At 59.1% G+C, this 57671-nt stretch carries 52 protein-coding genes, 2 tRNA genes and 3 pseudogenes (1 of these 57 running past the window's edge); 33 read left to right on the top strand and 24 right to left on the bottom strand.

The window, feature by feature from the left end; translation table 11 throughout:
• Together hemH and ICA15_RS28210 are read right to left on the bottom strand one after the other, a co-directional pair.
• Window positions 1–897, bottom strand: partial view of a ferrochelatase gene (gene hemH, locus ICA15_RS28215; protein ID WP_210555693.1) — the 5' portion only. Its footprint begins 129 nt before the window's first position; the window shows 897 of its 1026 coding nt (coding positions 1–897); its start codon is at window positions 895–897; the stop codon falls past the left edge of the window.
• 13 nt (window positions 898–910) lie between these two features.
• Window positions 911–1813, bottom strand: a complete 903-nt coding sequence (locus ICA15_RS28210) for a TIGR01777 family oxidoreductase (protein WP_150605295.1) — start codon at window positions 1811–1813, stop codon at window positions 911–913.
• 197 nt (window positions 1814–2010) lie between these two features.
• On the opposite strand from ICA15_RS28210, the gene ICA15_RS28205 reads away from it, so the two are divergent.
• The 13 genes from ICA15_RS28205 (at window position 2011) to ICA15_RS28145 (ending at window position 15145) form a co-directional block, all read left to right on the top strand.
• Window positions 2011–2997: an NAD(P)/FAD-dependent oxidoreductase gene (locus ICA15_RS28205; protein WP_150605294.1), complete on the top strand. Its 987-nt coding sequence runs from the start codon at window positions 2011–2013 to the stop codon at window positions 2995–2997.
• Window positions 2994–3212, top strand: a complete 219-nt coding sequence (locus tag ICA15_RS28200) for a TIGR02450 family Trp-rich protein (RefSeq protein ID WP_150605293.1) — start codon at window positions 2994–2996, stop codon at window positions 3210–3212. Before ICA15_RS28205 ends, ICA15_RS28200 begins: the two co-directional genes overlap by 4 nt.
• Before the next feature lie 199 nt (window positions 3213–3411).
• Window positions 3412–4374: a YbgA family protein gene (locus ICA15_RS28195; protein WP_210555692.1), complete on the top strand. Its 963-nt coding sequence runs from the start codon at window positions 3412–3414 to the stop codon at window positions 4372–4374.
• The gene (locus tag ICA15_RS28190) at window positions 4374–5315 is read left to right on the top strand and encodes a MerR family transcriptional regulator (protein WP_210555691.1); all 942 of its coding nucleotides are present in this window, start codon (window positions 4374–4376) and stop codon (window positions 5313–5315) included. The genes ICA15_RS28195 and ICA15_RS28190 overlap by 1 nt, the downstream gene beginning before the upstream one ends.
• Window positions 5316–5332: 17 nt before the next feature.
• Complete coding sequence (gene phrB, locus ICA15_RS28185; protein WP_210555702.1) at window positions 5333–6778, top strand: deoxyribodipyrimidine photo-lyase; 1446 nt, start codon at window positions 5333–5335, stop codon at window positions 6776–6778.
• The gene (locus tag ICA15_RS28180; RefSeq protein WP_150605288.1) at window positions 6771–7193 is read left to right on the top strand and encodes a nuclear transport factor 2 family protein; all 423 of its coding nucleotides are present in this window, start codon (window positions 6771–6773) and stop codon (window positions 7191–7193) included. Before phrB ends, ICA15_RS28180 begins: the two co-directional genes overlap by 8 nt.
• The gene (locus ICA15_RS28175) at window positions 7190–7972 is read left to right on the top strand and encodes an SDR family NAD(P)-dependent oxidoreductase (protein ID WP_150616373.1); all 783 of its coding nucleotides are present in this window, start codon (window positions 7190–7192) and stop codon (window positions 7970–7972) included. The genes ICA15_RS28180 and ICA15_RS28175 overlap by 4 nt, the downstream gene beginning before the upstream one ends.
• Window positions 7969–9216, top strand: coding sequence for an NAD(P)/FAD-dependent oxidoreductase (locus ICA15_RS28170; protein WP_210555690.1), 1248 nt, complete (start codon window positions 7969–7971; stop codon window positions 9214–9216). The genes ICA15_RS28175 and ICA15_RS28170 overlap by 4 nt, the downstream gene beginning before the upstream one ends.
• A complete protein-coding gene (locus tag ICA15_RS28165) occupies window positions 9213–10028 on the top strand; it encodes a DUF1365 domain-containing protein (protein ID WP_150605285.1) in 816 nt (271 codons plus the stop codon). The genes ICA15_RS28170 and ICA15_RS28165 overlap by 4 nt, the downstream gene beginning before the upstream one ends.
• The gene (locus tag ICA15_RS28160; RefSeq protein ID WP_210555689.1) at window positions 10015–11280 is read left to right on the top strand and encodes an SAM-dependent methyltransferase; all 1266 of its coding nucleotides are present in this window, start codon (window positions 10015–10017) and stop codon (window positions 11278–11280) included. Before ICA15_RS28165 ends, ICA15_RS28160 begins: the two co-directional genes overlap by 14 nt.
• Window positions 11273–11764 (top strand): DUF2878 domain-containing protein, encoded by a 492-nt coding sequence (locus ICA15_RS28155; RefSeq protein ID WP_210555688.1) that lies wholly within the window; start codon window positions 11273–11275, stop codon window positions 11762–11764. Before ICA15_RS28160 ends, ICA15_RS28155 begins: the two co-directional genes overlap by 8 nt.
• Window positions 11765–11817: 53 nt before the next feature.
• Window positions 11818–12123, top strand: coding sequence for a YkgJ family cysteine cluster protein (locus tag ICA15_RS28150; RefSeq protein WP_150605282.1), 306 nt, complete (start codon window positions 11818–11820; stop codon window positions 12121–12123).
• A 424-nt stretch (window positions 12124–12547) separates the two neighbouring features.
• Window positions 12548–15145: a leucine-rich repeat domain-containing protein gene (locus tag ICA15_RS28145; RefSeq protein ID WP_210555687.1), complete on the top strand. Its 2598-nt coding sequence runs from the start codon at window positions 12548–12550 to the stop codon at window positions 15143–15145.
• Between the two features lie 226 nt (window positions 15146–15371).
• On the opposite strand, the gene ICA15_RS28140 is transcribed toward ICA15_RS28145, so the two are convergent.
• The 6 genes from ICA15_RS28140 to hemA all read right to left on the bottom strand — a co-directional run bounded on the left by ICA15_RS28140 (window position 15372) and on the right by hemA (window position 20732).
• Window positions 15372–15890, bottom strand: a complete 519-nt coding sequence (locus ICA15_RS28140) for an acyloxyacyl hydrolase (protein WP_150605280.1) — start codon at window positions 15888–15890, stop codon at window positions 15372–15374.
• Window positions 15891–16002: 112 nt separating this feature from the next.
• Window positions 16003–16794, bottom strand: a complete 792-nt coding sequence (gene murI, locus ICA15_RS28135; RefSeq protein WP_210555686.1) for a glutamate racemase — start codon at window positions 16792–16794, stop codon at window positions 16003–16005.
• Entirely contained in the window at window positions 16787–17542 is a 756-nt protein-coding gene (locus ICA15_RS28130; protein WP_150605278.1) for a molybdopterin-synthase adenylyltransferase MoeB, read from the bottom strand. The genes murI and ICA15_RS28130 overlap by 8 nt, the downstream gene beginning before the upstream one ends.
• On the bottom strand, window positions 17536–18366 hold the full coding sequence (gene prmC, locus ICA15_RS28125; protein WP_150616378.1) for a peptide chain release factor N(5)-glutamine methyltransferase: 831 nt from the start codon (window positions 18364–18366) through the stop codon (window positions 17536–17538). Before prmC ends, ICA15_RS28130 begins: the two co-directional genes overlap by 7 nt.
• Window positions 18367–19449 carry a peptide chain release factor 1 gene (gene prfA / locus ICA15_RS28120; protein ID WP_150605276.1) on the bottom strand — a complete coding sequence of 361 codons (1083 nt, stop codon included), beginning with the start codon at window positions 19447–19449 and terminating at the stop codon, window positions 18367–18369. It abuts the gene before it with no gap.
• Window positions 19446–20732 carry a glutamyl-tRNA reductase gene (gene hemA, locus ICA15_RS28115; RefSeq protein ID WP_150605275.1) on the bottom strand — a complete coding sequence of 429 codons (1287 nt, stop codon included), beginning with the start codon at window positions 20730–20732 and terminating at the stop codon, window positions 19446–19448. The genes prfA and hemA overlap by 4 nt, the downstream gene beginning before the upstream one ends.
• A 329-nt stretch (window positions 20733–21061) precedes the next feature.
• Here hemA and ICA15_RS28110 point away from each other — a divergent pair, with 329 nt between their 5' ends.
• The 8 genes from ICA15_RS28110 (at window position 21062) to ychF (ending at window position 27980) form a co-directional block, all read left to right on the top strand.
• Window positions 21062–22786 (top strand): tetratricopeptide repeat protein, encoded by a 1725-nt coding sequence (locus ICA15_RS28110; protein ID WP_150616380.1) that lies wholly within the window; start codon window positions 21062–21064, stop codon window positions 22784–22786.
• A 3-nt stretch (window positions 22787–22789) separates the two neighbouring features.
• The gene (lolB, locus tag ICA15_RS28105; protein ID WP_210555685.1) at window positions 22790–23407 is read left to right on the top strand and encodes a lipoprotein insertase outer membrane protein LolB; all 618 of its coding nucleotides are present in this window, start codon (window positions 22790–22792) and stop codon (window positions 23405–23407) included.
• A gap of 3 nt (window positions 23408–23410) precedes the next feature.
• Window positions 23411–24262: a 4-(cytidine 5'-diphospho)-2-C-methyl-D-erythritol kinase gene (ispE, locus tag ICA15_RS28100; RefSeq protein ID WP_150605273.1), complete on the top strand. Its 852-nt coding sequence runs from the start codon at window positions 23411–23413 to the stop codon at window positions 24260–24262.
• 36 nt (window positions 24263–24298) lie between these two features.
• Window positions 24299–24373: transfer RNA gene (locus ICA15_RS28095), tRNA-Gln, on the top strand.
• A gap of 45 nt (window positions 24374–24418) precedes the next feature.
• Complete coding sequence (locus ICA15_RS28090) at window positions 24419–25360, top strand: ribose-phosphate pyrophosphokinase (protein ID WP_003171603.1); 942 nt, start codon at window positions 24419–24421, stop codon at window positions 25358–25360.
• A gap of 141 nt (window positions 25361–25501) precedes the next feature.
• Complete coding sequence (locus tag ICA15_RS28085) at window positions 25502–26101, top strand: 50S ribosomal protein L25/general stress protein Ctc (protein ID WP_150605272.1); 600 nt, start codon at window positions 25502–25504, stop codon at window positions 26099–26101.
• A gap of 171 nt (window positions 26102–26272) precedes the next feature.
• Window positions 26273–26857 (top strand): aminoacyl-tRNA hydrolase, encoded by a 585-nt coding sequence (gene pth / locus ICA15_RS28080; protein ID WP_003228164.1) that lies wholly within the window; start codon window positions 26273–26275, stop codon window positions 26855–26857.
• Between the two features lie 22 nt (window positions 26858–26879).
• On the top strand, window positions 26880–27980 hold the full coding sequence (ychF, locus tag ICA15_RS28075; RefSeq protein ID WP_150605271.1) for a redox-regulated ATPase YchF: 1101 nt from the start codon (window positions 26880–26882) through the stop codon (window positions 27978–27980).
• Window positions 27981–28137: 157 nt separating this feature from the next.
• On the opposite strand, the gene ICA15_RS28070 is transcribed toward ychF, so the two are convergent.
• On the bottom strand, window positions 28138–29355 hold the full coding sequence (locus tag ICA15_RS28070) for an MFS transporter (protein WP_210555684.1): 1218 nt from the start codon (window positions 29353–29355) through the stop codon (window positions 28138–28140).
• Between the two features lie 453 nt (window positions 29356–29808).
• Here ICA15_RS28070 and ICA15_RS28065 point away from each other — a divergent pair, with 453 nt between their 5' ends.
• Together ICA15_RS28065 and ICA15_RS28060 are read left to right on the top strand one after the other, a co-directional pair.
• Window positions 29809–31866, top strand: coding sequence for a methyl-accepting chemotaxis protein (locus ICA15_RS28065; RefSeq protein WP_210555683.1), 2058 nt, complete (start codon window positions 29809–29811; stop codon window positions 31864–31866).
• Between the two features lie 114 nt (window positions 31867–31980).
• Window positions 31981–32057 (top strand) — tRNA-Met (locus ICA15_RS28060).
• Window positions 32058–32124: 67 nt separating this feature from the next.
• Here ICA15_RS28060 and ICA15_RS28055 read toward each other — a convergent pair.
• Entirely contained in the window at window positions 32125–32349 is a 225-nt protein-coding gene (locus ICA15_RS28055; RefSeq protein WP_210555682.1) for a SymE family type I addiction module toxin, read from the bottom strand.
• Window positions 32350–32428: 79 nt separating this feature from the next.
• Window positions 32429–32824 (bottom strand): helix-turn-helix domain-containing protein, encoded by a 396-nt coding sequence (locus tag ICA15_RS28050; protein WP_224450928.1) that lies wholly within the window; start codon window positions 32822–32824, stop codon window positions 32429–32431.
• A 333-nt stretch (window positions 32825–33157) separates the two neighbouring features.
• Here ICA15_RS28050 and ICA15_RS28045 point away from each other — a divergent pair, with 333 nt between their 5' ends.
• Both ICA15_RS28045 and ICA15_RS28040 read left to right on the top strand, forming a co-directional pair.
• Complete coding sequence (locus ICA15_RS28045) at window positions 33158–34408, top strand: S-type pyocin domain-containing protein (RefSeq protein WP_210555681.1); 1251 nt, start codon at window positions 33158–33160, stop codon at window positions 34406–34408.
• A gap of 1 nt (window position 34409) precedes the next feature.
• The gene (locus tag ICA15_RS28040) at window positions 34410–34664 is read left to right on the top strand and encodes a bacteriocin immunity protein (protein WP_210555680.1); all 255 of its coding nucleotides are present in this window, start codon (window positions 34410–34412) and stop codon (window positions 34662–34664) included.
• 38 nt (window positions 34665–34702) lie between these two features.
• Here ICA15_RS28040 and ICA15_RS28035 read toward each other — a convergent pair whose 3' ends face one another.
• Window positions 34703–35815: a DUF2817 domain-containing protein gene (locus ICA15_RS28035; protein WP_210555679.1), complete on the bottom strand. Its 1113-nt coding sequence runs from the start codon at window positions 35813–35815 to the stop codon at window positions 34703–34705.
• A gap of 269 nt (window positions 35816–36084) precedes the next feature.
• Here ICA15_RS28035 and ggt point away from each other — a divergent pair, with 269 nt between their 5' ends.
• The gene (ggt, locus tag ICA15_RS28030) at window positions 36085–37917 is read left to right on the top strand and encodes a gamma-glutamyltransferase (RefSeq protein WP_210555678.1); all 1833 of its coding nucleotides are present in this window, start codon (window positions 36085–36087) and stop codon (window positions 37915–37917) included.
• A 72-nt stretch (window positions 37918–37989) separates the two neighbouring features.
• Here the strand turns inward: ggt and ICA15_RS28025 are convergent, their stop codons facing one another.
• From ICA15_RS28025 to ICA15_RS28015, 4 genes and pseudogenes are all read right to left on the bottom strand, one after another.
• On the bottom strand, window positions 37990–38589 hold the full coding sequence (locus ICA15_RS28025; protein ID WP_150616386.1) for a flavin reductase family protein: 600 nt from the start codon (window positions 38587–38589) through the stop codon (window positions 37990–37992).
• Between the two features lie 160 nt (window positions 38590–38749).
• Window positions 38750–39187, bottom strand: a pseudogene (locus tag ICA15_RS28740) (methyl-accepting chemotaxis protein); the annotation flags it as partial.
• Between the two features lie 102 nt (window positions 39188–39289).
• Window positions 39290–39973: pseudogene (locus tag ICA15_RS28735) on the bottom strand (PAS domain-containing protein); the annotation flags it as partial.
• A gap of 209 nt (window positions 39974–40182) precedes the next feature.
• Window positions 40183–41496: an MFS transporter gene (locus ICA15_RS28015; protein ID WP_210555676.1), complete on the bottom strand. Its 1314-nt coding sequence runs from the start codon at window positions 41494–41496 to the stop codon at window positions 40183–40185.
• Window positions 41497–41829: 333 nt separating this feature from the next.
• Between ICA15_RS28015 and ICA15_RS28010 the strand changes: the two genes are divergently transcribed.
• Window positions 41830–43248 (top strand): short-chain fatty acid transporter, encoded by a 1419-nt coding sequence (locus tag ICA15_RS28010; RefSeq protein ID WP_210555675.1) that lies wholly within the window; start codon window positions 41830–41832, stop codon window positions 43246–43248.
• A gap of 36 nt (window positions 43249–43284) precedes the next feature.
• Here ICA15_RS28010 and ICA15_RS28005 read toward each other — a convergent pair.
• Together ICA15_RS28005 and ICA15_RS28000 are read right to left on the bottom strand one after the other, a co-directional pair.
• A pseudogene (locus ICA15_RS28005) lies at window positions 43285–43629 on the bottom strand (DUF86 domain-containing protein).
• Window positions 43626–43916 (bottom strand): nucleotidyltransferase family protein, encoded by a 291-nt coding sequence (locus ICA15_RS28000; RefSeq protein WP_210555674.1) that lies wholly within the window; start codon window positions 43914–43916, stop codon window positions 43626–43628. The pseudogene ICA15_RS28005 and the gene ICA15_RS28000 overlap by 4 nt, the downstream one beginning before the upstream one ends.
• A 253-nt stretch (window positions 43917–44169) precedes the next feature.
• Here ICA15_RS28000 and ICA15_RS27995 point away from each other — a divergent pair, with 253 nt between their 5' ends.
• Both ICA15_RS27995 and ICA15_RS27990 read left to right on the top strand, forming a co-directional pair.
• Entirely contained in the window at window positions 44170–45342 is a 1173-nt protein-coding gene (locus ICA15_RS27995; RefSeq protein WP_210555673.1) for a hypothetical protein, read from the top strand.
• 181 nt (window positions 45343–45523) lie between these two features.
• On the top strand, window positions 45524–46048 hold the full coding sequence (locus ICA15_RS27990; protein WP_150616392.1) for an SET domain-containing protein-lysine N-methyltransferase: 525 nt from the start codon (window positions 45524–45526) through the stop codon (window positions 46046–46048).
• A gap of 22 nt (window positions 46049–46070) precedes the next feature.
• Here ICA15_RS27990 and can read toward each other — a convergent pair whose 3' ends face one another.
• Complete coding sequence (can, locus tag ICA15_RS27985) at window positions 46071–46715, bottom strand: carbonate dehydratase (RefSeq protein WP_042561069.1); 645 nt, start codon at window positions 46713–46715, stop codon at window positions 46071–46073.
• A 141-nt stretch (window positions 46716–46856) separates the two neighbouring features.
• Between can and ICA15_RS27980 the strand changes: the two genes are divergently transcribed.
• A complete protein-coding gene (locus tag ICA15_RS27980) occupies window positions 46857–47261 on the top strand; it encodes a serine kinase/phosphatase (protein ID WP_150605259.1) in 405 nt (134 codons plus the stop codon).
• 166 nt (window positions 47262–47427) lie between these two features.
• Here the strand turns inward: ICA15_RS27980 and rimI are convergent, their stop codons facing one another.
• Together rimI and ICA15_RS27970 are read right to left on the bottom strand one after the other, a co-directional pair.
• Window positions 47428–47880: a ribosomal protein S18-alanine N-acetyltransferase gene (gene rimI / locus ICA15_RS27975; protein WP_042561071.1), complete on the bottom strand. Its 453-nt coding sequence runs from the start codon at window positions 47878–47880 to the stop codon at window positions 47428–47430.
• Window positions 47873–48619 carry an energy transducer TonB gene (locus tag ICA15_RS27970; RefSeq protein WP_210555701.1) on the bottom strand — a complete coding sequence of 249 codons (747 nt, stop codon included), beginning with the start codon at window positions 48617–48619 and terminating at the stop codon, window positions 47873–47875. The genes rimI and ICA15_RS27970 overlap by 8 nt, the downstream gene beginning before the upstream one ends.
• A 230-nt stretch (window positions 48620–48849) precedes the next feature.
• Here ICA15_RS27970 and mksB point away from each other — a divergent pair, with 230 nt between their 5' ends.
• From mksB to mksF, 3 genes are read left to right on the top strand one after another with little or no spacing between them, the layout of a single operon-like run.
• Complete coding sequence (gene mksB, locus ICA15_RS27965; protein WP_191626511.1) at window positions 48850–50130, top strand: Mks condensin complex protein MksB; 1281 nt, start codon at window positions 48850–48852, stop codon at window positions 50128–50130.
• Window positions 50120–50821 carry an Mks condensin complex protein MksE gene (mksE, locus tag ICA15_RS27960; RefSeq protein ID WP_150605257.1) on the top strand — a complete coding sequence of 234 codons (702 nt, stop codon included), beginning with the start codon at window positions 50120–50122 and terminating at the stop codon, window positions 50819–50821. The genes mksB and mksE overlap by 11 nt, the downstream gene beginning before the upstream one ends.
• A complete protein-coding gene (gene mksF, locus ICA15_RS27955) occupies window positions 50818–53658 on the top strand; it encodes an Mks condensin complex protein MksF (protein ID WP_150616393.1) in 2841 nt (946 codons plus the stop codon). The genes mksE and mksF overlap by 4 nt, the downstream gene beginning before the upstream one ends.
• Window positions 53659–53890: 232 nt before the next feature.
• On the opposite strand, the gene ICA15_RS27950 is transcribed toward mksF, so the two are convergent.
• Genes ICA15_RS27950 through ICA15_RS27940 form a run of 3 tightly spaced genes read right to left on the bottom strand, consistent with a single transcriptional unit; the run spans window position 53891 to window position 57456 of the window.
• Entirely contained in the window at window positions 53891–56194 is a 2304-nt protein-coding gene (locus ICA15_RS27950) for a PqiB family protein (RefSeq protein WP_210555672.1), read from the bottom strand.
• On the bottom strand, window positions 56187–56810 hold the full coding sequence (locus ICA15_RS27945; RefSeq protein ID WP_150616395.1) for a paraquat-inducible protein A: 624 nt from the start codon (window positions 56808–56810) through the stop codon (window positions 56187–56189). The genes ICA15_RS27950 and ICA15_RS27945 overlap by 8 nt, the downstream gene beginning before the upstream one ends.
• A complete protein-coding gene (locus ICA15_RS27940; RefSeq protein WP_210555671.1) occupies window positions 56797–57456 on the bottom strand; it encodes a paraquat-inducible protein A in 660 nt (219 codons plus the stop codon). The genes ICA15_RS27945 and ICA15_RS27940 overlap by 14 nt, the downstream gene beginning before the upstream one ends.
• Window positions 57457–57671 lie beyond the last annotated feature (215 nt).

Raw genomic sequence — 57671 nt, 5'->3', positions numbered from 1 at the left:
ACCAATCTCTTCCAGCGTTTCGATGCAATCAGCAACGAACGCCGGGCACATCACCAGAATCTTCTTCACGCCGCTTTTCGCCAACTCATCCAGCCGCGCTTCGGTGTACGGCTCGATCCATTTGGCACGACCCAATCGCGACTGAAACGACACCGACCATTTGCCATCCGCCAGCCCCATGCGCTCGGCGAACAGTGCCGCCGTGCGCAGGCATTGCGCGCGATAACAGGTAGCCAGAACCGCCGGGGATGCGTTCTTGCAGCAATCTTCGTTCTTGAAACAATGCTGCCCGGTCGGATCAAGCTTGGTCAGATGCCGCTCCGGCAAACCATGGAAGCTCAGCAGCAGGTGATCGTAATCCTGCTGCAAATGCGGTTTGGCGCTGGCGACGAGCGCGTCGAGGTATTCCGGCTGATCGTAGAACGGCTGCAAAATCGAGAGCTGCACATCGAGCTTCTTCTCGCGCAGCACTCGTTTGGCTTCTTGGATAACCGTGGTGGTGGTGCTGTCGGCGAACTGTGGGTACAGCGGCGCCAGCGTGATGCGCTTGTGCCCTGCCGCGACCAGTCTTGTCAGGCACGTTTCAATTGAAGGCTCGCCGTAACGCATCGCCAGATCGACCGGGCCATGCTTCCACTGCGCCTTCATCTGCGCTTGCAAGCGACGGCTGAGCACCACCAGCGGCGACCCCTCCTCCCACCAGATCGAGGCGTAGGCGTGGGCGGATTGCTCGGGGCGCTTGATCAGGATCAGCGATACCAGCAAACGCCGCACCGGCCACGGCAGGTCGATCACGTACGGATCCATCAGAAATTGATTGAGGTAGCGGCGTACATCGGCCACCGAGGTGGAGGCCGGGGAACCCAGGTTGACCAGAAGCAAGGCGTGATCGGTCATGCAACGTCCTATTTCAGAGGCGGCTGGAGAGATCATCCAGAGCCGCGCGTAAATCCGTGAACTGGAAAGTGAATCCCGCTTCCAGCAAGCGTGCCGGCGTGGCCCGTTGGCCGCCCAGCAACAGCAATGACATCTCGCCCAGACCGACCTTCAGTGCCAGGGTCGGCATTGGCATGAACGCCGGACGGTGTAAAACACTGCCCAGCGTCTTGGCAAATTCGCGATTGCGCACAGGTTTTGGCGCGCACGCATTATAAGGACCACTGGCCTGATCACGATGCAGAAGAAAATCAATCAGGGCGATTTGGTCATCGATATGAATCCACGGCATCCACTGCCGGCCATTGCCCAGAGGCCCGCCCAACCCAAGTTTGAACGGCAGCAACAGCCGCGACAAAAAGCCGCCCTCTGCCGACAGCACCAGACCGGTGCGCACCAGTATCACGCGGATGCCCAACGCTTCTGCGCGCTGGGCAGTCTCTTCCCAGGCAATACACAGCTGACTGGCGAAATCGTCGATCACTGGCGGTGAGTCTTCGCTCAACTCGCGCTCACCACCGTCGCCGTACCAGCCAATGGCCGAACCGGAAATCAGCAGCGCCGGTTTCTGCGCGCGGGTTTCAAGCCACGCCAACAGGGTTTCCGTGAGTTTGATGCGGCTGCTCCACAACAACGCTTTGCGTCGATGGGTCCACAGTCGATCGGCAATCGGCGCGCCAGCAAGATTGATGATTGCGTCGACGGGTTCTTCGCCAAGCTCTTCCAGCCGTGCGATGGCGCGCACCTGCGTCCCGCAGATTTTTGCGACCGCTTGCGGGCGACGACTCCAAACCGTCAGACGATGGCCCTGCCCCGACCAGTGTCGGCAGAGCTGACGTCCGATCAAACCAGTACCGCCGGTCAGCAATATATGCATGACATCTTCCTCGCGTGGCGTTTTACCCGGATCACTAGTCTATTTTTATAAACAGGGATCTTTTCTATCGGGCAGGTTCTATTGTTTAACCATAGGCCAAGCTGCCAGAACGAGAACGCTAGAAGTTATACCAAAAAACAAAATTGTACAGGTTTCAACGACGGCGTAGTCTGTACAGAAAGGTAAACGAGGCCCCTATGACTGTACCTATCGCAATCATCGGCACCGGCATCGCCGGACTCTCGGCAGCTCAGGCTCTTACGGAGACTGGGCACACCGTCCAATTGTTCGATAAAAGTCGCGGCAGCGGCGGACGTATGTCGAGCAAACGCAGCGACGCCGGTTCGCTGGATCTGGGCGCGCAATATTTCACCGCTCGCGATCGACGTTTCGTCACCGAGGTACAGCGCTGGCAAAGTCAGGGCTGGGTCGCCGAGTGGACACCGCAGCTCTACACCTTCCAGGGCGGGCAACTTAATCTGTCGCCGGACGAGCAGACCCGCTGGGTCGGTGCGCCACGGATGAGCGCCATCACCCGCGGCTTGCTCGAGGGTCTGGAGGTGCAATTTGCCTGTCGGATTACCGAGGTCTATCGCGGCGAAGAACATTGGCATCTGCAAGACGCCGAAGGCTTCACCCACGGTCCTTTCAGTCATGTCGTGATCGCCACGCCGGCACCGCAAGCTACCGCGTTGCTGGCCGCCGCGCCGAAACTCGCCGGTGCCGCCGCCGGGGTAAAAATGGACCCGACCTGGGCCGTCGCCCTCGCCTTCGATACGCCGCTGGATACTCCGATTGAGGGTTGCTTCGTGCAGGACAGCCCCCTCGACTGGCTGGCGCGCAATCGCAGTAAACCGGGGCGCGACAACACGCTCGACACTTGGGTGCTGCACGCGACCAGCGCCTGGAGCCGGCAGCACATCGACCTGCCCAAGGAAGCGGTGATCGAGCAACTGCACGGCGCATTCGCCGAATTGCTTCACAGTGCAATGCCCGCGCCGACCTTCAGCCTCGCCCACCGCTGGCTCTACGCACGCCCGGCGACGGGCCACGAATGGGGCGCGCTGGCGGATGCCGATCTGGGTTTGTACGCCTGCGGCGACTGGTGCCTGTCCGGACGCGTCGAGGGTGCCTGGCTCAGCGGCCAGGAAGCTGCGCGCCGTTTGCATGAGCATCTCCAGTGAATCAGATCAACCCGCGCAAATTGCTGCTGTCGAAATGGACAGCAGCCCACCCGCAAAATCGTGAAAAACATTTTCTGGTGACCGAGCTGATTCGCGATGAGGACGGCACTGTGCTCGAAGTCGAGTTGCAGGCGGTGCTGACCAAACGTGTCGAACGATTCGATTGGCATGCGTTACAAAACAACGCCCAATGGAAAATCGGCTGGCTCATGTAGGAGCTGCCGAAGGCTGCGATCTTTTGATCTTTGCTTCTCAAAACTCCCAAATCAAAAACAGGATCAAGAGATCGCAGCCTGCGACAGCTCCTACAGAAAAACTTATACAAATGATTTGACTTGTACACCCATGAATCTATGCTGAAGAAATGTTGTACAGAGATCGATCTCTGTACAGGTATAGATTCGAGAGGTATCCATGTCAGACCTTTCCATGTCCCGGCCGAAAATCGCCATCAGCGCCTGCCTGATGGGCGCCGAGGTTCGCTTTAACGGCGGTCACAAGGAATCACGCCTGTGCAGCCGCACCCTCGCTGAATATTTCGAATTCGTCCCGCTTTGCCCGGAAGTAGCCATCGGCATGGGCATTCCCCGTGAACCGATCCGCTTGGTCGGCGATCCGCAAAGTCCGCAAGCCGTCGGCACCGTCCATCCCTCGATCAACGTCACCGCGCCTCTGGCCGAGTACGGCGAGAAAATGGCCGGCGAGCTCAATGACATCTGCGGCTACATCTTCATGCAGCAATCACCTTCCTGCGGGCTGGAACGGGTCAAGGTCTATCACGATAACGGCGCGCCGGTGAACGGCGGTGGCCGGGGCATCTACGCCCAGGCTTTCTGCGCGCGGCACCCGGACTTGCCGGTGGAAGAAGCCGGACGCCTGAACGATCCGGTGCTGCGTGAAAACTTCATCACCCGGGTACTCGCCTACAGCGCCTGGCAGCAAGTGCTTGCCCAAGGCCTGAGCCGCCGTGCGCTCACCGAATTCCACTCACGCTACAAATACCAGTTGATGGCGCACAACCCGCTGCAATACAAGGCGCTAGGCAAGTTGTTGGGCAACATGGCGCAGAGCGACCCTGCCGAACTTGGCCCGCGTTACTTCAGCGAATTGATGGCAGCGCTAAAAAAATGTGCGACCCGCGGCACCCATAGCAATGTTCTGCAGCACATCAGCGGTTACTTGAAACAGGCAATCAGCGCCGAAGACAAGCAGGAGATGGTGCATGTGATTGGCCAATATCGTTTGGGCATCGTTCCGCTCGTGGTACCGCTGACGCTGCTCAAACACCACTTTCGCCTTCATCCGGATCCGTACATTGCGCAACAGGTTTACCTGCAACCGCATCCGGAAAATCTCAGCCTGCGAAACGCTATCTAATGAATGACAAACCCGATTCCAGCGCTCAGGAAGACCTTGGCGCCGACTTCAAGAAAGCCCTCGATGAAGGCTGGTTGCCGATCCGCGAAGTGGCGCGGCAGACCGGTGTCAATGCGATCACGCTGCGTGCGTGGGAACGACGGTATGGTCTGATCGTCCCGCAACGCACGCCCAAGGGTCATCGGCTGTATTCGGCCGAGCATGTACAACGCATTTTGACCATCCTCACCTGGCTCAACCGTGGCGTCGCGGTCAGCCAGGTCAAGCCGCTGCTCGACACTGCGCAGGACCTCAGCGAGTCGGTGGAAAACGATTGGCAACGGTTGCGCCAGACCCTGCTCATGGCCGTCACGCAACTCAATGAACGCAGCATCGACGACAGCATCAATCAAGTCATGGCGCTGTATCCGCCGCGCACCCTGTGTGAGCAATTGCTGCTGCCGCTGCTGGCCGAACTTGAACAGCGCTGGCAGGGCCAGTTCGGCGCGCAGATGGAGCGGGTATTTTTTTATTCGTGGTTACGCAGCAAATTTGGCGCGCGCATCTACCATAACAATCGTCAATTGCACGCCGCGCCACTGTTGCTGATCAATCATTCCGACCTGTCACTGGAACCTCATCTGTGGCTATGCGCGTGGCTGATCAGCAGCGCTGATTGCCCGGTGCAAGTGTTTGACTGGCCACTGCCGGCCGGGGAGCTGGCATTGGCCGTCGAACATCTGCAAGCCCGTGGTGTGCTGCTGTATTCCAGCAAAGCCATGCAGCATGCGCAGTTGCCGAAACTTTTGGCTGGCGTCGCTTGCCCGAAAATGATCGTCGGACCAACGGTGTGCATCCACCACGCCGAGTTGTCCGTAAGAACTTCCGAGATTGCTGATTTGTACCTGGCCGAAGATCCGCTTTCAGCACACCAGGCACTCGTTCAGCGTGGGCTGATTTAATGAACGCGACTACCGATATGCAATTGATCTGGCTGCGCAGCGACCTGCGCCAACATGACAACACCGCCCTCGCGGCTGCCGCAGCCCGCGGCCCGACGGTCGCCGTGTACCTGTTGAGCCCACAGCAATGGCAAGAACATGACGATGCGCCCTGCAAGGTCGACTTCTGGCTGCGCAATCTGCAAGGGCTGAGCAAAAGCCTCGGTCAACTGAACATTCCGTTGCTGATTCGCACGGCGGCGCATTGGGACCAGGCGCCGGCGGAACTGGGCAAACTCTGTCGCCAACTGAACATCGAAGCGGTGCACGTCAACGAAGAATATGGCGTGAACGAAAGCCGTCGTGATGCGGCGGTGGCCAAGGCATTGCAGGCCGAGGGCATCGAATTTCACAGTTATCTCGATCAATTGCTGTTCAAGCCCGGCACCGTGCTGACCAAAACCGGGACGTACTTCCAAGTGTTCAGCCAGTTTCGCAAGGTCTGCTACGAACGCCTACATCGCTCGATGCCGGCGCTGGTGCCTGCACCCGGCAAACAGTCGCCGCTGGACATCGACAGCGATCCGGTTCCGGCATCCGTCAGCGGGTTCGCCACACCGAGCGAAACCCTACGCGATCTGTGGCCTGCCGGTGAGAAAGAAGCCCGACGTCGTCTCGATACCTTCGCCGACGCCCAAATCGATTACTACAAAAGCGAACGCGACTTCCCGGCCAAGCCCGGGACCAGTCAGCTTTCAGCGTATCTGGCCGCTGGCGTCGTTTCGCCACGCCAATGCCTGCACGCCGCTCTGCAAAGCAATCAGGGTGAATTCGAAAGCGGCAAGGTCGGCGCTGTCACCTGGATCAATGAGCTGCTGTGGCGCGAGTTCTACAAACACATTCTGGTCGGTTATCCACGGGTTTCGCGCCACCGCGCGTTCCGTCCGGAGACCGAAGCCCTGGCCTGGCGCGACGCCCCGGACGAACTCGCGGCGTGGCAAGAGGCGCGCACCGGGCTGCCGATCATCGATGCGGCGATGCGCCAATTGCTCGAAACCGGCTGGATGCACAATCGCCTGCGCATGGTCGTGGCGATGTTCCTGACCAAAAACCTGCTGATCGACTGGCGCGAAGGCGAGCGGTTTTTCATGCGCCATTTGATCGATGGTGATCTGGCGGCGAACAACGGCGGCTGGCAATGGAGCTCCTCCACCGGTACCGATTCGGCACCGTACTTCCGCATTTTCAACCCGTTGAGCCAGTCGGAAAAATTCGACAGCGAGGGCCTGTTCATCAAGCACTGGCTACCGGAACTGGCCGACCTCGACAAAAAACAGGTGCATAACCCGGCCAGTGCCGGCGGCTTGTTCGGCGTTGCGGATTACCCAACGCCGATCGTCAACCTGAGTGCATCGCGCGAACGCGCGCTGACGGCTTTCAAGAACCTGCCTTCCCGCCAACCAGTCGGGGTCGATCATGAGTGAATTCCTGCGCAGCTTCGCCCGGCAATTTTCAGCGTTGAACAAAGACAACCTGCAACGCCTTGGCGAGCTGTACAGCGATGACATTCACTTCACCGACCCGTTGCACGAAGTTCAGGGGCTGGCGCAGTTGCGCGATTACTTCGGTGAGCTGTACGCCAACGTCAGCGAACTGCGTTTCGATTTTCACGGCTACGACCAGATTGGCGAGGGTGAAGGCTACCTGCGCTGGGTCATGAGTTATCGCCACCCGCGTCTGGCCAATGGTCGGGAGATCCGCGTCGGCGGCTGCTCGCACTTGCTGTGGCGCGACAAGGTTTATCGCCACCGGGATTATTTCGATGCCGGGGCGCTGCTGTATGAACACTTGCCAATATTGGGCCGGGTGATCGCCTGGCTGAAAAGGAGAATGGGATGAGTCGTACACCTCCACGGCGTTACTGGTTGACGGGTGCCAGCAGTGGCATTGGCGCCGCATTGGCGCAAAGCATCCTCGCCACCGGCGCGCACCTGGCTGTCAGCTCGCGCCAGGTCGCCCCACTCAAAGTGCTGTCGCAACGCTATCCGGGACAAGTGCTGGTGGTGCCGGGCGATCTGACCAACAGCCAGACCGTGCGTGAAATCGGTGAGCAGATCGCTGAGGACTGGGGGTCGCTGGACACAGTGATCCTCAATGCCGGCACCTGTGAATATGTCGATGCCCGGCAATTCGACTCCTCGATCGTCGAGCACGTGGTGCGTACCAATCTGCTCGCCAGCGCCTACTGCATCGAAGCCGCCCTGCCGCTACTGCGCAAAGGCACCGCGCCGCATCTGGTCGGGATGGCCAGCTCGGTCACTTACTTGCCGCTGCCTCGGGCAGAAGCCTATGGCGCATCGAAGGCCGGGCTGCGCTATCTGTTCGAGTCGTTGCGCATCGACCTGGCGGATGAGGGCATCGAAGTCACGGTAATCAGCCCAGGCTTTGTCGAAACTCCGCTGACCGCCAAGAACGATTTCCCGATGCCGCTCAGTTGGCCTGTGGATAAAGCTGCGCGGCATATCTTCGCCAAACTCAATGATCGGCCACTGGAAATCGCCTTCCCGGCGCTGTTCATGGCCGCGCTGTGGCCCTTGTCGAAACTGCCGACGGGCCTGCAATTGGCCATCGGCAAACGCATGGTGCGCAAACCGCCGCCGCTGCGAGACCCAGCATGAAAATCGCCATTATCGGCAGCGGCATCGCAGGACTCACCTGCGCGCACCTGCTCAATCGCCGACATGACGTCACGGTGTTCGAGGCCGGTGACTGGGTCGGTGGCCACACGCACACGGTGCAGGTCGACGTCGAAGGTCGCAAATATGCCGTGGACACCGGTTTCATTGTGTTCAACGACTGGACCTACCCGAATTTCATTCGCCTGCTCGGCCAGCTCGGCGTGGGGTTCAAGCCGACCGAAATGAGTTTCTCGGTCAACGATCCTGACAGCGGCCTGGAATACAACGGCAACAACCTCAACAGCCTGTTTGCCCAGCGGCGCAATCTGCTGTCGCCGGGATTCTGGGGCATGCTGCGCGATATTCTGCGCTTCAATAAAGAAGCCCAGCGCGACCTCATCGAGCTGCGCATCGATGCCGATATGACCCTGGATGACTACCTCAAGGCCGGCGGCTACGGCGAGCGGTTCATCCTGCATTACATCGTGCCGATGGGCGCTGCGATCTGGTCGATGCCGATGGCCGAGATGCTCAATTTTCCGCTGCAGTTCTTTGTGCGCTTCTTCAAGAATCATGGCTTGTTGTCAGTCAGTGATCGGCCGCAATGGCAGGTTGTCGAGGGCGGTTCCAGCGCTTACATCGCGCCACTGACCGCCGCGTTCAAGGACAGGATTCGTCTGAACTGCCCGGTGAAGCGAGTGGATCGCGACGACCACGGCGTGGTTATCCACAGCCCGGCGGGGATCGAGCACTTCGACAAAGTGGTGTTCGCCTGTCACAGCGATCAGGCCCTGCAAATTCTGGCCAGCCCGAGCGAGGCCGAACGCGCGATCCTCGGTGCCCTGCCCTATGCCGACAACGAAGTGGTGCTGCACACCGACACGCAACTGTTGCCCACGCGCAAACTGGCGTGGGCCAGCTGGAACTATCGCCTGAGCGGTACCGGTCACACTCACGCGGCCGTCACCTACGACATGAACATTCTCCAGGGCATCGAGAGCGACACCACGTTCTGCGTCAGCCTCAACCAGAGCGCCGGCATCAACCCCGACAAAGTGCTGGCCCGCTTCACTTATGCCCATCCGCAGTTCAGCCTCGCGGCGGTGGCGGCGCAGAACCGCTGGGCCGAACTGGACGGTGCGCAACACACCCATTACTGCGGCGCTTATTGGGCCAACGGTTTTCATGAAGACGGGGTGGTCAGCGCATTGCGCGTGGCGGCCGCGTTTGGGGAAACCCTGTGAACAGCGCCCTATACAGTGGCTGGATCGGCCATCGGCGCTTCTCCCCGCGCCGGCATGAATTTCGTTACCGGATCGGTTTGCTGTACCTCGATCTGACCGAACAGGACGCGTTGTTCGGTCTGTCGGCGCTGGCCAGCCGCAGTCGCTTTGCGCCGTTTTCATTTCGTGAGAGCGACTACCTCAAGGCCTTCACCGGCACCGGCATGCGCTTGATCGACGCCGTGCGCCAGCAGGTCGGCATCGCCATCGGACATGAACCGCAAGGCTCGGTGTGCCTGCTCACGCAACCGCGCAGCTGGGGGCTGGCGTTCAATCCGGTGAGTTTCTTTTATTGCCATGAGGCCGACGGGCAACTGGCGGCGATTGTCTGCGAAGTCACCAACACCCCGTGGCGCGAGCGCTTTCACTATGTGTTGCCAGCGCGCGCGCCAATCAATCTGCAGAGCGCTCATCAGCATTTCGCGGTGGCCAAGGCCTTTCATGTTTCGCCGTTTCTGCCGCGCGATCTCGAATACCGCATGAGCTTCAGCCCCGCCGCGCAAACCCTCGGCGTACACATGGCCGACTGGCAGGGCGAGCACAAACTGTTCGACGCCACGCTCAACCTGCAACGCGAAACGCTCGACCGTCACAGCCTGCACCGCTACTTGCGTCGCTTCCCGTGGATGACCGCGAAAACCGCGCTGGCGATTTATTGGCAGGCCGTACGACTGCTGTTCAAGCGCGCACCGATCTTTGCTCATCAGGCTGCCGATGGCAGCTTTCAAACCGCTACCGTGCCTCCCAAGGAACACCGCCATGAAATCCTCTAGTCTGTCGGTCAGTCGGCTCAGCACCAATGGCTTGACCGGTTCGCTGCTGCGTCGTGGCGTGTTGCGGCAAATGGCCCGGCTCAAACACGGCCAGCTTGTGGTGGTCGAGGATGGCGAACGGATGCTGTTCGGTACACCCGGCAGTGCCTTGGTGGGCGAAATCCACATACTCGACGCCGCAGTCTGGGGCCTGGTCGCCAGCAACGGCTCGATCGGCGCAGGCGAGGCGTTTATCCACGGCTACTGGAGCTCGCCGGACTTGACCGCCGTGGTGCGAGTGTTCGTCAGCAACCTCGAAGTTCTTGATGCGATGGAAGGTGGTTTGGCGCGCCTCGGCCAACCGCTGGTGCAAGGTTTGCACTGGCTCAATCGCAACACGCGCAAAGGCTCGCAGAAAAACATCGCCGCGCACTACGACCTCGGCAACGACCTGTTCGAACAGTTTCTCGACCCGACCATGATGTACTCGGCGGCGCAGTTTCTGACCCCCGAAGACAACCTGGAACAGGCGCAACTGAACAAACTGGAGCGCATCTGCCAGAAACTCGCGCTCAAACCCAGCGATCATCTGCTGGAAATCGGCACCGGCTGGGGCAGCATGGCGCTTTACGCGGCGCAAAATTACGGCTGTCGCGTGACCACAACCACGCTGTCGAAAGAGCAGTATGCGTTTACCGCAAAACGCATCGAACAACTGGGCCTGCAGGATCAAGTGACGTTGTTGCTCAAGGATTACCGCGACCTCACCGGCGAGTACGACAAACTGGTGTCGATCGAAATGATCGAAGCGGTCGGCCACCGCTTCCTGCCGACCTACTTCAAACAATGCGCGCAGTTGCTCAAGAGCAACGGCCTGATGCTGCTACAGGCGATCACCATCCGCGAGCAGCGTTATGAGCAAGCCAAGCGCGGCGTGGACTTTATCCAGCGCTACATCTTCCCCGGCGGCGCCCTGCCCTGCGTGCAGAAGATGCTCGAAATCGTCAGCCGCGACACCGACATGAACCTGCTGCACATGGAAGATTTCGGCTTGCACTACGCCAAAACCCTGCGCCTGTGGCACGAGAATTTTCGCCGCGCCCACGGCCGCTTGAGCGAACTGGGCTACGACGATTATTTCCTCAGGCTGTGGGAGTTTTACCTGTGCTACTGCGAGGGTGGCTTCCTGGAGCGCACCATCGGCACCGCGCAATTGTTGCTGGCCAAACCGGCCGCCATGCCCGCGCCGCTGCTCGGACGCTTCGATGCTTGAGCGGATCGCCAATGCCGTGCTTTTCCAGATCGGCTGGCTGGCCTGTGTGCTCGGCGGCAACAGTTTGTGGCTGTTGCTGGCGTTGGCGGTGCTGGTGATTCATCTGCGCTGGGTCAGCAGTTGGGCGGCGGAGGGACGTTTGATCCTCAGCGTGGTGATTGTCGGTACGGCGGTGGACAGCGCTTTGCGCGGCCTCGGTGTGTTCGCGTTTGAGGATTCGTCGCCGCTGATTCCGCTGTGGCTGATGTTGCTGTGGGCGTTGCTGGCGACTACGTTGCGGCACTGCCTGCAATGGACCGCCCGGCCATGGTGGCTGTCCAGCGTGCTGGGGGCCGTCGGTGGTGCGCTGTCGTATTACGGCGGCGGACGCTTGGCCGGCGTGCAATTTCCCTACGGCGAATTACCCAGCCTGATCGGCATCGGGCTGCTCTGGGCGTTGCTGTTTCCGCTGCTGCATCTGATGGCTCGACGCCTGGCTCATTGAGCGTCTGTCAGAGCGTTCACACACGCGGCATCCACTGCCTTACACTGCCGCCCATGAAGACCATCCCCCACCAACAAATCGCTGAACCGGCGGTCACCTGCTCGACCTGCGCAGCCTGCTGCTGCCAGCTCGAAGTGATGCTGATCACCGACACTGGCGTGCCTGATCGTTTTATCGATACCGATGAATGGGGCGGCGAAGTGATGCTGCGTCTGGACGACGGCTGGTGTGCGGCGCTGGATCGCGACACGATGATGTGCACGATCTATGAGAAGCGTCCGTTGATCTGCCGCGAGTTCGAAATGGGCGCGCCGGAGTGCATTGAAGAACGACAGGGCATCGCCACGGTGTATCGCTGATCGTTCGAACATGCGCGGTTAGCATCGCGCCAGCAGCTGCTTCGGCCGATGACCGCTGGTGGCTGGAGATCCGTTTGCAAACGGTCCGAGCACAAACAAACCCTCCGTGGTGTATGCGCTCCTACGCGCCTTGACGTCATTTCCTGCTGCGGCAGTCTGCCTTTCTGATCTCATTCAGCTTCGCCAGACGATATCGTTCAGCTCTTGGTTCGACGGGGTTGACCCCATGAACTATCCAACAGGCGACGCCAATATTCGATGGATTCATCCCGGCCTCGGGATGCACTGGCCGGTCGAATGCGTGTGCCTTTGCGGGGCGAAATGATCGACAGTGGAATAGCTCGCGCAACTTGTAAATCGGCAGGATGCCGACCCACCGACCCTCGGGTGAATGCCGAGGGGAAACGTTCAAGGATGAAGAAATATGGCAGCAAAACCACCTCGCGGTGGCAGCACCCAAGTAGATGTCCACGTCACTGCGAACCGCCAACCGGAAGTGGACTCATCGCGGCCAGAAACTGTCGGCCACAAGAGCCTCGAGTCCAGGATTCCCGGCGCAAATGCGACCACGCGAGTCAAGCCGTCTGGCAATCCAGACCTTGATGCAATCCTGCCGGCCCAGACTATCACTGTGAGCCAGGTTCCCGACGCCACTGAAGTCCGCGCCGTCATGCCGCCGACGCTCGAGAATTACCGCATCACTGTAGCGCCACCGTTACCGGCTGCCGACAGCGAAGGCTTCAGGGTGTACAACCAACGCCGGTATGTCGACTTGACCGGTGGCGGCATCGCTCTTGTCGCCGTCGATCAGAATACAGGCCTGTATCGAGCCCGACGTTCAAGCGAGTTGAATCCCTCCGGCCCGGTATTGCTGCGCAGTCCCGATACCGGTCTTTGGCATCCGCACAATGACCTCGCCCCAGCCACCGCGCCATTGACCGAAACACGCCTGCAGGCATTTCGCACCGAGCTGGATTTCAGCGCTGTCGAACCCGGTAGCGACGGTTTGTATCGCCACGACGGCAAGCTTTACGCCGTGATCTTCAACCACGCGTATCAGGCCCTGCATGATCTTGATGCGTCCACCCCCACCCACAAGGTGTGGCGCATTGTTGACCCCAAGGATCCCGTGGCCAGCGACATTGCCAACGTCTATCGCGCCAGTCGCAGCGGCGAAAGCCTGGCCATCACTCGCAACGAAGAGAACGCCTGGATTTCCATCTTCGTGGGGTTGAGGGGCGGCATGAACCGCAATGAGCCCGCGCCGGCCGGCCTTTTCCGTCCTTGGCTCAGCAATACAGCCGGCCCGTCAGGACGGCCGCCGCCGGCCGTCGCCACTCGAGCGCAGGTCAAACGCTATTTTCCGGAAGCGACTGATCAACATGCGGATGATTTCATCGCCCGATTTGGCGATGCCGCGGCTGCAGAGGTGGAGCTTGATCGGCTTCGCCTTGGACTGCCTAAATTGAATCAAGAGCTCAGCGTCTGGGAAGGTTTTTACAGAGGCGATGATATCGACGAACGCGCTCGACGGCTGGCGATTTGTGACACGCTACAGCGACTGTACAAATGGCAGGGTGACCCATCGGAACGGGTCTATCGCGACGGTCATCTGGTGGGCTTCAGGCTGGAACTGGACTCGGGGTATCGCGTAAATCTAGAGCCGCCGATCATTTCGACTCGAATCGACTCCATCGTTTCTCTGAGTTTGAGCGGATATGCTGTCCAGAAACTGGATGATCTGTTTTCGACTTTTTCTCATATTGAAACACTCGAAGTGCGGAACCTGCATGGGACCGGCAAAAAACTTCTTGTCGCAATGAAAAAACTCACAGAGTTGAGGGTACTGGAGATTCATCACACCCACATTCGCCCGCAGCCTTTTTCTATATATGCCAGCTTCTCCGATTGGCCCCGCTTGCGAGAGCTGACTCTGGAAAACTGTAATATTTTCCAGTCTATTTCAGTGCAGCACTTGACAGAATTGCAGGTATTGAGGATCAGGCACACCAGCTTGCAGTTTTCACCCCCGGACCTTGCCGCGACACAGGGACCTTCTCGCCTACAGGTGCTTGATCTGAGCAACAATGCGGATTTGGTAACTCTGCCTGACCTTGCCAAACTGCCGTTTTTGCGGGAATTGAACCTGTCAGGTACCGGACTAACCCAGCTGCCTCCCACAATAGGTATGCAGAACGGGCCGCAACGTCTGGAGATACTGAAACTCGCAGGAATTCCGCTTGAAGACGCGCCGTCTCTCAGAGGGATGACAACCTTACGGGAGTTGGATCTGTCCAATACCGGGATAACCCAACTGCCTGACGGGATTGGCCCGGAGAACGGACCGCTGCTTCTGGAAGTATTGAACCTCAGCGCAAATCCACTTTTTGTTTCGCCGTCGCTCAGAGGAATGACTGCGTTGCGGGAAGTCGATCTTAGCTCAACGCTTATCAACAATTTTCCGGAAGGAGTCACGCTCGAAATCCCCAAGACATCATTGAATCTTGCCGACAACAATATTTCGGTCATTCCTGAATCGCTCGAGCTCAGAACTGGTTTTGATCTGACTGGAAACCCGATTTCCAATCCGGCTTCCCTACGACGGTTAATTGCCGCGCGTCGACAGACAGGCACCGATATCTGGCTGGGACAACTGGATCCTGACACGTCAGCGAATCTATGGTTGCACAATGTGCCAGAGGCAGACGCTCGCGAAAAACGGGAGCTTTGGGACAGATCAAAAGAACGTCAAAGCTCTAACGTGTCCATGGCGATTCGTCGACTGAGTATGACGCCGGAGTTCCGATTCGAGCGTCAGCAGTTGCAGCACCGCTTGTGGGCGTTTCTTAAAACCTACGAGAACGCAGATCCCATCGAGCGAAGCCAACTGATATCGATTCTGGAAAATGAGCGCAGTCCCGGACAAATGCTCGACAGGCTGGAAGAGGTAATGAAGAAATTTGACCCTACTTGGCAAAACCAGCCCCCGCATCACTTACCCAAACCGCGGGGTTTTGACTAGTCGAGTGAATGGTTACAAGGTCTGAATAGGGAAGCCCTGGTCTGCCAGGGTGCCGAAACGGATGGCAAATCGAATCATCTGCCAGGTTTAAAGCACAGACGGCTAACTGTATGCGGGCTTGCTCGCGAATGCGGTGTGTCAGCCAACAACAATATTGACTGATCATCCGCTTTCGCGAGCAAGCTCGCTCCCACAGGGTTTCATGCAGGCTGTTGAAACGTAGTTCTTACAACGGCATCGTGTAATGCAGTGCGTAGCTTTCTACACCGTCGTTGTCGCTGGAAAGGCCCGCGTTGGAATAGTGCGTCGCACGAATCCCGACTTCATGCCCGCCATTGAAACGCAGGCCAAAACCCAAACGGTCTTCGAACTGGAAAGAACCGCCGAGGTTGTTGGATTCGTACTTGGTATTAGAGAACGCCGCCACACCAATCCCCGCTTCAACGTACGGCTTCACCGACTCACCGGCAAATTCGTAAACGAACACTGGCGAGAACGACAGGCTGTTGTTGCTGGAGGTCTTGTCACCGTCCCAATAGGTGTAAGCACCGCTCCAGTAACCGGTCAGGCGACCGACGTCGCTCTGCAGCCAGCTCTTGTCCCAGTCGAAATTCATCCCCAGGCGATACGTCATGGTCGAATCGCTGGTAGCGCCAACGGCGAATTCAACGCCGGCAGCTTGTGCGGTAATACTTTGCCCCATCAATGCGGCCGCAATCGCGGCCAAGCAGAATAGTCGCTTCACTTTGAAACTTCCTTTTACGGAACGATCGTTCGGTTTTCTGGATAACTCATCGCTATAGAAGTCAGCGCTTGATCAGAAGTTCAGCTGATTTTTCAGTTATTTCACATTTTTTTTACAAACTGAATTTTTGCACGTCACCCGGCGTTTGCCCCAACAGGGGCAGGATGTTGCGCAAGTGCTGCGGCTCGGCGGTCGTCCAGAATCTGACCGATCGGTCCGGCCCAGCAGCGAGCAGATCGCGCTCTGCGAGAAGGCGCTGAAGTTGCCGCGCCACGGCGGCGCCGGTATCGATCAGGCTGATGTTCTGGGGGATCATCGAGCTGAGCATCGGCTTGAGGAAGGGATAGTGCGTGCAGCCGAGGATGATCGTGTCGCAACCGTTGGCCAGCAGCGGATCGACATAACTTTGCAGCAAGGTGCGCAACTCGGCACTGTGCAGATCGCCGCTTTCAATCAAGTCAACCAGACCGGGGCACGGTTGGGTGATCACGCGAACATCCGTGGCGAAGCGGTCGAGCAAGGCTGCGAACTTGGCACTCTGCAAGGTGCCAGTAGTGGCAAGTACACCGACCACACCGCTGCGGGTAGCGGCAGCGGCCGGTTTGACCGCAGGCTCCATGCCGACAATCGGCCAGTCGGGAAAGTCGCGGCGCAGATCGGCAACAGCCGCCACCGTTGCGGTATTGCAAGCGACCACCAACGCCTTGGCGCCCTGCTCGCGGAAAAAACCGGCCATCACATTGCAACGCTGACGGATGAATTCCGGGGTTTTCTCGCCATACGGAATGTGCCCGCAATCGGCGAAGTACAGCAACGACTCATTGGGCAACAAGCGCTGAATTTCAGCCAGTACCGACAAACCGCCGACACCGGAATCGAACACGCCGATCGGCGCCTCACGCATGCTGTGACCCACAGACGCTGCACCCCGGATCGCGTTTGACGCGCAATTCACGAAAGCGCGAACCCAGCGCATCGATCAACAGCAAGCGGCCCACCAGCGGTTCACCAAAACCGACCAGCACCTTCAATGCCTCAAGCGCCTGAAGACTGCCGACCAAGCCCACCAGCGGCCCGACCACGCCCGCCTCGCTGCAAGTCAGTTCGGCTTCGCTACCGTGCCCGTATAAACAGTGGTAGCACGGGCTCTCGGCGCGACGCGGGTCGAACACGGAAAGTTGCCCTTCGAGGCGAATCGCCGCGCCGCTGACCAACGGTTTGCGCGCCGCCACACACGCGGCGTTGACGGCTTCACGAGTAGAAAAATTATCCGAACAGTCGAGCACCAGGTCCACCGCAGAAACGGCTGCGGCGAGGGAATCCTCGTCCAGCGCCTGACGATGGGCGATCAGTTGAATCTCAGGATTGATCGCGCCCAGACGCTTGAGCGCCGAGTCGACTTTGCTCATGCCGACGCTGTCGGTGTCGTGGATGATCTGGCGCTGCAGGTTGGTCAGATCGACCGTGTCGAAGTCCGCCAGATGCAGTTCACCGACACCCGCCGCTGCCAGATACAAGGCAACCGGTGCGCCTAGACCACCGAGGCCGACAATCAGGACGCGACTGTCCTTGAGCTTCAACTGGCCGTCGATGTCGATGTGTTGCAGCAGAATCTGCCGGCTGTAGCGCAGCAATTCCTGATCGTTCAGCACGGCAGGCGCCCCAGGCTGATGCGTTGATGGCCGCCCAGATCGGTGCGGCTGTGGACTTCTTCGAAACCGCGACCGAGCAGCAGATCGCGCACGGCTTCGGCTTGATCATAGCCGTGTTCGAGCATCAGCCAGCCACCGGCCTCCAGATGCGCCGGGGCCTGGGCGACGATCAGACGCAGATCGTCGAGCCCGTCCTCACCGGCCACCAAGGCACTGGCGGGTTCGAAACGCACATCGCCTTCGATCAGATGCGGATCGGTCGCGGCAATGTACGGCGGGTTGCTGATGATCAGCTGAAAACGCTGACCTTCAAGAGCACTGAACCAATGACTGCTCAGCACCTTGGCGTTGTTCAAATGCAGGCGTTGGCGATTACGCTCGGCCAGCGCCACGGCTTCGAGCACACGATCCACAGCCGTGACCTGCCACGCCGGACGCTCGCTGGCCAGGGCCAAGGCAATCGCGCCGCTGCCAGTGCCGAGGTCGAGTACTTTGGCCGGAGTCGCCGGCAGCAATTCCAGCGCTGCCTCCACCAACAACTCAGTGTCCGGGCGCGGAATCAGCGTGTGCGGTGCGACTTCCAGATCAAGTTTCCAGAAACCCTGCTGGCCGAGAATGTAGGCCACCGGCTCGCCCCCGCGGCGGCGTTGCAGGTACTCGGCGAACTTCAGCGCGGCTTCAGTCGGCACGATGCGTTCGGGCCAGGTGTGCAGAAAGCTGCGCGATTTGCCCAGCGCCGCGGCCAGAAGCAATTCGGCGTCCAGACGTGCGGTCGGTGAATCCGGCAGGTCGGCGGCGCGCAACAGGCTGGCAATGATGGTCATTTATTCACCTATCGCCGCGAGTTGGTCGGCCTGGTATTCGGCCAGCAGCGGCTCGATTACCGCCTCCACGCCACCGGCGAGAATTTCATCAAGCGAATATAGAGTCAGGTTGACGCGATGGTCGGTCACCCGGCCCTGAGCAAAGTTGTAGGTGCGAATGCGCTCGGAACGATCACCGGAACCGACGAGCAATTTACGCTCGCTGGCGATTGCATTGGCCGCCGCGGCGGTTTGCTGATCGTTGAGTTTGGCCGACAACCACGCCATCGCCCGTGCACGGTTCTTGTGCTGGGAACGCTCTTCCTGACACTCGACGACGGTGCCGGTCGGAATGTGCGTGATGCGGATCGCCGAGTCGGTCGTGTTGACGTGCTGACCACCGGCCCCGGAAGAACGGAACGTGTCGACGCGCAAATCCGCCGGGTTGATCTCGATGGCTTCGCGCTCGTCCGGCTCGGGCAACACCGCCACGGTGCAGGCCGAGGTGTGGATACGACCCTGAGATTCGGTGGCGGGTACACGCTGTACGCGGTGCGCGCCGGACTCGAATTTCAGCTTGCCGTAAACGTTGTCGCCTTCAATGCGTGCGATGACCTCTTTATAGCCACCGTGTTCGCCTTCGTTTTCCGACAGGATCTCGACACGCCAGCCACGTCGCTCGGCGTAACGCGAGTACATGCGGAACAAATCGCCGGAGAAGATCGCCGCCTCGTCGCCGCCGGTGCCGGCGCGAATTTCGAGGAACACGTTACGCCCGTCGTTGGGATCCTTGGGCAGCAACATGCGTTGCAGATCGCCTTCCAGCGTGATCAGCATTTCTTTGGCTTCACGGACTTCTTCCACAGCCATTTCACGCATGTCCGGGTCGCTGTCCTTGAGCAGCGCCTGCGCGCCTTCAAGATCGCCTTGTACGCCGAGCAGCTTTTCATAGGCGTGTACGACCGGCTCGAGCTCGGCATATTCCTTGGAATAGGCGCGGAATTTGGTCTGATCGGAAATGACTTCGCCGTCGCCGAGCAGCGCGGTCAGTTCCTCGAAACGGTCCTGGAGGATGTCCAGCTTATTGAGCAGTGACGCTTTCATTGCGGTTTTTTATCCGAAAAGCTATCCGGTGAGCCCTCGAGGGCAAAGAGTTCCTGAGCCATGGCCAGCGCATCGAGGCGGCCTTCGGCAGAAAGCTTTTTCAGTTGCACGCTGGGCGCGTGCAACAGTTTATTGGTCAGGCCACGGGCCAGTTGCCCCAGCACATCTTCGGCGTTGCCGCCGTTGGCCAGCAGACGCAGGGCTTTTTGCAGCTCCTCGTCGCGCAGACGTTCGCTCTGTTGACGATAGGCCTTGAGCACGTCAACCGCCGCCAGCTCACGCAGGCGCACCATGAAATCGTCGGCACCGACCGAGACCATCTCTTCGGCCGCTTGTGCTGCACCTTGGCGGCTCTTGAGGTTTTCGGCGACCACTTCGTGCAGATCGTCGACGCTATAGAGGTAAACGTCGTCCAGTTCGCCGACTTCCGGTTCGATATCCCGGGGAACGGCAATGTCGACCATGAAGATCGGTTTGTGCTTGCGCAGTTTCAATGCGCTCTCGACGGCGCCTTTACCGAGGATCGGCAACTGACTGGCGGTCGAACTGATGACGATATCGCTGCGCACCAGTTCTGCCGGAATGTCCGACAGCAACACCGCGTGGGCGCCGAACTGCTCAGCCAACAGGCTTGCGCGCTCCAGCGTACGGTTGGCGACAACGATGCGCTTGACCCCCAGCTCATGCAAATGGCGGGCGACCAGGGTGATGGTCTCGCCGGCGCCGATCAGCAAGGCCTGGCTGCGTTGCAGGTCACTGAAAATCTGTTTCGCCAGACTGACCGCGGCAAACGCCACAGACACCGGGTTTTCCCCGATGGCGGTGTCGGTACGCACCTGTTTGGCGGCATTGAAGGTTGCCTGGAACAGACGCCCGAGCAGCGGCCCGATGGTGCCGGCCTCGCGGGCCACGGCGTAGGCCGATTTCATCTGGCCAAGAATCTGCGGCTCGCCCAGCACCAGCGAATCGAGCCCGGAGGCGACGCGCATCATGTGACGAACTGCCGCATCATCTTCATGCACATAAGCACTCGCACGCAGCTCTTCGAGGCTTAAATGGTGATAGTCGGCCAGCCAGCGCAGCACGATATCCGCCGACAGCTGATCCTGTTCTATGTAGAGCTCACTCCGATTGCAGGTGGAGAGGATCGCAGCTTCGCGGCTGTCGGTAAGTCGGCAGAGCTGCTGCAACGCCTCAACCAGCTGCTCAGGGGTAAAGGCCACGCGCTCGCGGACGTCTACTGAAGCAGTCTTGTGGTTGATACCGAGTGCAAGGAAGGCCATTCAAGGTCGCTGATAGTGACGTGAAGCCGGCAATTGTCCACCTTCGTCAGATTCAGAACAACTATTGGATATCTATTGACCTGATCAGTGAGTCAACAACTGCGAGCCGTTCTCGTTCACACAACACCGCACCCTTGTAGGATCTGCCGAAGGCTGCGATCTTTTGATCCTGTTTTTTACAATCCAAAGATCGCAGCCTTCGGCAGCTCCTACATTGGTACGTAGACACATTGGGGTATGGGGATCAGCGTAAATTGCCTCACCGGTTATGTTTGGCTGAAGGCTTGTGTCATGATGATCCGACCGCAGGTTAGTCGTCCTCTTCCTATATGAATAGATCCTCCGCGTTGCTCCTCGCTTTTGTCTTCCTCAGCGGCTGCCAGGCCTTGGCCCCCGTGTCGCCGGACGGTACGCCGCCGGTTGAAGACACCACCCCTGCGCCTGAAAAACCCAAGGTTTACAGCTCGTTCAGTGAAGAAACCGTGTTCAGCCTGCTGAGCGCCGAGCTCGCCGGCCAGCGCAATCGTTTCGACATTGCCCTCGATAACTACGTGACTCAGGCCATCAACACCCAGGATCCGGGCGTCTCCGAGCGCGCGTTCCGCATCGCCGAATACCTCGGTGCGGATCAGCCTGCGCTGGATACCGCGTTGATCTGGGCGAAAAACGCGCCGGACGATCTCGAAGCGCAACGCGCCGCCGCCGTGCAACTGGCGCGTGCCGGGCGTTATGACGACTCGATGGTCTATATGGAGAAAGTCCTGCAAGGCAAGGGCGACACCCATTTCGACTTCCTCGCGTTGTCGGCGGCGGATACCGATCAGGAAACCCGCAACGGCCTGATGAAAAGTTTTGACCGCTTGTTGCAGCGTCACCCGAACAACAGTCAGCTGATTTTCGGCAAGGCCCTGCTCCTGCAACAGGATGGCGACAACAAAGCGGCACTGGCACTGCTCGAAGACAATCCGCCGGAAGACGGCGAAATCGCCCCGATTCTGCTGCGCGCCCGCCTGCTCCAGCTATTGAACCGTGGCGACGAAGCCCTGCCACTGCTGCAAAAAAGCATCAAGAAATATCCGGACGACAAACGTCTGCGCCTGACGTACGCGCGGATGCTGGTCGAGCAGGATCGGATGGACGACGCCAAGGCCGAGTTCTCCAGCCTCGTTCAGCAATACCCGGAAGACGACGAACTGCGTTATTCGCTGGCGCTGGTCTGCCTTGAAGCCAAAGCCTGGGATGAGGCCAAAGGTTATCTGGAAGACCTTATCGCTCGGGAAAGCCATGTCGATTCGGCGCACCTGAACCTGGGGCGCATCGCCGAAGAACGCAACGACCCGCAGGGCGCATTGATCGAGTACGCCCAAGTCGGCCCGGGCAACGACTATCTGCCGGCACAGCTGCGTCAGGCCGATATCCTGATGAACAACGGCAAGACCGCCGAAGCCCAAAGCAAACTGGCGGCCGAACGCGATGAACAACCGGATTACGCGATTCAGCTGTACCTGATCGAGTCGGAAACCCTGTCGGCCAACAAGCAGGACGACAAGGCCTGGAAGGTATTGCAAAACGCCTTGCTGCAATATCCCGACGATCTGAATCTGCTGTACACCCGCGCCATGCTCGCGGAAAAACGCAACGACCTGGCGCAGATGGAAAAAGACCTGCGCCTGATCATCAAGCGCGACCCGGACAACGCCATGGCGCTGAACGCTTTGGGCTACACCCTGTCCGATCGCACGACCCGCTACGCTGAAGCCAAGACGCTGATCGAGCAGGCACACCAGATCAACCCGGAAGACCCGGCGGTACTCGACAGCCTCGGCTGGGTGAATTTCCGCCTGGGCAATCTGGACGACGCCGAGAAATATCTGCGTCAGGCGCTGGAGCGTTTCCCTGACCACGAAGTTGCCGCACACCTGGGCGAAGTATTGTGGGTCAAGGGCAACCAGCGTGAAGCCAAACAAGTCTGGGGCAAATTCCTCAAGGATCAGCCCGACAGCACCATTCTGCGCAGCACCATCAAGCGCCTGACCGGATCCGAGACTCTTTAACTCATGTTTTTGCGCCACGTTATTGTTTTCAGCTTCATCGCCCTGCTCGCCGGTTGCGCGGGTTTCGGCGCTCGCGAATCGGTCGAGGGCCACGGTAGCCCGGCCCAATGGGTGGCGAACAAACAACAGCTGACCGGCCTCGACGGCTGGCAGATCGACGGCAAGATCGGCATCCGCGCACCAAAAGATTCCGGTAGCGGCACGCTGTTCTGGCTGCAGCGTCAGGATTACTACGACATTCGCCTGTCCGGCCCGCTGGGTCGTGGCGCGGCACGCCTGACCGGGCGTCCGGGCAAAGTTTCGCTGGAAGTCGCCAATCAGGGCCGCTACGAATCGCAATCGCCGGAAACCTTGCTCGAAGAGCAATTGGGCTGGAAATTGCCGGTGTCGAACCTGGCCTGGTGGGTCCGTGGCCTGCCTGCGCCGAACAGCAAAAGCCGCCTTAATCTGGATGCCAACAGCCGTCTGGCCAACCTTGAACAGGATGGCTGGAAAGTCGAATACACCGCTTACACCGAACAAAACGGTTACTGGCTGCCCGAGCGCATCAAGCTGCACGGCACCGACCTCGATGTGACGCTGGTGATCAAGACCTGGCAACCGCGCAAGTTGGGGCAATAACGCATGACCGCTGCACGCCTGACCCTGCCCTCGCCGGCCAAACTCAATCTGATGCTGCACATTCTGGGTCGCCGTGAAGACGGCTATCACGAGTTGCAGACATTGTTTCAGTTTGTCGATTACGGCGATGAAATCACTTTTGCCGTGCGCGATGACGGCGTGATTCAACTGCATACCGAATTTGCCGGCGTGCCGCATGACAGCAATCTGATCGTGCGTGCGGCGAAAATGCTTCAGCAACAGTCCGGCTGTGCGCTGGGCATCGACATCTGGATCGACAAGGTTCTGCCCATGGGCGGCGGCATTGGTGGCGGCAGCTCAAATGCGGCAACCACTTTGCTGGGTCTCAATCATCTGTGGCAACTGGGCTGGGATGAAGATCGGCTCGCGACACTAGGCTTGTCGCTTGGCGCCGATGTTCCGGTTTTTGTCCGTGGTCACGCGGCGTTTGCCGAGGGTGTGGGCGAGAAACTGACCCCCGTCGACCCTGAAGAACCGTGGTATCTGGTGCTCGTGCCGCAAGTCTCTGTAAGTACGGCAGAAATTTTTTCCGATCCTTTGTTGACACGTAACACGCCGCCCATTAAAGTGCGCCCCGTTCCCGAGGGAAACAGTCGAAATGACTGCTTGCCGGTGGTTGCAAGGCGTTATCCAGAAGTACGTAACGCATTGGATTTGTTAGGTAAATTTACCGAAGCAAAGCTCACCGGAACTGGAAGTTGTGTGTTTGGGGGCTTCCCAAGCAAAGCTGAAGCTGATAAAGTCTCGGCCCTTCTGACAGAGACCCTTACAGGGTTTGTAGCGAAAGGAAGCAACATTTCGATGTTGCATCGCAAGCTGCAAAGTCTGCTCTAAAGGAACCAGGTGCTCGGCACTTGATGCAACAGATACAGGGGCGTCGCCAAGCGGTAAGGCAGCAGGTTTTGATCCTGCCATGCGTTGGTTCGAATCCAGCCGCCCCTGCCATTTTCCATACTCATCCAGGTTACCCTCAGCCTCTAGGTACTGCGCGTGTCCAAGATGATGGTCTTTACGGGGAACGCTAACCCCGATCTGGCTCGGCGTGTTGTACGTCAGCTGCATATCCCTCTCGGTGACATCTCTGTCGGCAAATTTTCCGACGGCGAAATTACTGCCGAGATCAATGAAAATGTTCGCGGTAAAGACGTTTTCATTATTCAGCCGACTTGCGCTCCGACCAACGATAACCTGATGGAACTGGTAGTGATGGCTGACGCCTTCCGCCGCTCCTCGGCTACTCGTATCACTGCTGTTATTCCTTATTTTGGTTATGCCCGTCAGGATCGCCGTCCGCGCTCCGCACGTGTGGCTATCAGCGCGAAAGTCGTCGCTGACATGCTTACCGTAGTCGGCATCGACCGTGTTCTCACGGTTGATCTGCATGCTGACCAGATTCAGGGTTTCTTCGATATTCCGGTAGATAACATCTACGGCTCCCCGGTTCTGGTGGATGACATTGAAGATCAGCGCTTCGAAAACCTGATGATTGTTTCCCCGGACATTGGTGGCGTCGTGCGTGCACGTGCTGTTGCCAAGTCGCTGGGTGTGGATCTCGGGATCATCGACAAACGCCGTGAGAAAGCCAATCACTCTGAAGTGATGCATATCATCGGTGATGTCGAAGGGCGTACCTGTATTCTGGTCGATGACATGGTCGATACCGCCGGCACTCTGTGCCACGCGGCCAAGGCCCTGAAAGAGCATGGCGCAGCCAAGGTCTTTGCCTACTGCACACACCCTGTGCTGTCGGGTCGGGCCATCGAGAATATCGAAAATTCCGTGCTGGACGAGCTGGTGGTGACTAACACCATCCCGCTGTCCGCTGCAGCACAAGCCTGTGCACGTATCCGCCAACTGGATATTGCACCGGTAGTTGCCGAAGCGGTTCGCCGCATCAGCAATGAAGAATCGATCAGCGCGATGTTCCGCTAAGGGCCCTGCCCTTCTCGAAATGTCTCGATGACGAAAAGCGCCCCGCCCCGGCATTCCTGTCGGGGCGGGGCTTTTTTGCCCATACCGTGTTAGGCGCTGGTCGCAAACGCCGCTCGGTCATGGCTATTTTGGAGATACAAAATGAACGATTTTACTCTGAATGCTGAAGTGCGTTCCGACCTGGGGAAAGGTGCGAGCCGCCGCCTGCGTCGTCTCGCCGCTCTGGTTCCAGCTGTTGTTTACGGTGGCGAAAAAGCCCCTGAATCCATCAGCATGCTGGCCAAAGAAGTTGCCAAACTGCTCGAAAACGAAGCGGCTTACAGCCACATCATCGAGCTGAACGTTGGTGGCACCAAGCAGAACGTCATCATCAAAGCTCTGCAACGTCACCCGTCGAAAGGCCACGTTCTGCACGCTGACTTCGTACGCGTTGTAGCAGGTCAGAAACTGACCGCTATCGTGCCTGTGCACTTTGTTGGTGAAGAAGCTCCGATCAAGAAAGGCGGCGAAGTTTCGCACGTTGTTTCGGAAATCGAAGTGACTTGCCTGCCGAAAGATCTGCCTGAGTTCATCGAAGTCGACCTGTCGGCTCTGGAAATCGGCGCAATCGTTCACCTGTCCGACCTCAAAGCCCCTAAAGGCGTTGAGTTCGTTGCACTGGCTCACGGTGACGACAAAGCTGTTGCAAACGTACACGCTCCACGCGTTGCTCCAGAAGCTGAAGAAGGCGCTGCAGAGTAATTCACTCTGTGACGCCGGAGTGATCAAGTAACATCGCGGACTGGAACGTAGCGAGAAAGCGGGCGAGAACGCGGAGTTTACATCTATGGTAAATGAGCTTTTTTCGTCCACTTTCGCCGCTCTCCCTGATTGCGGCGATGTTATCCACCACTCCAAGGAAGGGCCCCTATCGTGACTGCCATCAAACTGATCGTTGGCCTGGGAAATCCAGGCGCTGAATACGAACAGACCCGGCATAACGCAGGGGCCCTTTTTGTTGAGCGCATCGCAGCCGCACAAGGTGTGAACCTTGTCGCCGATCGCAAATATTTCGGCCTGACCGGGCGCTACTCGCATCAGGGTCAGGATGTTCGTCTGCTGATTCCCACCACCTACATGAACCGCAGCGGCCAGGCCGTGGCGGCACTCGCCGGTTTCTTTCGCATCAAGCCTGAAGAAATCCTGGTGGCGCACGACGAACTCGACCTGCCTCCGGGCGTCGCCAAGCTCAAGCAGGGCGGCGGCCATGGCGGTCACAACGGGTTGCGCGACATCATCGCGCAACTGGGCAATCAGAATACGTTCTACCGTCTGCGGCTTGGCATCGGCCACCCGGGCGTCGCCAGTATGGTTTCAAATTTCGTCCTGGGTCGTGCGCCACGCGCCGAACAGGAAAAACTCGATGCCAGCATCGACTTTGCCCTCGGCGTGCTGCCGGATATCCTCGCCGGAGAATGGAACCGTGCGATGAAAAACCTGCACAGCCAGAAGGCCTGACTCTTATCCGAGGGGAAACACCATGGGATTCAATTGCGGCATCGTCGGCCTGCCTAACGTCGGCAAGTCCACCCTGTTCAACGCGCTGACCAAATCCGGTATCGCGGCCGAGAACTTCCCCTTCTGCACGATCGAGCCGAACAGCGGCATCGTGCCGATGCCCGATGCACGTCTGGACGCACTGGCGGCCATCGTCAATCCCAAGCGCATCCTGCCGACCACCATGGAATTCGTCGACATCGCAGGCCTCGTTGCCGGCGCCTCGAAAGGTGAAGGCCTGGGCAACAAGTTCCTAGCCAACATTCGCGAAACCGACGCCATCGCTCACGTGGTGCGCTGCTTCGAAGACGAAAACGTGATCCACGTTTCCAACAGCGTCGACCCGAAACGCGACATCGAAATCATCGACCTGGAACTGATCTTCGCCGACCTCGACAGCTGCGAGAAGCAACTGCAGAAAGTCGCGCGCAATGCCAAGGGCGGTGACAAGGACGCGGTCGTTCAGAAGGCTCTGCTGGAGCAACTGATCGCTCACTTCACCGAAGCCAAGCCTGCGCGCAGTCTGATGAAGTCCATGAGCGCTGACGAAAAAGCAGTGATCAAAGGCTTCCACCTGCTGACCACCAAGCCGGTCATGTACATCGCCAACGTCGCTGAAGACGGTTTCGAGAACAACCCGCACCTGGACGTCGTCCGCGCCATCGCTGAAGAAGAAGGCGCCATCGTCGTTCCGGTCTGCAACAAGATCGAAGCAGAAATCGCCGAGCTCGACGACGGTGAAGAGAAGGATATGTTCCTCGAGGCCCTGGGCCTGGAAGAGCCGGGCCTGAACCGCGTAATCCGCGCCGGCTACGAAATGCTGCACTTGCAGACCTACTTCACTGCCGGCGTCGAAGAAGTCCGCGCCTGGACCGTCAAAGTCGGCGCCACCGCACCTCAGGCTGCTGGCGTGATCCACACCGACTTCGAAAAAGGCTTCATCCGCGCCGAAGTTATCGCCTACAACGACTTCATCCAGTACAAGGGCGAAGCCGGCACCAAAGAGGCTGGTAAATGGCGTCTGGAAGGCAAGGACTACATCGTCAAGGACGGCGACGTGATGCATTTCCGTTTCAACGTATAAAATCTGCACCCACGAAAAAGCCGCGTTCTAGACGCGGCTTTTTTGTGCCTGACAGATTGTTAAAAGATCGTCCGATCGCGGCCCGAGCCTTCGGCAGCTCCTGCAGGTTTACATCCATCCCATGTAGGAGCTGCCGCAGGCTGCGATCTTTTGATCTTCAGGCCTTTTTGGTACTCGGCAAGAAAATCGCCAACACCCCAAACAACGGTAAGAACGAACAGAGGAAATACACGTACTCAATCCCGTGCACATCCGCCAGATGCCCAAGCAACGCCGCGCCAATCCCGCCAAAACCGAACATCAGACCGAAAAAGATCCCCGCAATCATCCCGACATTGCCCGGCACCAGCTCCTGCGCGTACACCACAATCGCCGAGAACGCCGAGGCGAGGATGAAGCCGATTATCACGCTGAGCACACTGGTCCAGAACAGATCGACGTGAGGCATCAGCAGCGTAAAAGGCGCCACCCCAAGAATCGAAAACCAGATCACAGCCTTACGTCCGATCTTGTCGCCAATCGGCCCGCCGAAGAACGTGCCCGCCGCCACTGCACCAAGAAACAGGAACAGGTGCAACTGCGAGCTGGCAACCGACAGGTCGAACTTCTCGATCAGGTAAAAGGTGAAATAGCTGGTGAGGCTGGCCATGTAGAAATACTTGGAGAACACCAGCAATCCGAGCACCACCAACGCACTGGTCACCCTGCCCTTTGATAGCCCGTGAGTCGCCGCCTGGCCCGCCTTGAGCTTGAACAGGTTCAAGTGATGGGCGTACCAGCGACTGATGCGGTACAGCACGAACAGCGCAAATACCGCGAACAAACCGAACCACGCCACATTGCCCTGACCGAACGGAATGATGATCGCTGCCGCCAGCAATGGACCGAACGCGGAACCGGCGTTACCGCCAACCTGGAAGGTCGACTGCGCCAGACCAAAGCGCCCACCCGAGGCCAGTCGCGCGATCCGTGATGCCTCGGGGTGAAAGGTCGAGGAGCCGATGCCGATCAGCGCCGCCGCCAGCAGAATCATTGGAAAACTGCCGACTACTGACATCATCACAATGCCGATCAGCGTGCAAATTGAGCCCGCCGGCAACAGCCATGGTTTCGGATGCCGATCGGTGTGATACCCGACCCAGGGCTGCAACAGCGAAGCGGTCAGCTGGAAGGTCAGAGTGATCAGGCCGATCTGGGTGAAGGTCAGGCCGTAGCTGGCCTTCAGCATCGGGTAGATCGACGGCAAAACCGACTGAATCAGGTCATTGATCAGATGCGCCAGCGCCACCGCGCCGATGATGCGCATCACCAGTGGGCTGCTTTGGGGTGGAGCGGATGCCGAAACAGCGGCGGTCGGAGCGTTGCTGATAGCCATGGAAATTTCCGGACAGCAGATGGGTGCACGCAGGCAGGTGCGTCAATGTGCCATTTTTCAGTGCGCGAGCGCTATCCCCTTAGCCAGCTAACTAACTGACCAACTTACCAACTGATCGCCTGATCAAATCTTTAGGAGCTGCCGAAGGCTGCGATCTTTTGATCTTGTATTTGAGAAGACAGGATCAAAAGATCGCAGCCTTCGGCAGCTCCTACACGGGGACGGGTGATTGATCGGGTGATAGCGCAACGCCATGGTCTGAATCTTGCCTTGCTTCTCCGCTTGAACGCGGTCGCCTTACAAAGGTGATCGACAATGGGAAGTTTCGCTACAAAGTTTGCCCACAGAGCGAACGAGGGTGAACTTTCGAGGCCTTTTAGCAGGGCACAACATCAACGTCGACCGACCGCGATGCACGCCATTGGTGCGTGGTGTCCAGAGGAGTCATGGGGCATGCAGGCTTTCCTATCACCGGGGATCAAATTGCTGGGGCGGTTTGGCTTCGCACGTAAATTCCAGTTGTTGTTTCTGCTATTCATTCTGCCGTTGGCCGGCAGCCTGTTGATGATCGGCCAGGACTATCGCGACAAGCTCAATCTGATTTCCGGTGAACGCGCCGGCGTGCGTCAGTTGCTCGCACTGGATGCGCTCGACAACTTGCTCGCCGCCCAACGCGACCGCGCCGCCCGTTGGCGAGCAACGGAAACCAATCGTCAGCCGACGCCCGCGACGCTCGCCGCCATGTCTGCGTTCGATGCTGTGCAGCCGGCTGTCCAGCAAGCCACCACGGACCTGGGCAATGCCCTGAATAACGAGGGCGCCGAAGGCGAAACCCTCACCCGTTATCAGGCGTTGCAAACCGCGCTCGCTGGCCTCGACTCGAAAAGCCTCAGCGGCGTCGGCTGGTGGCCGGACGGTTACGACCGTTTCACCAACGCCCTCAGCGCCCTGCAAGCGCTGCGCGAGCAAATCGTCATGGACAATCGCCTGACCCTCGCGCCATGGCTGGAAACCTATCTGCTGACGCAGATTTCCACGCAGCACGCACCGGACCTGATCGAGCGGGTCGGGCGCCTCGCGGCGGTCGGTCAGGCTTCGGTGGTGTCCGGTCAGTTCACTTTGCAAAGTCGCTTGCAGTTGCGCGATCTGCGCAGCCGTATCGGCGATGCCCGTGAGCAGTTGGTCAAAACCGCAGGCTTGCTCGAAGCGCGCCTGCCCACAGGCCTGCAATCCTGGGCCAGCCAATACCACGACAGCCTCAAACACCTGGACAGCGGCCTCAAAGTGCTGGATGACGGCGTGTTCGGTGGCAGCATCAATCTCAAACCGGAAGACTTCGAGCGCAGCCTTGACGCGTTGCTGACCGACCTCGCCTCTCTGCGCCAGCAATCACTGATGTCGCTGGATCAGCGCCTCGAAGACCATCACGGCTCGGCGGTCCGCCAGTTGATCATCGTCGCGGCGGTGTTCGGCTGTCTGCTGCTGGCGGCGCTGTATCTGTTCATCTGCCTGCAAGCCTCGATCCGCCGCAGCGCCAGCGGCATCACCGTACTTGCCGAAGCCCTGCGCGACGGCAATCTGAGTCTGCAAGTACCGGTCGTGGGACACGACGAACTCGCGGCGATCAGCACTGCCCTCAACGTCGCCGTGGTGCAATTGCGCACCAGCATGATCGGCGTCGATCACGAGACTTCACAACTGAGCAACGCGGTTCGCAGCCTCAACGATCATTCCAGCGGCGCCCTCAGCGAAGTCGAAGCACAGCAGTTGCAGATCAGCCAGATCGCCGCTGCGGCCACGCAACTGGCGGCGACCTCCCAAGGCGTGGCACAGAGCTGCGAACAGGCCTCTGGCAGCGCCCAGCACACTCGGCGCATCGCCGCCGACAGCAGCCGCGACAGCCAGCGCACCACAGCGAGCATTCAACAGCTCAACCAACGCTTGAACGACACCGCTGCGGCGCTGGGTCGGGTCAGCGAGCAAGGGCAGCAGATTCAATTGGTGGTCGACACCATTCGCGGCGTGGCCGAGCAGACCAACCTGCTCGCGCTCAACGCAGCCATCGAAGCCGCGCGCGCCGGGGAACAGGGTCGCGGTTTCGCGGTGGTCGCCGATGAGGTGCGCAGCCTGTCGCAACGTACGCAATCGTCCACCGCGCAGATCGCCGGCACGGTCGACAGCCTGCGCGCCACGGTCAACGAAGCAGTGAGCCTGATGGAAGCCGCCTGCGGCCAGGCACAAACGGACGCCGAAGCAGTGACCGGGCTGGGCGAACGCCTTGGCGAAATTGCCAGCGCCGTGCAAAGCGTCACCGACACCCTGGCGCAGATCGCCACAGCGGTTGAAGAGCAAGCGACTACCGCCGACGAGGTCAGCAGCAATATCCAGCAGGTCGATCAGGCGGCCGTGCGTTTGCTCGAAGGCGCTCGCGCGGTGAATCTGGCGGCGGACACCTTGAGTCAGGGCAGTCATGCCTTGAGTGCCAACACCGCGAGATTTCAGCTGCGTTGATGCCCTGCCCGGCACGATTTTCGGGGCCGGAGGATAAGCGGTTGAAAATAAGAAGAAATATTTTAAATTTACGCTTGACGCTTTTTCATTTCAGGGGAATAATGCGCGCCACTTGGCTACATAGCTCAGTTGGTTAGAGCATAGCATTCATAATGCTGGGGTCCGGGGTTCAAGTCCCTGTGTAGCCACCAAGTACTAAAAACGGCTTACCGAAAGGTAGGCCGTTTTTTTATGCCTCGAGAAACGTCTCGGTATCTGTTACTCCGCCGTAATCACCAGACACCCTTTCATCACGCGCACTTTGACGTTCTCGTTCACCTCGAATCCTGCCTGCCGTAACCACAGGCCACGTAGTCTGATCCAGGGCACGGGCTTGGCGGCGCTGTAGGTTTTGGCCTTTGTGTGGACCGGGTAAAAGTCTGCGGCGATTTTCAACCGGCGTTCAGTGATGGGGGTTGATGACGTATGATTGGTTTTAGCCATGATTAGCTCCTGTTTAGCTGCTTGTGGTTAGCGGGGCCAGGGTGTTCGTGCACCTTGGTTCCGCGTTCTTTGGGTTACTTCAAACTTCTTTTTCTTCGTCGCTTGTTTTGGTCGCTGCCTGTGCGATCAGGGCGTCGAGCATCTGCGCAATGACCTTCTGTTGGACCTTTGAAAGCTCATTGATGGACTGCAGCCGTCGATACCACGTCGAGGTCAAGCTGCGTCTGGGCGTCTCCGTGTAAGAGGGAACCCCGAGCAGATCTTCAACAGGAACGCGAAGCGCAAATGCCATCTTCACTAGTGTCGTTACCGGCATGCTGCGGGTGCCCTCCTCGTAACCCTGAAAGGTCTGCCGGGAAAGACCTAAAGCCCGTGCAAACCGAGTCTGTGTGATCTCGTGCACTGTGCGTAAGTGAGCAATGCGACTGCCCATCGCCACTAGAAAATCTCGGTCTTTTTCATTAGAGATGCTCAACGGACTTATCCTTTTATAAAAACCCATCCCGGGAACCGTCAAAACATCCTCATGCAGCACCGCGTAGGCTGTCGACCTGAATATGCTGTAGGAGAAATGTGGGTTTACACCCCATCCAAACAGAAAGACTACAAACGCGAAATGCCCTTGATTCACCTGATTCAATCGCCAATGAACAGACCGAGATAGCACTGTAGGAAACGAGTTCGACCCAGGTACGAATTGGATTTTTCGTAAATCCAGGCGCGTGAAACTCAACCCATCGGTTTGCCCGACTTTCCCATTGACCGACAAGCTCCCTTGGCTCGATTCAAAGCCATACAGGGAGTTGTCATGGCTCGATTCAAATCTCTCTTCGATGAAGATTGGCCTTGGGAGCGCGACTACGCCGGCGCTTCATGGGGCGGCTGGGTCCCACCCAAAGCACCGGAACCGGTGTACATCGAAAAGGATGAATGGCCAACACCAAAACCCCGCGAAGATCAGGTGTTCGCCAAGTCCTGCACGGCGGGTAACTGGTGTCGAACGGACGCGGGCACTGCACCGGAACCCGCCTCGAACTTCGGCAAGATCATGGTCGCGGGCGCCATGCTCTTCCCCTCTGCCAGCACCGCGATTGCGACGGCGATAGGCGCCGATCTAGCCTTGGGCCGTTTGGCCGGTGGCGGAATTCTGCAGCAGCGCCTCAATTGGGCAATACGTGGCGCAGGCGGGCCGGCCAGCATTTTCATCCTCGGGATGCTCCCGACCAGGATGGGCGACGGCACGCTGTACAACGATCAACAGCTGCGCGACATGAGCCGCGCCACCACGCGCGTGCGTTTTCAATTCCGGCGTGACGCCGAAGGGGTCATGCAGGTTTACGGCATCCACTCCGGCGCTTCGGGCGATGACTCGGTGCGTACCGTCAAAGTCGAGTGGAACAGCGACAAGACTGCGATGGAGGCCAAGCTCAACGGCATTACGATTTTGTGGACCCCGCAGCGCGGACCACTCGGCTCAATGCCGCCGCTGGTCTATCCGGAACACGGCGAGCAACTGAACACGATCCTTGTTCATCCAATCGCGGAGAACACCGACAGCCAGATAGAAGGCCTGCCCGGCGAGGACATGACTGCCGAGGATTGTATTCTGGTGTTCCCGGCGGACACTGGGCTGAAGTCGCTGTATGTGGTGTTTTCCAGGCCCGCCAGATTGATGCCGGGTACGGTGACGGGGATTGGGGAGGATGTCTCGGGGATATGGCTTGCTGGGGCGGGAACGGGGATAGGCGTGCCGATTCCGACACGGATTGCGGATAGGCTCAGGGGGCGGGAGTTTTCAAGCTTTGATAAATTCAGGGAGGCGTTTTGGGAGGAGGTGGCGAACGATGCTGAGTTGCTCAGTCAATTCAAACGCACAAACCAAGGGAAACTTATGGATGGAAGATCTCCTTTTGCTCCGAAGTCAGAGCATCACGGAGAAAAAGCCAAGTATGAGATACATCACATCGAGCACATCCAGAATGGTGGTGCAGTTTATGACGTGGATAACTTGGCTGTAGTGACTCCGAAACGGCACATAGAGATTCACAGTGAAGATTGAAATGGCTACTAAACAAAGCTTTTCGGATTACACAGAACAAGAGTTTATTGACCTGCTTGAGCGCATCATAGGAAATGATGAGAGCGAGGAAGACGAAAGCAGACTCGTATTTCACTTCAACTCTATTTGTGAACATCCTGAAGGATCCGATTTGATTTTCTATCCGCAAGAGGACGCCGATGACTCTGCAGAAGGCATCACGGAAACAGTAAAAAAGTGGCGCGCGGCCAACGGACTTTCAGGCTTTAAACAGTAAGGCCCCTACATGGGGGCCTGGCTCAGACTCTAGCCGACCTACTCCGACGTCTGTGCAGTCAACGCTGCCAACCCCCTCCCCCAAATCTGCCGAGTCCGCAACCCCACCATCGCCCGCCAATCCGGATCCGCCGGATAAAACTGCTCCAGCAGATTCAGTTTGATCACCCTCCCCGTCGCATCCAGTGGATCACCATGCAGATGCAGCCAATGATCATCGCGCAGATGCCGATGCACATCCGGCCCCGGATACGTCCCGCACTCAATAACAAATGGCATCAATTGCACGCCCGGCAATGCATTGAGCAGCGCCTGCGAGGTGTAACCGGTGGCCGTCGCCGCAACACCTGTTTCGCTCTGGGTGTCGGCGCCGGTGTGCAGGGTGTAGAGCCATGGGCCGTAGATCGCCTGGGCCTGCGCGAGTGCCGGGTAAGGCGCTTGGGTGATGGTCAGCAACATCGGATGACCGTACTCACCAGCGCCGGTGTGCAGGTCGAAGCACATCAGCGTTTCAGCGCCAGCCAGATGCGCTTCGATGATTTGATGCAACGTGCGATTCGACCAGCTCGGCGCGCGGCCACCGTAAAACAATCCGTCGGGATGACTGTGCTGACCGCCCTCGACGATCGACATCACTGCCGGCCAGCCCTGCTCTTCGATCTGCGCAGCCAGTAAGGCATCGGCACGTTGTCGCTCGGGGCCGTTCAGGTCGCGGCAGGCGTAGATTTCATGCAGTGCGGCGTATGCGCGGTTATCCGGTAGCGGCCCGGTGAAATCCAGGTGATTGCGATTGAGGTCGATGTTGTCTTCGTTGACCCGGCGCAACCACGCCGTGCCCCAGGGATTGATCAGGTGAACCATCACCACGGCAACATCCTTGGGCAGCGAACCCGGCACGAACGTTTTCAGCCAGTCGATCTGACAGTCAGAGCCGTAATAACCCTCCACCCCGTGCGTACCGCTCAATATCACCAGACGCCGCTTCGCCTGCGGATCGCCGAGCACGGCAACGTCGGTGCTCAATGGCTCGCCAAACGGCCCGCTACGTGGATGCGCATAAGAGGTCAGGGTCGCGCCAGCAGCGGTCGCGGCGGCAAGAAACTGTTCGCGCTGATGGCGGTAACAGGACTCGGTGGGAAACTCGCTGTGCATTATTGGCCTCTTGTGATTTTTTTGCCTTTACCTGTAGGAGTGAGCCTGCTCGCGATAGCGGTGGTTCAGTCAACACTGATGTTGGCCGTAATGACGCTATCGCGAGCAGGCTCACTCCTACAGGGGGATGTTGGTGCTCCATAAATTTGAGCTTGACCCTAGCGAACATCCGCCCTGAAAAGAAAGACAAAAATGCCCACCGGTTTGCGTCGCGCCCGAGCGGCCGATAAAGTCCCACAGACTTTTTCCCCCACGGACGGAGAGCCCGCGTGTTTTCAGCCTTGCCCTTGAGCCGCTTTCGCCTGCCTGCCCTGACGCTGATCATCAGCGCCCTGACCCTCGCCGCGTGCAACGCCCCGCCCTCCTCGACTTTGCCACTGGCACCGGAAGCCGCCTCCGGTTATCGCACCGACCTGCAAACCCGTCACGCCAGCAAACACATGGCCGCTGCGGCCAATCCACTTGCCGCTGAAGCGGGTCGGGAGATCCTGCGTCAAGGCGGCTCAGCGATTGATGCCGCGATTGCGATGCAAGCGGTGCTGACATTGGTTGAGCCGCAATCCTCCGGGATCGGTGGCGGCGCGATGATCGTGCTGTGGGACGGCAAACAGGTGCGCACCTATGACGGTCGCGAAACCGCACCGGCCGGTGCCACCGAGAAGCTGTTCCTGCAAGCGGACGGTAAACCGATGCCATTCCCGCAGGCGCAGATTGGCGGCCGATCGGTCGGCACGCCGGGCGTGTTGCGTGCGCTTGAGATGGCGCATAAACAGCACGGCCGTCTGCCGTGGGCGAAGTTGTTCGAACCGGCAATCAAACTGGCCGAGCAAGGCTTTGCGATTTCCCCGCGCCTGTATTCGTTGCTGGAGTCCGATCCAGTGATACGCCAATCGCCGGACATGGCGGCGTACTTCCTCAACCACGACGGTAGCGTCAAAGCGGTCGGCACGCGCCTGCAAAACCCGGCGCTGGCTGCGGTACTCAAACGCATTGCCAGCGAAGGTGCCGACGCGCTGTACACCGGCCCGATCGCCGAGGAGATCGTCGCCAAGGTGCAGGGCCACGCCAATCCCGGCAGCCTGTCGTTGAATGATCTCCAAGGTTACAAAGCCAAAGAGCGCGCGCCTTTGTGCACTGACTATAAACGCTGGCAGGTTTGCGGCATGCCGCCACCGTCGTCGGGCGGGATCGCCGTGGCGCAGATTCTCGGCACCTTGCAGGCACTGGAAACCCGCGATCCGCGCCTTTCGCTGACCCCGCTGAAACCCCACAAGACTGACAAACCGGCCGGCCTCGAACCCGATCCACAAGCCGTGCATCTGATCGCCGAGGCTGAACGCCTGGCCTATGCCGACCGCGCGCAATACGTCGCCGATACTGACTTCGTGCCGGTGCCGGTCAAAGGCCTGGTCGACCCAGGCTATCTCGCCAGCCGCGCCAGCCTGATCGGCGAACACAGCATGGGCAGCGCCAAACCGGGAACACCGCCGGGCGTGCAAGTGGCTTACGCGCCGGATCGCTCACCGCTGCGCATCTCCACCTCGCAAGTGGTCGCGGTGGATGACCTCGGCGGCGCCGTGTCGATGACCACCACCATCGAAGCCGCGTTCGGCTCGCACCTGATGGTTCAGGGCTTTTTGCTGAACAACCAGATGACTGACTTCTCGTTCATCCCTGAAGAGAACGGCCAGAAAGTCGCCAACCGCGTCGAACCCGGCAAACGTCCGCGCTCATCCATGGCACCCACGCTGATCTTCGACCGCAACAGCGGCGAATTCCTCGCCAGCGTCGGCTCGCCGGGCGGCTCGCAGATCATCGAATACGTGGCCAAAACCACCGTCGGCCTGCTCGACTGGAGCCTCGACCCGCAAAGCGCCATCAGCCTCCCCAACTTCGGCAGCCGCAACGGCCCGACCGAACTGGAACAAGGCCAGTTCAGCCCGGCGCTGGTTCAGGCTTTGAAAGACAAGGGCCACAACGTTAACGAAATCGATATGACCAGTGGCACCCAGGCCATCGTGCGGGTAAAGGATGCGCAGGGAAATGCATCGCTGGAAGGTGGCGCGGATCCACGGCGTGAAGGGGAAGCGTTGGGGGACTGAGGATTACGCAGTGAACGGAAAAGGCCTACCGGGTGGTAGGCCTTTGCGCTGGGCGTTTGCCATCAACGAAATTCAAATCGCTAGCGTCTTGCCATCCACCGCGTCACCAATCGTCAGGAAATGCCCGCCCGCCACGTGGTGCAGCGTGCGCAAACCATCATGCCCTTCGAAATGCCAGCGCCCTTCGCTGAACACCCGCTCATCGGCATGAGCGGCAATGACTTCGGCGAGGAACAAATCGTACTGTTCGTGATTGCGCGGCTCGGGCAACAATCGACATTCGAGCCAGGCAACGCACCCTTCGAGCAGCGGCGCTTCAACTTTCTCGCCGCTAAAGGTCTGCAAGCCATAGGCCTGAAACTTGTCCTGCCCTTGGCTTTGGGTGATTTCCAGACCTGAAGTCGAACCGACGGTTTGCACGACATCGGCCTGATTGACGCAAGGAACGTTGAGTACGAAGGTGCCGGACGCCTCGAGCAATTGCCGCGTCCAGGTGGATTTATCCAGCACGACGGCGACTTTCGGCGGTTCGAAATCCAGTGGCATCGCCCACGCGGCGGCCATGATGTTGCGCTGTCCGTCATGGGCGGCGCTGACCAGTACGGTCGGGCCGTGATTGAGCAAACGGTAGGCTTTGTTCAGGGCAACCGGGCGGCGGTGGGAATCGCTCATGGGGATCTGCTCCGGGTAAAAGGAACAGATTGTAGCGCCAGAACTGCTGACGAAAACCCCTGTAGGAGCTGCGGTACGCTGCGATCTTTTGATCCTGATTCTGAGACTTGAAATCAAAAGATCAAAAGATCGCAGCGTGCCGCAGCTCCTACGGGGAGCATCAGTTAGACAGTTGGTTGGCGAACTGGCCGACCGCGTTCACGACTTTCTGTGCGCCGTCCTGAATCTCGACGATCACCGTGCCCGCCTCGGCCGCCAGCGCCAGACCTTGTTCGGCCTGGAGCTTACCGTCGGTCATCAGTGCCACGGCGTTGCGTGCCATTTCCTGGTTTTGCCTTACCACCAAGACAATTTCATCGGTTGCCTGGCTGGTGCGCGACGCCAGTTGCCGCACTTCGTCGGCGACCACGGCAAAACCACGGCCCTGCTCACCGGCACGGGCCGCTTCGATCGCGGCGTTGAGCGCCAGCAGGTTGGTCTGTTCAGCGATGCCGCTGATGGTTTTGACGATCGTGCCAATCACCAGCGACTGCTCGTTGAGCGCTTCTATGCCTTCACCTGCGGCCTGCATGTGCCGCGACAAATCGCGCATCACGTTGACCGCTTCGGTCACCACGGTAGTGCCGCGCTGGGCAGTGCTGTCGGTTTGTTGCGAAGTGCTGTAGGCAATGCTGGCCGCATCCGCAACGGCTTGTTCGCGGTTGACCTGATCGGTGATCACCGTGGCGAACTTCACCACTTTGTACAGTTTGTTGTTGGCATCGACCACCGGGTTGTAGGACGCCTCCAGCCAGACTGTACGACCATGGCTGTCGACACGTTTGAAGCGGTCAGCCACAAACTCGCCGTTGTTCAAGCGACGCCAGAAATTCTGATACTCGGCACTGTTGTACTCTTCGGGCGTGCAGAACATGCGGTGATGTTTGCCCTTTATCTGCGCCAGGCTGTAACCCATGCCGCTGAGAAAGCGCTCGTTGGCGTTCAGCACGTTACCGTTCAAATCGAACTCGATCACAGCGGTGGAACGCACCAGTGCACCGATCAGGTTTTCATGCTCGCGGGAGGCTTCGATCGTGCGGGTCAGGTCGCTGGAGAAGATCGAGATGTGCTTGATCCGCCCATCCGAAGAACGTACCGGCTGCACGATCGAACGCAACCAGGCCTCGTCACCGTTGCCACGCAGCAGTCGCACGGCACCAGCGAAATGCTCGCCGCGAGTCATGGCGTTCTTGAAGCGCTGATGGAACTCGTCGGTTTTCACATGGGCCGGCACGATGTCATCGATGGCCCGGCCGATCAGGTCATGGCTCTTGTAGAACATCTCGTTGAGGAAGTTCTGGTTGACCGACTGAACCCGTCCGTCCGGCTCGAGGGTCAGCACCATCATCTCGCTTTCCAGGCTTTCCTTCACTTGCACAAGGCTGGAGAGTTCTTCACGAAGAGCAGCCAGCTCTTGCTTCAAGCGTTTATTGAACATGGGAGAGCACCGATGGGCAGGGTGGAAAGCGGGATACAGCCTAACCATCGGCTTTGGACAGCTTTTCTGAAGAGCGATTGAGACTCGTCAGTCAAAAATAGTTCGGGCTCGGCGAGTCAGGCAGTTCCGGCAACCTGACATGGCCCCGTACGCGGCATCCGCGAGCCAAAATACGCCGCACTCAGCACACCCACTGCGCCCATCACCGCGCAGAAGATTACGCAGATCCACGGGCTCCATGGCATCAGACCGATCAGCAACAACGGCGTGATACTCGCCCAGGCGGCGTAGGCAATGTTGTAGGTGAAGGAAATGCCTGACACGCGAATACGCGCCGGGAACAACCCGACCATCACCGACGGCACTGCACCGACAACGCCGCAGGCAAGACCGGCCACGGCGTATGCCAGACCAAGCCAACTGCCGCCCATGATCAAGCAGCTGTAAAGCACGCCAATGCCCAGCGGCAGCAGCACGCTGTACAGCATCACCGTGCGCCAGGCACCGATGCGATCCACCAGCAACCCGGCGATCACGCAACCGATGTTGAGGAAGACGATGCCCAGGGCGCTGAGCGCAAAAGTGTGGCTGGCGGTCATGCCGAAGGTTTTCTGCATCATGGTCGGGGTGATGACCACGAACACCACCACTGCCGACGTCAGCACGCAGGTCAGCAACATGGCTGGCAGCATCGCCAGTCGATGTTCACGCAGCACTGTACGCAGCGGCAGTTCGACCCGCGCCTCGCGCTGCGCTTGCATCGCCATGAACACCGGGGTTTCACTCAACCAGCGGCGCAGATAGACACCGATCACGCCGAACACGCCGCCCAGCAGGAAAGGATAGCGCCAGGCGTAATCAAGAATTTCCGCCGGGGTGAAAACTTGTGCCAGGAACGTCGCGGTCAGCGCGCCGATCAGATAGCCGAAGGTCAAACCGGCCTGCAAGAAGCCCAAGGCATAACCGCGATGCCCGGTCGGAGCGTGCTCGGCGACGAACACCCAGGCACTCGGCACTTCACCGCCAACCGCCGCGCCTTGCAAGATGCGCAGCGCCAACAACAGCAGCGGTGCGAAATACCCGATCTGGGCGTAAGTCGGCATGATCCCGATCAGCAGGCATGGCAGCGCCATCATCAGGATGCTCAGGCTGAAGACTTTTTTGCGGCCCATCCGGTCGGCGAAATGCGCCATCAGAATCCCGCCCAGCGGCCGCGCCAGATAACCGGTGACGAAAATCCCGAAGCTTTGCAGCAGTCGCAGCCACTCGGGCATTTCCGGCGGGAAGAACAACTGGCTGAGGGTCAGGGCGAAGAATACGAAGATGATGAAATCGTAGATTTCCAGCGCCCCGCCAAGGGCCGCAAGGCCCAGGGTCTTGTAGTCGGAGCGGCTGAACGGCACCGGTTTGGCCGTGTTTTGGGCAGTCATGGCAAAGAACTCTGGCAGGCAAAAAACCAAGGCGCACATGGTCTACGCAAATGCGCCAATGGACAACCCGTTAGACCATAGTCCCGGTTTTGCAAAACCTGCTCACAAAGAAACGGCAGTTGATTTACTGTAAATGCCCGTCCTGCAGGGCGAACTCCACTGTCGGCGAGTCAAGCCGATACCTTGTAGGAGTGAGCCTGCTCGCGATGGCGTCGTCTCAGTCGATACACATGTTGAATGTAAAGACGCCATCGCGAGCAGGCTCACTCCTACAGGGGCTGTGCGATTCATCCCCTGGACCAAAAATAACCATAAAAAATCCGAGGTATTCCCGTGGCCGTTGATATCGAAGATAGCCGCTCTGCGCGCTTCGCCCTGCGCTGTTCAAGCTTTGCCGAACGCTGGTTTCCCGATTCGTGGGTATTCGCAGCGTTAGCCGTCATCATCGTTGCACTGGCCACATTGGCCATGGGCGCCAAACCCACTGCCGCCGCCATGGCATTCGGCGACGGGTTCTGGAGCCTGATCCCGTTCACCATGCAAATGGCCTTTGTGGTGATCGGTGGCTACGTGGTCGCCAGTTCCCCACCCGCCGTGAAACTGATTGACCGATTAGCACGCATCCCGAAAAACGGCCGCTCTGCCGTGGCCTGGGTCGCGTTGATCTCGATGGTTGCCTCGTTACTGAACTGGGGCCTGTCGCTGGTGTTCGGCGGTTTGCTGGTCCGCGCCCTCGCCCGCCGTACCGATCTGAAAATGGATTACCGTGCCGCTGGCGCCGCCGCGTATCTGGGGCTTGGCGCGGTGTGGGCGCTGGGTCTGTCATCGTCGGCGGCGCAGTTGCAGGCCAATCCCGGCAGCCTGCCGCCGTCGATTCTGTCGATCACTGGCGTTATCCCGTTCACCGAAACCATATTCCTCTGGCAGTCCGGCGTGATGTTGCTGGCGCTGATCGTGGTTTCGATCATCATTGCCTACGCCACCGCCCCCGGCCCGAACTCTGCGCGCAGCGCCGAGGCCTGCGGGATTGACCCGGCCTTCAACCTGCCGCCGCTGCAACCGCGCACGCGCCCCGGCGAATGGCTGGAACACAGCCCGCTGCTGATCATCGTGCTGGTGCTGCTGGCGGCAGGATGGCTGTTCCATGAGTTCTCGACGAAACCGGCGATTACCGCGATTTCCGGGCTCAACACCTACAACTTCCTGTTCATCATGCTCGGCGCACTGCTGCACTGGCGCCCGCGCAGCTTCCTTGATGCCGTCGCCCGCGCGGTGCCGACCACCACCGGCGTGCTGATCCAGTTTCCGCTGTACGGCTCGATCGCCGCGCTGATGACCACCGTCAAAGGCGCTGATGCGCAAACCCTGGCCCATCACATCTCGACGTTCTTCGTCAGCATCGCCTCGCACGATACCTATGCGCTGCTGATGGGCGTTTACTCGGCAATTCTCGGTTTCTTCATCCCGTCCGGCGGCGGCAAGTGGATCATCGAAGCGCCGTATGTGATGCAAGTCGCCAACGATCTGCAATACCACCTCGGCTGGGCGGTGCAGATCTACAACGCGGCGGAGGCACTACCGAACCTGATCAATCCGTTCTACATGCTGCCGCTATTGGGCGTGCTCGGCTTGAAGGCGCGGGACCTGATCGGTTTCTCGTTTGTGCAATTGCTGGTGCATACACCGCTGGTGCTGCTGTTGCTGTGGGCGCTGGGGACGACACTGGCGTATACGCCGCCGGTGACGCCGTAACCTGACGCAATTGCACCTGCCTCGCGGCAGGTGCAATCAGTTTTGAATGGTGGGGAGGACTTTCAAGAGTTCAGGCAACGCAACCATGACGGTTTCCCACACAACGTCCAGATTGATATCGAAGTACCCGTGCGCAATCCGGTTGCGCATTCCGCGCATCGCACGCCATGGAACCTGGGAATTCAGAGCGGTGAACTCAGGATAACGATCCATCACCTTGGTAGCTGCCTCGCCAATGATGATCAAGCTCATGATGACCGCTTGTTGCGTACGCTTGTCGTCGACGAACTCTTACTTGCTGAGGCCTTCGACAAAGATCAGCGCATCACTCGCGGCCAGGCGCATGTGCTCAAGATAATCGCCGAGCCGATTCTCAGTCATACGGGACGTGCCTGATCAAGGACCTGCTGTCGAAACTTCAGTGGCAGGTCTCCTGGCGTGAGCAGATCAACAGTCACGCCGAGCAAGTCTTCCAGTTCAACCTGAAGCCCGCCGAGATCAAACAAAGTGGCGCCGGGCAGCGGGTCGACCAACAGATCCAGATCACTTCCTTCAATATCAGTCCCCAATGCCGCCGAACCAAATACGCGGGGGTTGGCCACACGGAATCGGCCAACGACTTCTCGGATGGCGGATCGTTGCAGCTCAAGTGCAGTGGAAGGCTTCATTCTTCACCAACGCAAGATTCGATATGCCAGCAGTCTAGCTGAAAGTGCTACGCGAAGGCCCGCCATGGAAACATGGCAGCGATCACTTGAAGCCGGTAACGCCATGGGAGGCATTGACCAATGCCCGCACCTACAACTGATCCTGGCCTTTGTTCACCGTAGAATTTGCCAGTTAACACTTCTCCGAACAACAGCGCTGATCCAATATGAAGCACCCCAAAATCGGGGGAACCACGCTGAAAAGGATCTGAGCATGTTCAAACTCGCAGGACTTACCCTCGCCGCGCTGACACTGAGCGCCGCCGCCCACGCCGATGTCGACCTGAAGCTGGGCAGCACCGAGCGCGTCACACGTCTGTTCGCCTACCCCAACAACTGCAGCGTGATCTGCTTCCGCAACTGGACGCTGGAGCAGACGGTCGCGCATTACCTGACCCAGAGCGTGCAACGCGACGGCTATGCCAATGCGAAGGTTCTGGTGAAAACCGATAACGACCAGATCCATGCCGAAATCAGCGGCGTGCCGCAGGGCTACGACAAGCCGCTGTCGGCGCTGCTGGACGCGGGAGATCTGGCCTACACCGGCGCCAGCAAGCTCAACGCCGATGGCAAATGGGCGTATAGCTGGTATCTGTTCCTGCCGTTGGGCATGGCCCTGGAAAATCGCAAAAGCGTCGAATTGCTGCACTTTCCGCCGGATTACTCGCTGACCCAGGCTCAGGATTATCTGCGCTCCAATACCACCGACCGCTGGGCAACGCTGCTGACGGCCAATGGCATTCCCGCCGATCAGACCCCGGCCTATCAGACGATTATCGACATCGCCCCGATCGCCGCGCCGTCCAACGCCGGCAGTGATCTGGAGGGTGTGTATGACTACTTCAAGGACTACCAGACCACGCTGGTCAAGCAGTTCAGCCAGACCGTCAGCGGCACGACACTGCCGATGGTGGCTTTCGGTGCACCGGTACGCAACTGGATCAAGCAGCAATACGGGCCGACCGTGAACGTCCTCGGCCTGGCGACCATCAGCCCGAGCGCAGGCGTGAACGTGCCGGTGTTAGGGTCCAACCATCCGAGTTATATCTGGTACGCCGCCGACGCCAAAAGCTATACCGGCGACGATGCGCAAGCCAAGGCTGACGCGGCAGGCCTGAGGGTAATGGGGCAGGACTTGAGCGCCGCCTGCTGGCAGGCCGATATGGGCAGTAAACCGGGCAGCGATGCGCAGAGCACTCTCAGTCAGTGCACGCAGACCTGGCAAGTCACCCAAAAGGTCAAAACCTGCGAGTTGTTCTACACCTCGATTCGCGATCTGACCCCGGAGCAAGCCGCCACCCAGTGCGCCACCCCACCCGTCAAAGCTCAACTGCAACAGCTCAAAGCGCCTTTGCCAGCCACTGCCGTCCCTGCCCCACACCTGTAACCGTGCCGAAGATTTCCCGTGTCAGCCATGACTGACACGGGAAAGCGTCTATTTCGCCTGTCAGATCTGACAGTAGACCGTCTATACCTATTACGACTAGATTGGATCCAAAGAATGGTTCCGCCGTGCTGACAGGACGTCAGTTGAAGGAAGTCGTGCCCTCCTTGCGACAAGGACTGTTATGAGTACCCATGCGATTGCTGGATCGGTTCCACGCGATACCGAAGGCATCTACCCCTTCGCCGGCCTGCCGGTGCGCCTCGGGTTTCCGTCCAGCGCCGACTTCGAAGTCTTCCACGATGAGCATGGCACCCCGACAGGCGTCGCAGCGCGTCGGGAGTTTCAGCGCACCAGCCGTATGTGCAGGGTGTCTGGACAGTTGTTGCCCTATCGCTGTCGACAGACCCGGCAGCTATTGAACGGTATCCACGTCTACGATCCGCGCTTTTGCGGAGCGCTCGAACACGCCTGCGACCCGAACGTGTTTCTCGACATGAGCGAATTGTGGCTGTGGGCGTTGAAAGATATCCACAGGGGTGAGCGGCTGACCATGGATTACGCCGCCACCGAGGACAAACTGCTGCATCAGTTTGCCTGCGGTTGCGGTTCTGCACGGTGCCGCGGGTGGATCACCGGTTACAACGAACCACCGAGCATCGAGGGCCAGCACTTTTTACAGCGCTGGCGACGGCAAGGCTCACGCTGATCCGCGCGGGCAACTTTCGGGGTTACGGCGCCCCGACAGGACGCAAGCGATATTGCGGCGGCAGTTGCTCGAAACCGCTGATGGTCGCGTTCAGGCTTTTCCAGCGGCCATCCTTGATGCCGTAGATGCAACCGTGGATCGACAGGCTCTGCCCGCGATGCCAGGCGTTTTGCACAATGCTGGTGTGGCCGACGTTGGCCACTTGCTGGATCACGTTGAGCTCGCACATGCGATCGACCCGCTCTTCTTCGGTCGGCAGCTTGGCCAGTTCGTCACGCTTGTCGTAATAGAGGTCACGGATCGAGCGCAGCCAACCGTCGATCAGACCGAGCTGACGATCCTGCATCGACGCCCGCACTCCGCCACAGCCGTAGTGGCCAGTGACCAGAATGTGTTTGACCTTGAGCACATCGACCGCGTACTGGATCACCGACAGGCAATTGAGGTCGGTGTGCAGCACCACGTTGGCAACATTGCGGTGTACGAACAAATCGCCTGGCAACATGCCGACGATTTCGTTGGCCGGCACCCGTGCGTCGGAACAGCCGATCCACAGATACTCAGGGGTTTGCTGACGCGCCAGCTTGGCGAAGAAATCCGGGTCTTCCTTGGTGATCGCGTCAGCCCAACGCTCGTTGTTATCAATCAGGTCTTGTAAGTCATGCATGCTGTAAGGCCTCAAGAAAGATGCGCTGCTTTGACAGACGACCGTCGGTCGGGGTCACGAAAGGATCGCAAGTGTTTTTGTTGGAATTCTCGTGTGCCCGGTGAGTCCACCTTAGTAAGGCCCACACTATGAGGATTTGCCATGACTGATTCACGACGCCCTTACGATGCGGTGCAACCGGAACCCATCGATGATAACGAAGATCGCATGGGTTCGATGCATGAGCTGGACTTCGACGATGAACAGCCCAGCGCGAAGATCGGCGATGAACTGCCGGAACAGGAGCGCGAGCAACTGATGCCAGAGGAGCGCGTGCGTGAAGCGGGTCTCACTGGCGCGTCGACTGCCGACCATGAGCCGACCGACGATGACATGAGCCCGGAAACGCTGATTCGTGAGGATGGCGCCAGAGATGCCAGCGAATCCGGTGAAGACAATCCGGCGGACTGGGATTTGAGCGTGGTCGATGAAGACGATATCGGCGGCGGTAATGGCCTGGATGAAGCAGAGCTGGCACGGCGCAAACCGTTGGATGGCAATCGCTGATTACCTGCAGTAACGCCATCCCTGCTGATTACCTGCATTAACGCAATCCCTGTAGGAGCTGCCGAAGGCTGCGATCTTTTGATCTTGTTGTTCAACATCCAAAGCAAGATCAACAGATCGCAGCCTTCGGCCTCTCCTACAGAGGCTCAGCTATGCATCAGTGGGATCAGTCAACCAAGGTGCAGGCCATGACCACCGCATCTTCACGCCCACCCACCGCCGGATAATAATCCCGACGCCGGCCAATCTCATTGAAGCCATAACGCTCATACAAACGGAATGCCGACTGGTTGCTGTCACGCACCTCCAGAAAACACTCGCGCGCCTGGGCGGCATACGCCCGCGACATCAGATGCTCCAGCAATGTCAGCCCTAGCCCACGCCCCTGATTCTCCGGTTTGACCGTGATGTTGAGCAGGTGCGCCTCATCCAGAATGATTTGCACCACGCCGTGACCGACCTGCTGCTGACCTTCAAACATCAACCAGATCTGGTATTTGCCCAGGCCGTCGAGAAAAATCCCACGGGTCCACGGGTGACTGTACGCGGCGAATTCAATCTTCAGCACAGCGTCCAGGTCCGCCTCGGTCATCGGGCGGAACGTTACAGCGTCACTCATTCGATTCTTTCCAGCGCGCCATCAGCCGACGCATGGCTTGCCACACAGCGGCTTTGCGCTGTGGCTCTTCCATTAACAATTCCAGACCGGGAACGGCCCAGGCAGCGCCCAGACCTTCGATCTGCAATTCACGATTGAACGCTTCGGCGTCCGCCTCACCGGCAAAACGCACCGCCGGCAGGCCGATCAGCCATAGGCAGGCGCAGGGCGCCGCTTCCATTTGTACCGAGAGAAAACCTTGCACGAAGTCGCGCGCCGCTTCCGGGCCCTGATCCATCGTGCCGCGATTCAACCACGGCCAGCGCACCGGCTCGCCGACGATCTGCGGCGCATCCGGCAGACCGGCGGCACGCAACATGTCCTTGAGCAAGAGATACGCCGGATCGCGGCTCTGGAAGGATTCACCTGTGGGTAACTCCACCAGCAGCAGGCAACGCCCGGCGCGCAGCAATTGCAGGGCGAAACGCGGAGGGGGCACTGGCGCAGGTTTGGCGACCACTGGCGTGTCGTCGGTCTCCTCGACCGGTTTTGTGCTGGCCCGAGTACTCGGCGACGAAGGCCGCGGCACTTCGATCTTCTGTCGCTCGGCTGGGCGTACGGCAGGCTGCACCGGGGTTTCGGCCTGTGGCGCAGCCACAATCGGCGCCTCGATTTCGGGCTCGGGCATGTCCAGCAGCTCGGGCCGCGAAGGGGCGGCGAAGGGCAATTCGGTGCGCGGCAGCCAATTGACCACCTGCATGGCGTTCAAATAGGCGCGGCGGCGGGACTCGATAAGCAAAGGTCGGCCACTTGTGGATAACTGAAGTGCGCCGATTCTACCGCCCTTCGCTCAAGATCGCTTGCTGTTGATCGATAGTCTTGAGTCACGCTCTACCTTAGAAAAAGCGACAGCCCGTCCCGAGAGTGAATCGCATCCTTCGTGATGCAGTACAATCGCGGCTTTTAATCGCCAACCAGCCGGCCATTCCGATGATCGAACCCAAGCGCGTCTTGCGCGCCCTCGCTGAACACTGGGCACTTCTGGAGCCACTGTGCGAGCACTTCGACCAAGGCACACTGAGCCTCAACGAACTGCGCACGCAACTGGCCGCCCAACAACTGGACAGCACGCCGCAGGACATCACCAGCCTGCTCGACGTGTGGATTCGCCTCGACATTCTGGTGCCCGTGGCGAAAAGCCCGAACCGTTTCGAGCTCAATGCGCAGATTCACGACTTCCTCGCCTACCTGCGCCGTGAGCACCGTTTGGGCCTGTGCCTGGAAATCGAAGCCTATCTGCGGCATCTCGAGCGCCTGGCCGGTTACATTCAGGACGCGTTCGATATCCGCGATGGCCACGACCTGGCCCGCCAGCTGCGCTTGCTCGACATGCGCGTACGCGACGTGTTGAAGAAGCTCGACAACGACGAGCAGGCGCTGGTGGCCGTGGCTGAACGCGCGAAGACCAGCGACCGGCAGATTCCGCTGCGTCAGCGTTACGCCGAAGTGCTGGCGACCTGGGACGAATACGTCGAGCCGATGATCGATCTGGTCAACGCCGACGGCGCCTTCGAACAAGGCGTGCGCAAGGTCGAAACCGTGCTGCTGAAGATGCTCAGCGAACAGCAACGCCTCGGCCATCTGGTCGATGACGACATGCTGCTGCGCACCCACGCGCGCATCCTCGAAATGCAGACCAGCGCCCAACTGACCCTGCGTCATGCCCGTGAACTGCTGCTGCCGCTGCGTGAAGAAGCGCGCCGCCATAACGCCGTGACCCGTGGCGCCGCATTGGCGCTGGCAGCGATCCGCCGCAAAGGGATCGATGCCGTGCCGCAAGCCGCGATGCCGCTGTTCACCCGGCCGCAAAGTACCTTCCTCGGCAGCGCCAGTCAGGTCGAAGCCTATGTGTATGCATTGGCGCGTTTCGAGCCGAAGCCGGCGCGTTTCCCCAAGGCCCACAAAACCCAGAAAGGTGGCGAAGCTCCACGCGCGCCACGCACGGTGCGCGAAATGCTCGAGCGCTGCGAAGATGCCCTGCCGATGCCTGACCTGATGGTCTGGCTGCTGGAGCAGGAACCGGACGGCGCCACCGACGAATTGCTTTACTGGTTCTCGCGCCTGTCGCGGGAAAAACGCTTCAAGCGCGAGCGTCTGGAACGCCGCGAATACCACACTCACGAGCACCAGGTCAGCCTGCGCTCCTTCGCCCTGCTCTCGGCCCGCGACCCCGCCGCCGAGGATTCTGCGAGCATCCCAAATGCATCTTGATCTCTCCGAACTGTCCCAACTCGCGCCGATCTTCCGCGAACTGTTCAAGGGCTACCACGTCAGCCGCCGTGATCCGGAGCTGTACGCGCAACTGTCGAACTTCCAGGATCAGTACCGCACGCTGTTCAAGGCCCTGGGCTTTGAACTGGTCTGCGACACCCGTGGTTTCTACTACTTCGTGCCGGATCTGGCGGCTGCGGCGGTGAACAAGACTGCCCAGCGTCTGGCCCTGTTTACCTTCATCCTCGTCGAGCATCTGGCCGATCAGGGCCGCGACCCGATCGCTGTGCTTGATGGTGGCAGCCTCGGCCGCGAAGAGCTGCCGTCGTTGCTGGAGAAGTACCGCGATCTGTTTATTCAGGCCGAAGTACAGACCGTTGAAGAGCTGGAAGAAAAGATCATGCGCCGCATGACCCAGCTTGGCTTCGCTGGCGAAGAGAACGGCGTGTACCGTTTCCTGCCGCCGATGCACCGGTTCCTCGATGTGTGCCTGTCGGTTCAGCAAGACCGCGACCTGGCCGCCAGTGTGCACAGCGTTCTGCCGCTGCCAGCGCCAGTGTTGATCGACGAAGCCGCCGAAGCCAAATTCCTCGAAACCGACGATCCGCTCGATCTCTCGGAATTTGAAGAAGAGAGCGAAGAAGACGCACTGGCCCGCGCCATTGCCGAAGAACAGGAGACCGACGCATGAGCCAGGAACGCTACGGCATCCGCCGCTTTGCCCTTTTGAACACCGCCGGTTACAGCCTCGGCCTGTTCCCGCTGGAAGAACCGCTGTCGGTTTATGGCGCGAACAACCTCGGTAAATCGGCGTCGATCAACGCCTTGCAGTTCCCGATTCTGGCGCGCATGTCGGACATGAGCTTCGGCAAGTACAGTCTGGAACAATCGCGGCGCTTCTACTTCGCTACCGACACCAGTTACATCCTTGTCGAAGTCAACCTGCCCCACGGCCCGCACGTGATCGGCGTGGTCGGTCGCGGCCCGGGCGGTGGTTTCGGTCACCAGTTCTTCGCCTACGCCGGCAAACTCGACCTGGCCCATTACCAGAAAAACGACACTTGCCTGCGCCAGAAAGAGCTGTTCAGCAACCTTGAGAAAGAAGGCCTGAAAGCCTACGAACTCAAGCCTGACGAACTGCGTCGCTTGCTGGTGGGCGGTCACACGTCGATCCCGCTGGACCTGACCCTGATCCCGCTGCGTTCCACCAGCGAGCAGAGCCTGAAGACGTTCCGCGCACTGTTCATCAACCTGCTGCACATGCGCGAAATCACCGCGGCCAAGCTCAAGCAACTGTTCCTCGATGCGTTCGAGCACAGCTTGCGTTCGGGTAGCGTCGATTACATCGCCGCGTGCGAAGAAGCGTTCCGCGACGTACGCCGCATGGAACAGGACTACAACTCGCTGGTCGCCGCTGGTCCATTGGTCGAAGCCTTGGCCAACGGCGTGAAACAGCGTGACGTGCTGCGCGGCAAACTGCATCGCCTGTCGCCGCTGCTCGACTCCTTGCTCGGCACCTGGTCGGATTACGCCGGTGCGCGCAAGGAAGAGCTGACGATTCAGGCCGATCACTACCGCGGCGAGCAAGACGCACTGCAAAACAATCAGCGTGGCGGTACGCAAGAGCTGATGCGCCTGGAACGGGAAATTTCCGGCATCCAGCGCTGGCTCGGCGAGTTGTCGGTGTTGAAGAATCGTTTCGCGCTGGTCGATGACGTCAAAGTGCTGGAGCAACAGTTGCTCGCCGCCAAAGACGCTCACGACGAGTTGGCCGGTGCCTTGGCGCAATCGCGTCAGTTCAGCGCCGAAGATCTGGAAGAGCGTCTGCGCGATCTGGAAAAACGCCTGAAGTCGGTGAAACAGCAACTCGATCACGCCGACAACAACAGCTACGCCCGTCTGCGTGAAGAATTCTCGCAGCCTGACGTCGAGCGTTTGATGCGTCTGTTCAACAGCGCGCTGTTCAGCTTGCCGCTGGGCGAACACGGCATCACCCTCGACGACAATGGCGAGTGGGTCAAATCGGTTGAGCTGATTCTCGACGGCTTCAAAGGCGAGCGCTTCGAGGTGCCGGGCCTGTCGATCGACCTCTCGCACATCGAGCCGCCGGCCCTGCAAGCCTTGGCCGACCGTGCCGCGCTGCGTGATCAGAAAGAGCGTCTGGACAAAGAGCTCAAGCAACTGAAAACCCAACAAGCCGTGGCAGCCGACCGCACGGCGAGCAAGACCCAGACCGAAGCGCTGTATCAGCAGGTGCTGGATGCGCAGAAAGCCCTGGAAGACTTCCGTCGCAGCCAGACGCTGAGCGCCGAAGAAGGCGACAAGCTTGAGCAACTGGCGCAGATGGAAGGCGCGCAAGACGAACTCAAACGCTCCAGCGATGCGTTCACCGAACGCGTCCAGCAACTGTCGGCCAAGCTGCAACTGGTTGGCCGGCAGATCGCCGACATGGAAGCCAAGCAACGCACCCTCGACGACGCCCTGCGCCGCCGTCAGTTGCTGCCGGCGGACCTGCCGTTCGGCACGCCGTTCATGGATCCGGTCGACGATTCGATGGACAACCTGCTGCCGCTGCTCAACGACTATCAGGACAGCTGGCAAGGATTGCTGCGCGCCGATGGCCAGATCGAAGCGCTTTACGCGCAGGTGCGCCTCAAAGGCGTGGCCAAGTTCGACAGCGAGGACGACATGGAGCGCCGCCTGTCACTGCTGATCAACGCTTACGCGCACCGTACCGACGAGGCGCTGACCCTCGGCAAGGCGCGTCGTGCGGCAGTCACCGACATCGCCCGGACCCTGCGCAACATTCGTAGCGACTACGACAGCCTCGAGCACCAACTGGCGCTGTTCAACCGCGAGATCAACAAGCGTCAGGTGTCCAACCTGCAGAGCTTCCGTATCGTCCTCGCGCCGAACAAGGAAGCGCTCAAGCACATCGATCAGATCATCCACAGCGCCGGTCAGTACGAAGAAGGCGAAACCCTGTCGGTGTTCGACCTGAGCCAGAGCGCCGAGCAGGACAACAAGAACGAAGAGGCCAAGGAATATCTTGCGCGGTTGGTGGCGGCAAACCACAACCAGCTCGGCCTCAAGGACTTGTTCGAACTGGCGTTCGAGATCACCAAGGTCAACGGCCAACCGGTTATCCACACCGACATCGACGGCGCGGCGTCCAACGGCACCACCATGACCATCAAGGCGCTGACCAACATGTACTTGTTGCTGCACTTGATGGACCGCGATCAGGCCGGTCGCGTACGCCTGCCGTACTACCTCGATGAGGCAGCGGACATCGACGAAAAGAACCAGGCAGCCTTGCTGGAAACCAGCCTGCAACTGGGCTTCGTACCGATTCTGGCGAGCGTGAAGCCGCAGGTCTGCGCCAGTGTCGCCATCGACCTGGAAGGCGGCAGCGGCCCGGCAGGGATCTACATCGACGAGGCGGACTGGAAGTACATCCGTCGCCATGATGTGGTCAAAGCCACGGTAAATGTTGAAGCGGATGAGCCGGAGCTGGATGCGGTTTGATCGGCGTTAACTGAAGGCAATAAAAAGGGCCGCGATCTGACTGGATCGCGGCCCTTTTTTATGGCCTGGGGTTTTGTTGTGGGTTTTAAGGCCGCATCGCTGGCAAGTCGAATCGTCGCACCGCAGCTCCCACAGGTTTGGCGTCGAACACGGATTGTATGAGCACCGCCGACCCCTGTGGGAGCTGGCTTGCCAGCGAAGGCGTCCTCCCAGACACCTCATAATTCCCGGATTACTTACCGAGCTGGATTTTCGGCGCCCACGTCAGCCACTCATCCTCAAACTTGTCGAACAGCGGGAACGTCTGCTCTGCCCGAGCGGGATTGCCCATGCGCTCGCCATCCGGCGTGGCAAACGCGATACCGCCCTGAATCGCCGTCTCGAGCGATTCCGTGCGTACCGTCAAGCCGTTGAACAAGCCGATATCGAAACCCACACCACTGGTGTTCCAGAAGCGGCTGCCACTGCGCACCAACGGCGCATATTTCGGCTCGATCAGAATGTGCACCAACACGCGATCAGCGGTCTGGCCCAGTTCATAACCGGTGACTTTGCCCACGGTAATTTCACGGTAGGTCACTGGCACACCCGGTTTCAGCGAACCACGACGAGCGGCGCTCAATACCAGACTCAAACCCGCCTCTTGCTTGGCGACTTCCGGCGCATTGGCTAGTGCGACGAAGTTCTTCTGTGGGCCGAGGTTCTTCGCCGCTGGTTGCACTTCGATATATTGCCCGGTGACGAGAGTTTCCAGATTGGATGTCTTGATCAACCCCAACTCCGGTTTGACCACCCAGAACTGACTGCCGACCCGGGCAATTTTCTCTGGTACTTCAGTGATGCGTGCGGTGAGGATGACCGATTGCAGATCGTCGGTCAGATCGACACTTTCGATCTTGCCGACATCCAGCCCCTTGAATCGAACTGGCGTACCGCTGCGCAAACCATCGGCGCGATCAACCTTGATCGTCACGACATCGCCCTTTTGATTGGCGTCGTCATGGCTGGCAAACAGGCGGAAGCGCGGAATGCGTTTCTGCAATGGCGCCTTGGCCTGTGGCGTTTCGAAAGCAATACCGCCGGCCATCAGCGTCTGCAGTGATTCACTCTTCACTTGAATGCCGCCCGTCAGGCCACCGGTCAGCGTAATACCGCTGACATTCCAGAAACGGGTCGAGGCGTTAACCAGGTTCTCGTATTCCTTCTCGATGTGAACACCGATAACCACTTGCTTTCTGGTCCTGGAAAACTGGTAGCTCTGTACCGAACCGACCTTGACCTGTTTGTAAAGAATCGGACTGCCGACTTCAATCGAACCAAGGGCATCGGTGAACAACACCAGGTGCAGGCCCGGCGAACGCAGATCCAGAGGCGGCGCCTTTGGCCTGGCCTCGAATTCACGTTTCGGGGCAGCCCCTTTGTCACCCGGTCGCACGGCGATGTAGTTACCTTTGACCAGGGCTTCCAGCCCAGTGATACCGGCAAGAGAGATAGACGGTTTGACCACCCAGAATTGCGTGCCATCGACCAGATAGTCTTCGGCCAATGGATCAAGGGTGAGTTCGGCAGTGGCGCTGTTGAGATCCGGATCGACCTTCAGCGCTTTCAGATTGCCGACCTGAATGCCTTTGTACATCACCGGCGTACGACCGGCCTGCAGACCTTCGAAGTCACTTAGTTTGACCTTCACGCGGATCCCGGCAGCGGCGGCGTCGAAGTCTTCATAGAGGCGGAACGGCAGGCTTGGATCAGTCGCCGGGCTGTCCTTGCGATTCTCTGGCGTGGCGAAGGCGATACCGCCGGCGACAATACTCGCCAGCGATTCGCTGCGCACTTTTACCCCAGACAGGTTGGCGTCGATGCTGATGCCGCTGGCGTTCCAGAAACGTGTGTGTTTACGCACCAGTTTGGCGTAGGTCGGCTCGATAAAAACTTTGAGCTCGACCGTACTCTGGTCTTCCGAAAGCAGATAGCTTTTGACCTGACCGACCTTGATCTGCTTGTAGAACACCGGGCTGCCGCGGCTCAGCGAGCCGAGACGATCAGCCTTGATGGTCAGGTGCAAACCAGGCTTGGCATCAGACAGCGGCGGCTCTTCAGCCAGCGCCTTGAACTTGCGCAAAGGCTCGCCTTCGCCGGGACTGATGGCGACGTAGTTACCGGAGACCAGTGTTTCCAGCCCGGTAATACCGGCCAAGGTCACGCTTGGTTTGATCAGCCAAAAGCGGGTGCTGGTCTTGAGGTATGGCTCGACGTCTTTATTCATCTCGACCGTGGCGATCACTCCTTTGGAGTTGCCTTCATCGTCGAGCTTGAGCGTCTTGACCTTACCGACCGACATACCTTTGTACATGACCTCGGTCTTGTTGGCCTGGATGCCTTCGCCGCTCTCGAAACGAATCTGGATCTCGATACCGGTTTCGGAGTAAGCACGCCAGCCGAGCCAGCCACCGATGATCAGCGCGATCAAAGGCAGTACCCAAATGGCAGACCAGTTCGAGGCCGGTCGGGTTTTCGCTACAGGCAAATCAGTCATGGTCGTCATCCGACTCCGTGTTATCCCAAATCAGTCGGGGATCGAAAGTTACTGCGGCTAGCATCGTCAGAATCACCACAGTGGCGAAGGCGATGGCGCCAAGATTGGCTTCGACACTGGCAAGCCGGCCGAAGTTGACGACCGCCACCAGGATGGCGATCACAAAAATATCAAGCATCGACCAGCGGCCAATGAATTCGATGAAACGGTACATCCAGATGCGCTGACGCGCGGACAACGGCTGACGTCGCTGTACCGAAAACAGCAACAGCGCAATGCCCACCAGTTTGAAAGTCGGCACCAGAATACTGGCAATGAAAACGACCGCAGCAATAGGGATCATGCCGTGCTGCACCAACTGGATCACCCCGGACATGATGGTGCTCGGATCACCCTGCCCCAAAGAACTGACAGTCATGATCGGCAGCACGTTGGCCGGAATATAGATAATCGCTGCGGTGATCAGCAGTGCCCAGGTTCTGGTCAGGCTGTTCGGACGGCGCGGGTGAACAAGAGCCCCGCAGCGCGTGCAGGTCTGCTCGTCGGTGTCCGCTTCTTGCCTGTTCAACTCGTGGCATTCGGTACAAGTCAGAATGCCCGCATCAATCGCCCGCATGAGCATTCTCTCCAGATAACGCCTGCCAGATCTGATGCGGCGACATCACCACTTCCAGCCAGACCTGAATCAACAACAAGCCGATGAAACACGCCAGCCCGAGGCCGACGGTGATGGCTGCCATGTCCGCCAGTTTAACGATCGCCACCAGTACGCCCATGAGGTAGACCTCGAGCATTCCCCAGTCTTTGAGGTGGTGGTAAATGCGGTAGAGCAGCAGGCCGTAGCTGCGCCCAAGGTTCAAGCGGATCGTCAGCAGTACCGCCAATTGACACAGCAACTTGATTAACGGAATGGCCATGCTGCACAGGAATACGACGATCGAAACACCTTGCATGCCGGTGTTGAACAACCCCACAACGCCGCTCCAGACAGTGTCGTGCGACGACTGCCCGAGTAGATTGAGCTGCATGATGGGTAAAAAGTTCGCTGGCACGTAGAGCAAGAGTGCCGCGATGACCAAGGCAAGGCTGCGCTGCACCACATTATGGCGGTGGGCGTACAACTCGTAACCGCAGCGCGGGCACAGGGCTTTTTCGCCGTGGGCAAGTTTCGGCTTGCGCATCAGCAGGTCGCACTCGTGACAGGCCACCAGGTCTTCCAGCGGTAAATCTGACAGCCCTGAGGCGTCAACCGGATCTGACATAAAGGCTCTGGCTCCGAAAAAGTTGGGGCTATTCTAGTGTTCTGCTTCGAAAATAACTGTGCAAATTTGTTCACTGGCACAAAACAAAAACTTTCCTGCGGACAAAACAAAACCCCAACTGCTTTCGCAATTGGGGTTTCGGAATTTAATCTTGACGATGACCTACTCTCACATGGGGAAACCCCACACTACCATCGGCGATGCATCGTTTCACT

The organism is Pseudomonas sp. P116, from assembly GCF_020149425.1.
Taxonomy (GTDB): domain Bacteria; phylum Pseudomonadota; class Gammaproteobacteria; order Pseudomonadales; family Pseudomonadaceae; genus Aquipseudomonas; species Aquipseudomonas anatoliensis.
Note: the sequence above shows the minus strand (reverse complement) of the source record. Positions and strands in the feature narration are given on the sequence as shown.

Bases quoted from the DNA above. Each gene is read 5' to 3' on its own strand.
- ICA15_RS28175 (WP_150616373.1), top strand. From the start codon at position 7,190: ATGAGTCGTACACCTCCACGGCGTTACTGGTTGACGGGTGCCAGCAGT.
- ICA15_RS28015 (WP_210555676.1), bottom strand. From the start codon at position 41,496: ATGACTGCCCAAAACACGGCCAAACCGGTGCCGTTCAGCCGCTCCGAC.
- ispE (WP_150605273.1), top strand. From the start codon at position 23,411: ATGACCGCTGCACGCCTGACCCTGCCCTCGCCGGCCAAACTCAATCTG.
- ICA15_RS28085 (WP_150605272.1), top strand. From the start codon at position 25,502: ATGAACGATTTTACTCTGAATGCTGAAGTGCGTTCCGACCTGGGGAAA.
- ICA15_RS28040 (WP_210555680.1), top strand. From the start codon at position 34,410: ATGGCTACTAAACAAAGCTTTTCGGATTACACAGAACAAGAGTTTATT.
- ICA15_RS28035 (WP_210555679.1), bottom strand. From the start codon at position 35,815: ATGCACAGCGAGTTTCCCACCGAGTCCTGTTACCGCCATCAGCGCGAA.
- ICA15_RS28160 (WP_210555689.1), top strand. From the start codon at position 10,015: ATGAAATCCTCTAGTCTGTCGGTCAGTCGGCTCAGCACCAATGGCTTG.
- ICA15_RS28145 (WP_210555687.1), top strand. From the start codon at position 12,548: ATGGCAGCAAAACCACCTCGCGGTGGCAGCACCCAAGTAGATGTCCAC.
- ICA15_RS27995 (WP_210555673.1), top strand. From the start codon at position 44,170: ATGTTCAAACTCGCAGGACTTACCCTCGCCGCGCTGACACTGAGCGCC.
- ICA15_RS28055 (WP_210555682.1), bottom strand. From the start codon at position 32,349: ATGGCTAAAACCAATCATACGTCATCAACCCCCATCACTGAACGCCGG.
- mksE (WP_150605257.1), top strand. From the start codon at position 50,120: ATGCATCTTGATCTCTCCGAACTGTCCCAACTCGCGCCGATCTTCCGC.
- ICA15_RS28025 (WP_150616386.1), bottom strand. From the start codon at position 38,589: ATGAGCGATTCCCACCGCCGCCCGGTTGCCCTGAACAAAGCCTACCGT.
- ICA15_RS28065 (WP_210555683.1), top strand. From the start codon at position 29,809: ATGCAGGCTTTCCTATCACCGGGGATCAAATTGCTGGGGCGGTTTGGC.
- ICA15_RS28190 (WP_210555691.1), top strand. From the start codon at position 4,374: ATGAATGACAAACCCGATTCCAGCGCTCAGGAAGACCTTGGCGCCGAC.
- ICA15_RS28045 (WP_210555681.1), top strand. From the start codon at position 33,158: ATGGCTCGATTCAAATCTCTCTTCGATGAAGATTGGCCTTGGGAGCGC.
- ICA15_RS28110 (WP_150616380.1), top strand. From the start codon at position 21,062: ATGAATAGATCCTCCGCGTTGCTCCTCGCTTTTGTCTTCCTCAGCGGC.
- ICA15_RS27945 (WP_150616395.1), bottom strand. From the start codon at position 56,810: ATGCGGGCGATTGATGCGGGCATTCTGACTTGTACCGAATGCCACGAG.
- ICA15_RS28205 (WP_150605294.1), top strand. From the start codon at position 2,011: ATGACTGTACCTATCGCAATCATCGGCACCGGCATCGCCGGACTCTCG.
- can (WP_042561069.1), bottom strand. From the start codon at position 46,715: ATGCATGACTTACAAGACCTGATTGATAACAACGAGCGTTGGGCTGAC.
- prfA (WP_150605276.1), bottom strand. From the start codon at position 19,449: ATGAAAGCGTCACTGCTCAATAAGCTGGACATCCTCCAGGACCGTTTC.
- ICA15_RS28180 (WP_150605288.1), top strand. From the start codon at position 6,771: ATGAGTGAATTCCTGCGCAGCTTCGCCCGGCAATTTTCAGCGTTGAAC.
- phrB (WP_210555702.1), top strand. From the start codon at position 5,333: ATGCAATTGATCTGGCTGCGCAGCGACCTGCGCCAACATGACAACACC.
- ICA15_RS27980 (WP_150605259.1), top strand. From the start codon at position 46,857: ATGACTGATTCACGACGCCCTTACGATGCGGTGCAACCGGAACCCATC.
- mksB (WP_191626511.1), top strand. From the start codon at position 48,850: ATGATCGAACCCAAGCGCGTCTTGCGCGCCCTCGCTGAACACTGGGCA.
- mksF (WP_150616393.1), top strand. From the start codon at position 50,818: ATGAGCCAGGAACGCTACGGCATCCGCCGCTTTGCCCTTTTGAACACC.
- ICA15_RS28155 (WP_210555688.1), top strand. From the start codon at position 11,273: ATGCTTGAGCGGATCGCCAATGCCGTGCTTTTCCAGATCGGCTGGCTG.
- ICA15_RS28070 (WP_210555684.1), bottom strand. From the start codon at position 29,355: ATGGCTATCAGCAACGCTCCGACCGCCGCTGTTTCGGCATCCGCTCCA.
- ICA15_RS28210 (WP_150605295.1), bottom strand. From the start codon at position 1,813: ATGCATATATTGCTGACCGGCGGTACTGGTTTGATCGGACGTCAGCTC.
- prmC (WP_150616378.1), bottom strand. From the start codon at position 18,366: ATGACCATCATTGCCAGCCTGTTGCGCGCCGCCGACCTGCCGGATTCA.
- lolB (WP_210555685.1), top strand. From the start codon at position 22,790: ATGTTTTTGCGCCACGTTATTGTTTTCAGCTTCATCGCCCTGCTCGCC.
- rimI (WP_042561071.1), bottom strand. From the start codon at position 47,880: ATGAGTGACGCTGTAACGTTCCGCCCGATGACCGAGGCGGACCTGGAC.
- ICA15_RS27970 (WP_210555701.1), bottom strand. From the start codon at position 48,619: ATGCAGGTGGTCAATTGGCTGCCGCGCACCGAATTGCCCTTCGCCGCC.
- hemA (WP_150605275.1), bottom strand. From the start codon at position 20,732: ATGGCCTTCCTTGCACTCGGTATCAACCACAAGACTGCTTCAGTAGAC.
- ICA15_RS28170 (WP_210555690.1), top strand. From the start codon at position 7,969: ATGAAAATCGCCATTATCGGCAGCGGCATCGCAGGACTCACCTGCGCG.
- ICA15_RS27950 (WP_210555672.1), bottom strand. From the start codon at position 56,194: ATGACTGATTTGCCTGTAGCGAAAACCCGACCGGCCTCGAACTGGTCT.
- murI (WP_210555686.1), bottom strand. From the start codon at position 16,794: ATGCGTGAGGCGCCGATCGGCGTGTTCGATTCCGGTGTCGGCGGTTTG.
- ICA15_RS28000 (WP_210555674.1), bottom strand. From the start codon at position 43,916: ATGAAGCCTTCCACTGCACTTGAGCTGCAACGATCCGCCATCCGAGAA.
- ICA15_RS27990 (WP_150616392.1), top strand. From the start codon at position 45,524: ATGAGTACCCATGCGATTGCTGGATCGGTTCCACGCGATACCGAAGGC.
- ICA15_RS27940 (WP_210555671.1), bottom strand. From the start codon at position 57,456: ATGTCAGATCCGGTTGACGCCTCAGGGCTGTCAGATTTACCGCTGGAA.
- ICA15_RS28195 (WP_210555692.1), top strand. From the start codon at position 3,412: ATGTCAGACCTTTCCATGTCCCGGCCGAAAATCGCCATCAGCGCCTGC.
- ychF (WP_150605271.1), top strand. From the start codon at position 26,880: ATGGGATTCAATTGCGGCATCGTCGGCCTGCCTAACGTCGGCAAGTCC.
- ICA15_RS28150 (WP_150605282.1), top strand. From the start codon at position 11,818: ATGAAGACCATCCCCCACCAACAAATCGCTGAACCGGCGGTCACCTGC.